The 54229-nt window shown below is 69.9% G+C and carries 62 protein-coding genes and 1 riboswitch (2 of these 63 cut by a window edge); of the genes, 24 read left to right on the top strand and 38 right to left on the bottom strand.

Translation table 11 applies throughout. The annotated features are described in order from the left end of the window. From A3G1_RS37385 to A3G1_RS0129215, 8 genes are all read left to right on the top strand, one after another. Window positions 1–2319, top strand: the 3' portion of a protein-coding gene (locus tag A3G1_RS37385; RefSeq protein WP_018353065.1) for an AfsR/SARP family transcriptional regulator. The gene continues 936 nt to the left of window position 1, outside the view; only the last 2319 of its 3255 coding nucleotides appear in the window; its start codon lies beyond the left edge, outside the window; the stop codon is at window positions 2317–2319. Between the two features lie 266 nt (window positions 2320–2585). Continuing rightward, on the top strand, window positions 2586–4658 hold the full coding sequence (locus A3G1_RS0129245) for an Agd3-related carbohydrate-binding protein (protein ID WP_018353064.1): 2073 nt from the start codon (window positions 2586–2588) through the stop codon (window positions 4656–4658). Next, window positions 4658–6175, top strand: a complete 1518-nt coding sequence (gene pelF / locus A3G1_RS0129240) for a GT4 family glycosyltransferase PelF (RefSeq protein ID WP_018353063.1) — start codon at window positions 4658–4660, stop codon at window positions 6173–6175. The genes A3G1_RS0129245 and pelF overlap by 1 nt, the downstream gene beginning before the upstream one ends. Beyond that, window positions 6172–7524 carry a hypothetical protein gene (locus A3G1_RS0129235; RefSeq protein ID WP_018353062.1) on the top strand — a complete coding sequence of 451 codons (1353 nt, stop codon included), beginning with the start codon at window positions 6172–6174 and terminating at the stop codon, window positions 7522–7524. The genes pelF and A3G1_RS0129235 overlap by 4 nt, the downstream gene beginning before the upstream one ends. Window positions 7525–7551: 27 nt before the next feature. Beyond that, a complete protein-coding gene (locus A3G1_RS0129230) occupies window positions 7552–8283 on the top strand; it encodes a sugar phosphate nucleotidyltransferase (RefSeq protein WP_018353061.1) in 732 nt (243 codons plus the stop codon). Window positions 8284–8285: 2 nt separating this feature from the next. Next, window positions 8286–9140, top strand: a complete 855-nt coding sequence (locus A3G1_RS0129225) for an NAD-dependent epimerase/dehydratase family protein (protein ID WP_018353060.1) — start codon at window positions 8286–8288, stop codon at window positions 9138–9140. Between the two features lie 332 nt (window positions 9141–9472). After that, window positions 9473–10969: an alpha/beta hydrolase gene (locus A3G1_RS0129220; protein WP_018353059.1), complete on the top strand. Its 1497-nt coding sequence runs from the start codon at window positions 9473–9475 to the stop codon at window positions 10967–10969. Between the two features lie 101 nt (window positions 10970–11070). Then, window positions 11071–11457: a hypothetical protein gene (locus tag A3G1_RS0129215; RefSeq protein WP_018353058.1), complete on the top strand. Its 387-nt coding sequence runs from the start codon at window positions 11071–11073 to the stop codon at window positions 11455–11457. On the opposite strand, the gene A3G1_RS0129210 is transcribed toward A3G1_RS0129215, so the two are convergent. Then, complete coding sequence (locus A3G1_RS0129210) at window positions 11454–11990, bottom strand: GNAT family N-acetyltransferase (protein WP_040480218.1); 537 nt, start codon at window positions 11988–11990, stop codon at window positions 11454–11456. The two genes, A3G1_RS0129215 and A3G1_RS0129210, sit on opposite strands and share 4 nt — an antisense overlap. Window positions 11991–12266: 276 nt before the next feature. Between A3G1_RS0129210 and A3G1_RS0129205 the strand changes: the two genes are divergently transcribed. Beyond that, complete coding sequence (locus A3G1_RS0129205; RefSeq protein ID WP_157641479.1) at window positions 12267–12515, top strand: hypothetical protein; 249 nt, start codon at window positions 12267–12269, stop codon at window positions 12513–12515. A 216-nt stretch (window positions 12516–12731) separates the two neighbouring features. On the opposite strand, the gene A3G1_RS0129200 is transcribed toward A3G1_RS0129205, so the two are convergent. The 6 genes from A3G1_RS0129200 to A3G1_RS0129180 form a co-directional block, all read right to left on the bottom strand. After that, window positions 12732–13070, bottom strand: a complete 339-nt coding sequence (locus tag A3G1_RS0129200) for a YciI family protein (RefSeq protein WP_018353055.1) — start codon at window positions 13068–13070, stop codon at window positions 12732–12734. Window positions 13071–13192: 122 nt separating this feature from the next. Next, window positions 13193–13426, bottom strand: a complete 234-nt coding sequence (locus A3G1_RS0129195) for a hypothetical protein (protein ID WP_018353054.1) — start codon at window positions 13424–13426, stop codon at window positions 13193–13195. Continuing rightward, the gene (locus A3G1_RS39945; RefSeq protein WP_083937173.1) at window positions 13398–13802 is read right to left on the bottom strand and encodes a DddA-like double-stranded DNA deaminase toxin; all 405 of its coding nucleotides are present in this window, start codon (window positions 13800–13802) and stop codon (window positions 13398–13400) included. The genes A3G1_RS0129195 and A3G1_RS39945 overlap by 29 nt, the downstream gene beginning before the upstream one ends. 195 nt (window positions 13803–13997) lie before the next feature. Beyond that, window positions 13998–14270 (bottom strand): hypothetical protein, encoded by a 273-nt coding sequence (locus A3G1_RS0129190; RefSeq protein WP_018353053.1) that lies wholly within the window; start codon window positions 14268–14270, stop codon window positions 13998–14000. 210 nt (window positions 14271–14480) lie between these two features. Next, complete coding sequence (locus A3G1_RS41235) at window positions 14481–14633, bottom strand: hypothetical protein (protein WP_018353052.1); 153 nt, start codon at window positions 14631–14633, stop codon at window positions 14481–14483. Next, on the bottom strand, window positions 14630–14917 hold the full coding sequence (locus A3G1_RS0129180) for a hypothetical protein (protein WP_018353051.1): 288 nt from the start codon (window positions 14915–14917) through the stop codon (window positions 14630–14632). The genes A3G1_RS41235 and A3G1_RS0129180 overlap by 4 nt, the downstream gene beginning before the upstream one ends. Window positions 14918–15333: 416 nt before the next feature. Here A3G1_RS0129180 and A3G1_RS0129175 point away from each other — a divergent pair, with 416 nt between their 5' ends. Next, window positions 15334–16413, top strand: coding sequence for a helix-turn-helix domain-containing protein (locus A3G1_RS0129175; protein ID WP_018353050.1), 1080 nt, complete (start codon window positions 15334–15336; stop codon window positions 16411–16413). Between the two features lie 240 nt (window positions 16414–16653). Here A3G1_RS0129175 and A3G1_RS0129170 read toward each other — a convergent pair whose 3' ends face one another. Genes A3G1_RS0129170 through A3G1_RS0129155 form a run of 4 tightly spaced genes read right to left on the bottom strand, consistent with a single transcriptional unit; the run spans window position 16654 to window position 20503 of the window. Next, complete coding sequence (locus A3G1_RS0129170; RefSeq protein ID WP_018353049.1) at window positions 16654–17337, bottom strand: hypothetical protein; 684 nt, start codon at window positions 17335–17337, stop codon at window positions 16654–16656. Beyond that, on the bottom strand, window positions 17337–18254 hold the full coding sequence (locus A3G1_RS0129165; protein WP_018353048.1) for an NAD-dependent epimerase/dehydratase family protein: 918 nt from the start codon (window positions 18252–18254) through the stop codon (window positions 17337–17339). Before A3G1_RS0129165 ends, A3G1_RS0129170 begins: the two co-directional genes overlap by 1 nt. Then, window positions 18251–19516, bottom strand: a complete 1266-nt coding sequence (locus tag A3G1_RS0129160) for a nucleotide sugar dehydrogenase (RefSeq protein ID WP_018353047.1) — start codon at window positions 19514–19516, stop codon at window positions 18251–18253. Before A3G1_RS0129160 ends, A3G1_RS0129165 begins: the two co-directional genes overlap by 4 nt. Window positions 19517–19546: 30 nt before the next feature. Beyond that, on the bottom strand, window positions 19547–20503 hold the full coding sequence (locus A3G1_RS0129155) for a glycoside hydrolase family 191 protein (RefSeq protein WP_245563620.1): 957 nt from the start codon (window positions 20501–20503) through the stop codon (window positions 19547–19549). Window positions 20504–20658: 155 nt separating this feature from the next. Here A3G1_RS0129155 and A3G1_RS0129150 point away from each other — a divergent pair, with 155 nt between their 5' ends. Further along, the gene (locus A3G1_RS0129150; RefSeq protein ID WP_018353045.1) at window positions 20659–21783 is read left to right on the top strand and encodes a cytochrome P450; all 1125 of its coding nucleotides are present in this window, start codon (window positions 20659–20661) and stop codon (window positions 21781–21783) included. Window positions 21784–21803: 20 nt separating this feature from the next. On the opposite strand, the gene A3G1_RS39940 is transcribed toward A3G1_RS0129150, so the two are convergent. The 12 genes from A3G1_RS39940 to A3G1_RS40940 form a co-directional block, all read right to left on the bottom strand. Further along, window positions 21804–22391 carry a Uma2 family endonuclease gene (locus A3G1_RS39940; protein ID WP_018353044.1) on the bottom strand — a complete coding sequence of 196 codons (588 nt, stop codon included), beginning with the start codon at window positions 22389–22391 and terminating at the stop codon, window positions 21804–21806. A gap of 173 nt (window positions 22392–22564) precedes the next feature. Next, window positions 22565–23596: a hypothetical protein gene (locus A3G1_RS0129140; protein WP_018353043.1), complete on the bottom strand. Its 1032-nt coding sequence runs from the start codon at window positions 23594–23596 to the stop codon at window positions 22565–22567. Then, window positions 23593–24456: an ABC transporter ATP-binding protein gene (locus A3G1_RS0129135; RefSeq protein WP_018353042.1), complete on the bottom strand. Its 864-nt coding sequence runs from the start codon at window positions 24454–24456 to the stop codon at window positions 23593–23595. The genes A3G1_RS0129140 and A3G1_RS0129135 overlap by 4 nt, the downstream gene beginning before the upstream one ends. After that, entirely contained in the window at window positions 24453–24845 is a 393-nt protein-coding gene (locus A3G1_RS0129130; protein ID WP_018353041.1) for a GntR family transcriptional regulator, read from the bottom strand. Before A3G1_RS0129130 ends, A3G1_RS0129135 begins: the two co-directional genes overlap by 4 nt. A 142-nt stretch (window positions 24846–24987) precedes the next feature. Next, window positions 24988–25542 (bottom strand): DUF7676 family protein, encoded by a 555-nt coding sequence (locus A3G1_RS0129125; protein WP_018353040.1) that lies wholly within the window; start codon window positions 25540–25542, stop codon window positions 24988–24990. After that, window positions 25539–27191, bottom strand: a complete 1653-nt coding sequence (locus tag A3G1_RS39935; RefSeq protein ID WP_018353039.1) for an ATP-binding cassette domain-containing protein — start codon at window positions 27189–27191, stop codon at window positions 25539–25541. The genes A3G1_RS0129125 and A3G1_RS39935 overlap by 4 nt, the downstream gene beginning before the upstream one ends. Beyond that, window positions 27188–28231, bottom strand: a complete 1044-nt coding sequence (locus A3G1_RS0129115; RefSeq protein WP_018353038.1) for a FecCD family ABC transporter permease — start codon at window positions 28229–28231, stop codon at window positions 27188–27190. The genes A3G1_RS39935 and A3G1_RS0129115 overlap by 4 nt, the downstream gene beginning before the upstream one ends. Further along, entirely contained in the window at window positions 28228–29409 is a 1182-nt protein-coding gene (locus tag A3G1_RS0129110; RefSeq protein ID WP_018353037.1) for an ABC transporter substrate-binding protein, read from the bottom strand. The genes A3G1_RS0129115 and A3G1_RS0129110 overlap by 4 nt, the downstream gene beginning before the upstream one ends. Before the next feature lie 125 nt (window positions 29410–29534). Continuing rightward, a riboswitch (cobalamin riboswitch) is annotated at window positions 29535–29722 on the bottom strand. An 86-nt stretch (window positions 29723–29808) separates the two neighbouring features. After that, on the bottom strand, window positions 29809–31401 hold the full coding sequence (locus A3G1_RS39160; protein ID WP_018353036.1) for a S8 family serine peptidase: 1593 nt from the start codon (window positions 31399–31401) through the stop codon (window positions 29809–29811). Window positions 31402–31574: 173 nt separating this feature from the next. Next, entirely contained in the window at window positions 31575–31844 is a 270-nt protein-coding gene (locus A3G1_RS0129100) for a hypothetical protein (protein ID WP_018353035.1), read from the bottom strand. A gap of 9 nt (window positions 31845–31853) precedes the next feature. Further along, window positions 31854–32276: a hypothetical protein gene (locus tag A3G1_RS0129095; RefSeq protein WP_018353034.1), complete on the bottom strand. Its 423-nt coding sequence runs from the start codon at window positions 32274–32276 to the stop codon at window positions 31854–31856. Between the two features lie 215 nt (window positions 32277–32491). Next, a complete protein-coding gene (locus tag A3G1_RS40940) occupies window positions 32492–32665 on the bottom strand; it encodes a hypothetical protein (RefSeq protein WP_157641477.1) in 174 nt (57 codons plus the stop codon). 194 nt (window positions 32666–32859) lie between these two features. Between A3G1_RS40940 and A3G1_RS0129085 the strand changes: the two genes are divergently transcribed. Both A3G1_RS0129085 and A3G1_RS0129080 read left to right on the top strand, forming a co-directional pair. After that, a complete protein-coding gene (locus A3G1_RS0129085; RefSeq protein WP_018353032.1) occupies window positions 32860–33222 on the top strand; it encodes a helix-turn-helix domain-containing protein in 363 nt (120 codons plus the stop codon). Window positions 33223–33314: 92 nt separating this feature from the next. Further along, complete coding sequence (locus A3G1_RS0129080) at window positions 33315–33545, top strand: hypothetical protein (protein ID WP_018353031.1); 231 nt, start codon at window positions 33315–33317, stop codon at window positions 33543–33545. Between the two features lie 27 nt (window positions 33546–33572). On the opposite strand, the gene A3G1_RS0129075 is transcribed toward A3G1_RS0129080, so the two are convergent. Beyond that, complete coding sequence (locus tag A3G1_RS0129075) at window positions 33573–34268, bottom strand: TetR/AcrR family transcriptional regulator (RefSeq protein ID WP_085985748.1); 696 nt, start codon at window positions 34266–34268, stop codon at window positions 33573–33575. Between the two features lie 106 nt (window positions 34269–34374). Between A3G1_RS0129075 and A3G1_RS0129070 the strand changes: the two genes are divergently transcribed. Further along, the gene (locus tag A3G1_RS0129070) at window positions 34375–34905 is read left to right on the top strand and encodes a GNAT family N-acetyltransferase (protein ID WP_040480210.1); all 531 of its coding nucleotides are present in this window, start codon (window positions 34375–34377) and stop codon (window positions 34903–34905) included. A 9-nt stretch (window positions 34906–34914) separates the two neighbouring features. Further along, complete coding sequence (locus A3G1_RS37370; protein WP_018353028.1) at window positions 34915–35703, top strand: hypothetical protein; 789 nt, start codon at window positions 34915–34917, stop codon at window positions 35701–35703. Here the strand turns inward: A3G1_RS37370 and A3G1_RS0129060 are convergent. Beyond that, window positions 35700–36275, bottom strand: coding sequence for an NUDIX domain-containing protein (locus A3G1_RS0129060; RefSeq protein WP_018353027.1), 576 nt, complete (start codon window positions 36273–36275; stop codon window positions 35700–35702). The genes A3G1_RS37370 and A3G1_RS0129060 overlap by 4 nt on opposite strands. 14 nt (window positions 36276–36289) lie before the next feature. Further along, window positions 36290–36652 carry a winged helix-turn-helix transcriptional regulator gene (locus A3G1_RS0129055; protein ID WP_026212644.1) on the bottom strand — a complete coding sequence of 121 codons (363 nt, stop codon included), beginning with the start codon at window positions 36650–36652 and terminating at the stop codon, window positions 36290–36292. A gap of 57 nt (window positions 36653–36709) precedes the next feature. Between A3G1_RS0129055 and A3G1_RS0129050 the strand changes: the two genes are divergently transcribed. Next, a complete protein-coding gene (locus tag A3G1_RS0129050) occupies window positions 36710–37324 on the top strand; it encodes an NAD(P)-dependent oxidoreductase (RefSeq protein ID WP_018353025.1) in 615 nt (204 codons plus the stop codon). A 44-nt stretch (window positions 37325–37368) separates the two neighbouring features. Further along, a complete protein-coding gene (locus tag A3G1_RS0129045; protein WP_211216400.1) occupies window positions 37369–38526 on the top strand; it encodes an alpha/beta hydrolase in 1158 nt (385 codons plus the stop codon). Between the two features lie 3 nt (window positions 38527–38529). On the opposite strand, the gene A3G1_RS37365 is transcribed toward A3G1_RS0129045, so the two are convergent. The 7 genes from A3G1_RS37365 to bioA all read right to left on the bottom strand — a co-directional run bounded on the left by A3G1_RS37365 (window position 38530) and on the right by bioA (window position 45047). Beyond that, on the bottom strand, window positions 38530–38922 hold the full coding sequence (locus A3G1_RS37365; protein ID WP_157641476.1) for a ParB N-terminal domain-containing protein: 393 nt from the start codon (window positions 38920–38922) through the stop codon (window positions 38530–38532). An 11-nt stretch (window positions 38923–38933) separates the two neighbouring features. Next, window positions 38934–40010 (bottom strand): hypothetical protein, encoded by a 1077-nt coding sequence (locus tag A3G1_RS0129035; RefSeq protein ID WP_018353022.1) that lies wholly within the window; start codon window positions 40008–40010, stop codon window positions 38934–38936. Beyond that, the gene (locus A3G1_RS0129030; protein ID WP_040480203.1) at window positions 40007–40714 is read right to left on the bottom strand and encodes a TIGR03943 family putative permease subunit; all 708 of its coding nucleotides are present in this window, start codon (window positions 40712–40714) and stop codon (window positions 40007–40009) included. The genes A3G1_RS0129035 and A3G1_RS0129030 overlap by 4 nt, the downstream gene beginning before the upstream one ends. Beyond that, complete coding sequence (locus A3G1_RS0129025) at window positions 40711–41721, bottom strand: permease (RefSeq protein WP_018353020.1); 1011 nt, start codon at window positions 41719–41721, stop codon at window positions 40711–40713. Before A3G1_RS0129025 ends, A3G1_RS0129030 begins: the two co-directional genes overlap by 4 nt. A gap of 311 nt (window positions 41722–42032) precedes the next feature. After that, entirely contained in the window at window positions 42033–42656 is a 624-nt protein-coding gene (bioD, locus tag A3G1_RS0129020) for a dethiobiotin synthase (RefSeq protein ID WP_018353019.1), read from the bottom strand. Then, window positions 42641–43732: an 8-amino-7-oxononanoate synthase gene (locus A3G1_RS0129015; protein ID WP_018353018.1), complete on the bottom strand. Its 1092-nt coding sequence runs from the start codon at window positions 43730–43732 to the stop codon at window positions 42641–42643. Before A3G1_RS0129015 ends, bioD begins: the two co-directional genes overlap by 16 nt. Before the next feature lie 16 nt (window positions 43733–43748). Further along, on the bottom strand, window positions 43749–45047 hold the full coding sequence (gene bioA, locus A3G1_RS0129010; protein WP_018353017.1) for an adenosylmethionine--8-amino-7-oxononanoate transaminase: 1299 nt from the start codon (window positions 45045–45047) through the stop codon (window positions 43749–43751). A 47-nt stretch (window positions 45048–45094) separates the two neighbouring features. Here bioA and bioB point away from each other — a divergent pair, with 47 nt between their 5' ends. From bioB to A3G1_RS0128985, 5 genes are read left to right on the top strand one after another with little or no spacing between them, the layout of a single operon-like run. Then, window positions 45095–46090: a biotin synthase BioB gene (gene bioB / locus A3G1_RS0129005; protein ID WP_018353016.1), complete on the top strand. Its 996-nt coding sequence runs from the start codon at window positions 45095–45097 to the stop codon at window positions 46088–46090. Between the two features lie 3 nt (window positions 46091–46093). Then, window positions 46094–46273: a biotin synthase auxiliary protein BsaP gene (gene bsaP, locus A3G1_RS0129000; protein ID WP_018353015.1), complete on the top strand. Its 180-nt coding sequence runs from the start codon at window positions 46094–46096 to the stop codon at window positions 46271–46273. A gap of 19 nt (window positions 46274–46292) precedes the next feature. Next, on the top strand, window positions 46293–47144 hold the full coding sequence (locus tag A3G1_RS0128995; protein WP_018353014.1) for an ABC transporter substrate-binding protein: 852 nt from the start codon (window positions 46293–46295) through the stop codon (window positions 47142–47144). Beyond that, window positions 47141–47986, top strand: coding sequence for an amino acid ABC transporter permease (locus A3G1_RS0128990; protein ID WP_026212643.1), 846 nt, complete (start codon window positions 47141–47143; stop codon window positions 47984–47986). Before A3G1_RS0128995 ends, A3G1_RS0128990 begins: the two co-directional genes overlap by 4 nt. Beyond that, entirely contained in the window at window positions 47983–48729 is a 747-nt protein-coding gene (locus A3G1_RS0128985) for an amino acid ABC transporter ATP-binding protein (protein WP_018353012.1), read from the top strand. The genes A3G1_RS0128990 and A3G1_RS0128985 overlap by 4 nt, the downstream gene beginning before the upstream one ends. Before the next feature lie 10 nt (window positions 48730–48739). On the opposite strand, the gene A3G1_RS0128980 is transcribed toward A3G1_RS0128985, so the two are convergent. Next, window positions 48740–49216 carry an NUDIX domain-containing protein gene (locus A3G1_RS0128980; RefSeq protein WP_026212642.1) on the bottom strand — a complete coding sequence of 159 codons (477 nt, stop codon included), beginning with the start codon at window positions 49214–49216 and terminating at the stop codon, window positions 48740–48742. Beyond that, window positions 49213–49926, bottom strand: a complete 714-nt coding sequence (locus A3G1_RS0128975; RefSeq protein ID WP_018353010.1) for a TauD/TfdA family dioxygenase — start codon at window positions 49924–49926, stop codon at window positions 49213–49215. Before A3G1_RS0128975 ends, A3G1_RS0128980 begins: the two co-directional genes overlap by 4 nt. Before the next feature lie 44 nt (window positions 49927–49970). Here A3G1_RS0128975 and A3G1_RS0128970 point away from each other — a divergent pair, with 44 nt between their 5' ends. After that, on the top strand, window positions 49971–51212 hold the full coding sequence (locus A3G1_RS0128970) for a helix-turn-helix domain-containing protein (RefSeq protein ID WP_083937171.1): 1242 nt from the start codon (window positions 49971–49973) through the stop codon (window positions 51210–51212). 77 nt (window positions 51213–51289) lie between these two features. Here the strand turns inward: A3G1_RS0128970 and A3G1_RS0128965 are convergent, their stop codons facing one another. The 3 genes from A3G1_RS0128965 to A3G1_RS0128955 all read right to left on the bottom strand — a co-directional run bounded on the left by A3G1_RS0128965 (window position 51290) and on the right by A3G1_RS0128955 (window position 52922). Next, a complete protein-coding gene (locus A3G1_RS0128965) occupies window positions 51290–52066 on the bottom strand; it encodes a hypothetical protein (protein ID WP_018353008.1) in 777 nt (258 codons plus the stop codon). Then, window positions 52059–52556, bottom strand: coding sequence for an RNA polymerase sigma factor (locus A3G1_RS0128960; protein ID WP_018353007.1), 498 nt, complete (start codon window positions 52554–52556; stop codon window positions 52059–52061). Before A3G1_RS0128960 ends, A3G1_RS0128965 begins: the two co-directional genes overlap by 8 nt. Window positions 52557–52673: 117 nt before the next feature. Further along, window positions 52674–52922 carry a YbjQ family protein gene (locus A3G1_RS0128955; RefSeq protein ID WP_018353006.1) on the bottom strand — a complete coding sequence of 83 codons (249 nt, stop codon included), beginning with the start codon at window positions 52920–52922 and terminating at the stop codon, window positions 52674–52676. A 60-nt stretch (window positions 52923–52982) separates the two neighbouring features. On the opposite strand from A3G1_RS0128955, the gene A3G1_RS37360 reads away from it, so the two are divergent. Continuing rightward, window positions 52983–54229: the 5' portion of a hypothetical protein gene (locus tag A3G1_RS37360; protein WP_018353005.1), read on the top strand. It continues 43 nt past the right edge of the window; only the first 1247 of its 1290 coding nucleotides appear in the window; its start codon is at window positions 52983–52985; the stop codon falls past the right edge of the window.

Here is a 54229-nt window from a genome sequence, read left to right as displayed (position 1 = left end):
CACTGGGCGACGCGGGTCCGCGACCGTTTCCCCGACGGGCAGCTGTTCGTCAACCTGCACGGGTACTCGACGGCTCCGGCGCTGACGCCGCTCGACGGGCTGGCCCGTTTCCTCCGTGCGCTCGGCGTCCCGCCCGAGGAGGTGCCGCTCGACGTGGACGAGGCAGCCGCGGTGTACCGGAGCCTGATGGCAGGCCGCCGCATGCTCGTTCTCCTCGACAACGCAGCGTCCGCCGACCAGGTCCGGCCACTGCTGCCCGGCAGCTCCGGCTCCCTGGCCCTGGTGACCAGCCGCGACCGGCTGTCCGGGCTGGTCGCCCGGGACGGTGCCCGGCGGCTGAGCCTGGAGGTCCTCAGCCCGGCGGAGTCGGTGGCCCTCCTGGAACGGCTGGTCGGCGAGGCCCGCGTCGCCGCCGAGCCCGAGGCGGCCGCCGACCTCGCAGCCCTCTGCGGGCACCTGCCGCTCGCCCTGCGCGTCACCGCCGCCTACCTCGACGACGAGCCGGGCCTGAGCCTCGCCGGGCACGCCGCGACGCTCCGGTCCGGCAGCCGCCTGACGGCGCTCGCCGTCGACAGTGACGATCTCGCGTCGGTCCGGGCGGCCTTCGACCTGTCGTACGAGGCGCTCCCGGCACCGGCGGCCCGGCTCTTCCGGCTGCTCGGGCTCGTGCCAGGCCCCGACTTCGCTCCCGGCTCCGCCGCGCACCTGGCCGGCGTCGACCCCGGGCACGCCGTGCAGCTCCTCGACCGGCTCCGCGCCGCCCACCTCGTGGAGGACGTGGGCGGTGGCCGGTACGCGCTGCACGACCTGCTCCGCGAGTACGCCGCCGAACGGGTCTCGGCGGAGGACACCCTGCCGTCCCTCGAAGCCCTCTTCGGGTACTACCTCAGTCACATCGACGCCGCCGCCCGCCTCCTGTACCCGCAGATCCTCCGCCTGCCCGACCAGAACACGGCCTGGTGGCCGGCGGATCCCGACGCGCCGTTCCCGGGCGCGCCGCAGGCCCTCGCCTGGATCGAGGCCGAGCTGCCCGGCCTGCTCGCGGCGATCCGGAGCACGAAGGACACTCCGCTGGCACCGGCCTCGTGGCTCATCGCCGACGGCCTCCGCGGTTACTTCTACAACAGCCGCAACATCGTCGCCTGGCAGGCGGCCACCACCGACGCCCTGGCGGCGTCCACAGCAGCCGGCAGCCCGATCGGCCAGGCCGCGAGCCTGGCCAGCTCGGGACTCCTGCACGTGTGCGTCGGCGACACCGGACAGGCGATCAGCGTCTACGAGCGGGCTGCGGCGTGCGCCCAGCTGGCCGGGTGGGCGACCGGCGAGGCGGCCATCGAGGGCAACCTGGGCCTGTCCCACTTCAAGCGCAACGAGATGGCGGCCTCGGAGATCCACCACCAGCGTTCCCTGGAGCTGAACCGGTCGCTCGGGGTCCGGACCGGTGAGGCGATGGCGCTGAACAACCTCGGCATCGTCAGCTTCCGCAAGGGCGAGCTCACCCAGGCCCGCAAGCACTGCGAGCAGGCGCTGGAGGTCTACCGGGAGCTGGGAGCCGAGGGGCCACGCGCCCTGCCGCTCGACAATCTGGCCACCATCGCGATCTGGCAGGGCCGGCTGGACGACGCCGAGGCGCACGGCCTGGAGGCGCTGGCCATCGCCACCAGCATCGGCGACCGGGCCGTCGCGGCGAGGGCTCAGCAGTCCCTGGCCTCGGTCGGCATGCAACGGGGCGACGCCGTCCTGGCCAGCGAGCGCCTCTCGACCGTGATCGAGTTCGCCAGGGAGGCCGGCGACGTCCTGTTCGAAGTGGACGCGCTCAACGTCGCCGCCTGGGCACAGCTCACCGGCGGGCACGTGACCGAGGCCATCGAGACCCTCCGCCACAATCTGCGGATCATGCCGGCCACCCATGCCCTGAGCCGGTCCGACTCCAAGGCCCTGCTCGCCATGTGCGCGGTACAGCAGGGCCGGCACGCCGACGCCAGGCAGTACTGCGAGGAGTCGCTGGCGGCGGCGGAAGCGTCTGGCGCCCTGCTCGTCCAGGCCCGCGTCCTGGCCATCCACGCCGGGGTGATCCTCGCGACCGGGGACACCGCGCTCGCGGCCCGCGAGGCCCGGCGGGCGGTAGGGGTGGCGCGGGCTCAGGGGTTCCCGCTGCCCGAGGCCGAGGCCCTCGTCGTGCTGGGCCGGGCGGAGGGCGATCCCGGGCCGGTCCGCGAGGCGCTGCGGATCTACCTCGCGGCCGGGGCGACCCGGCACGCCGAGCGCACGTCGGAGATCGTCACGGAGCTGGAATCCCGAACGCGCGACACGCTCTGACCGGACGCGAACCTCGCGCATACTCACTGAACAAATAGGGTATTCTTCTCATAGCTGACCCTATGCTGGCCAGTAGGCCGCTCGGTACCCAAAATCAGCTTCCTTTAGTCACCCTTGTCGGCAACTCACCACAAGCGTCATGGGCACTGCGGTGGTTCGGTTTACTTCGCAGAAGGCGATCCCCCACTCGCAGTGCTCAGTTGATCACTGCCCGTCCCGATCAAGGATGCGGCATGAAATTTCGCGTATCGGGCAGACGTGTGCCCATGCGTCTCGTCCTGGCCGTCGCCGTCACACTCGCCGCGGCCGGCGGTGGCGTCGCCGCCCAGGCCGACCCCGGCACCACCCACGACGGCCACGGGCACGCGCACTCGGTTCTCCGCGGCCAGCCGGCCCTGCCCGTGCCAGCCGTCCCCGGCAAGCTCCCCATCAAGTCGGGGCCGCTGAAGGCCAGCACCCAGAAGGACCAGCGCCAGGAGGCGCTGAACCTGGCCGCGACCGGCAAGGTCGCCCTGCGCTCCCTCGTCATCGCCGTCGACTCCCAGGACTTCGGCCTGCCGACCTGGAAGTCCACATTGGACTCCATGGGCGCGCCGTACGACGTGCTGCTCGCCAGGGACGCACCGCTCGGCGCGCTGACCCGGCCCGACGGCACCGGCAGGTACAACTCGGTGCTGCTGACCAACAACGCCCTGCTGTACCAGCAGAACGGCAGCTACGTCTCAGCTCTCGACGCCGCCGAGTGGACGGCGCTCTGGGACTACGAACGGCTCTTCGGCGTCCGCCAGGTGTCGCTGTACACGTCGTACGGCACCTACCCCGAGGACTACTGCCTCAACCCGGTCAGCGAAGGCGGGATCGGCAGCACCCCGGTGAACACGAGCCTCACGGCAGCCGGCGCCCCGATCTTCGACTACCTCAAGGCCGGCGCGGCCATCCCTATCTCACTGTCCTATGTGTACCGCACAGCGGTGCGCGCCGGCTGCGCAGCGACCCCGGTCCTCACGATGGGGCCGGACGTCGTGGGCGTGACGACGACCAGCACCGACGGCCGGGAACGCCTCGCGCTCACCTTCACGTCGAACCAGTACCTCATGCAGACGCCCCTCCTCGGCTACGGCCTCGTCCGCTGGGCCTCGCGCGGCGTGTTCGCCGGCGAGCAGCGGCACTGGCTGAACGTCGACGTGGACGACTGGTTCATCAACACCGACCACCTCTACGCCGACGGGCACCTCGAACAGGACCCCGGCTTCCGGATGAGCGGCTCCGACGCGGTCAGCGCGAAGAACCAGCAGGCCTCGTTCCGCAGCGCCTACCCGCTGGCGAGCGGCTTCAAGCTCAACGTCCCGTTCAACGGCGAGGGCATCCAGGGCACCGTGAACCTGCTGTGCCTCATCCAGCTCGGCGACGCGCTCACGTACCAGACGGCGTGTAACCGCAACGAGTTCCGCTGGGTGAACCACACGCTCACGCACCCGAAGATGAACACGACGACGTACCAGCAGAGCTACGACGAGATCCGCGGCAACCTCACGCGCGGCCAGCAGCTCGGGCTGAGCGCGCCGGCCACGGTGCTCAAGACGCCGGAGTACTCGGGACTGGGCGTGTACCACCCGGACCCGAACAACGACATCGACCCGCCGACCGACTTCGGCCTCGGCGCGTCCAATGTGAACATGCTGGCGGCCGCCAAGGCGCTGGGCGTGAAGTACCTGCACGGCAACATGTCCTTCAACTCCCACAAGCCGGGCTGCTTCAACTGCGGGATCTACCACCCGCTGGAGCCGAGCCTGCTCATCGTGCCGGACTGGCCGACGAACATCGCCTACCACACGACGACCCCGGCCGAGGAGACCCTGTTCTACAACTCCTACTACGGCCCGAACGGCAAGTTCCCGTACTGGCCCGTCGACCAGACCTACGACCAGATCGTCGGCCACGAGTCCGACATCGCCCTCCAGCACATCATGACCGGCTCGGCGTACTCGCACACGCTGCACCAGGGCAACCTGCGGCAGTACGCGTCGGGCAAGAGCCTCACGTTCGACTGGCTGCGCGCGACCGTCGGCAAGTACAGCCATTACTACAACGTGCCGCTGCGGAACCCGGACTGGACCGCGCTGGGCGGGTACGTGGCTGACCGGACCGCACACTTCGCCGGGCAGGGCAACAGCGCCGGCGACGCGGTGTGGGACAAGGCGGCGAACACGGTGACCGTTCCCGCTGCCGGGCCGGTGTTCGTGACCGGGGTGAAGGCCGCTGGTTTCGACCAGTACGGCACGGACCCGATCTCACGGGTCACAGCTCCGGCGACCCTGACGGCCTACCCGAAGAACTGATGACGGCCACACCACTCAGTAGCTGGCGCGCGATCGGCCGGGCGGAGGTACGCCCGGCCGATCGGGTGCCGGCGCAGCGCGCGCCCGGCAGGCAGACCCGGGTGGCGCTGATCTCGGAAGGCACATACCCGCACCACTTCGGCGGGGTCAGCGTGTGGATCGACCAGCTGATCCGGGGCATGCCGGAGCACAGGTTCGACGTGGTGGCCCTGTCGGTCACCGGCGAGGAGAAGAACCTGTGGGAGATCCCGCCCAACCTGAACAGCGTCATCAACATTCCACTCTGGACGGACAAGCCACGGCGGAAGGCCTGGGAGCCCGACTGGTTCGCCGACGCGCACAGCCGGTTCCTCCGGGCGCTGATCCGCCCGGCGGAGGTACGCGACCGGTGGAGCCAGCAGGGCCGGGCGGCGTTCCTGTCCTCGCTGCGCGCGATGTTCCTCTACGCCCAGTCCTCCGGCGACCTGAGCAGCGCGCTGGTGAGCAACGCCGCGCTGACCCGGCTGATGGACACCTGGCACGCGGCGGGCATGGACATCGGCGAGCCGCTGTGCCTGGCCGACGCGCTCACCGCCGCGAGCCTGATCGAGCACATGCTCCGGCCGCTGTCGGCCCCGCCGGTCGACGTGGACATCTGCCACCTCGCGATGAACGGGCTGGCCGGGCTGGTCGCGCTCGCTTCCAAGTGGGCGTACGGGTCGCGGATCGTGCTGTCCGAGCACGGGGTCTACCTGCGCGAGCGGTACCTGGCGATGGTGAACGAGCCGGTGCCGCACGCCGTGAAGGTGCTGCTGCTGAACTTCTTCCGGACGCTGGCCGTGGCCACGTACCACAGCGCTGACCTGCTCGCCCCGCACTCCAACTACAACCGGCGGTGGGCGCTCTACAACGGGGCGAAGCCGGCCAGGATGCGGACCATGTACAACGGGGTCGACCCGGCGGACTTCCCGCCGGCCGAGGGCGAGCCCGACGTGCCGACGATCGTGTTCATGGGCCGGATCGACCCGCTCAAGGACCTGCACACCCTGATCAGGGCGTTCGCGATCGTGAAGCAGCACGTACCGGACGCGCGGCTGCGGATGTTCGGTCCGGTGCCGGAGGTCAACCAGGAGTACGCGGCGAGCTGCCAGCGCCTCGTCGACGAGCTGGGGCTGACCGGCGCGGCGACGTTCGAGGGCCGCATCCCGAACCAGGCCGACGCCTACCACGCCGGGCACATCAACGTTCTGACGTCCATTTCGGAGGGTTTCCCGTACACGCTGATGGAGGCGATGGCCACCGGGCGCCCGCCGGTCTGCACGAACGTGGGCGGGGTCGCTGAGGCCGTCGGCGACGCCGGCATCGTCTGCGCGGCCCGCGACCACGAGGCCATCGCCGCCGGGTGCGTCAGGCTGCTCACCAACCACGCGCTGCGGCGCAGGCTGGGCCGGATGGCCCGCGAGCGCATCCTGAACAACTTCACGCTCCAGCAGTCCATCGAGGCGTACCGGTCGGTGTACCGGGAGGTCCTGCCGTGACGGCGATCCTCAGGACGGACCCGGTCGACGAGCTGGTGATCCGCACGGCCGAACGCTGCGGCCTGGCCATCGACCCGCTCCAGATCGCCGCGATGCTGGAGAGCGACGGCATGACCGACCGGATGGCGGAGGACGGCTACGGCTACCGGGACGTGTTCGGCCTCGCCGAGGAGGTCTACCGCCGCCTGCCACGCAAGGGCCCCGGCCCACCCGAGCCGAGGACCGACCGCGCGCAGGCCGTCAGGGAACTCTCCCACGGCCTGCTCTATCTCATGCCCAGCGCGGTCTTCCCCGCCGTGGCGGAGCTGGTCGGGCTGCGGGGCACCATCACGGCGATGGTCTGCGCCACGGCCGTCGGCTGGGTGTGGAGCATGGGGCTGAGCTGGGTGGCCTACCGCATGCTCGGCCACGGCAGGCCGGACGTCGCGGCCCGGGTGCTCGCCTGCGGATTCGGGATCGGGGTGACGCTGTCCGCCCCTTTCTGGCTCCTGCTCAGCCCGGGCGCGGCGCTGCTGGTCACGGCTCAGCTCTGTTACCAGCTCGCAGGGGCCATCCTGCTCTTCCACCGCAAGGAATCGGTCCTCTTCGCCCTGTCACTGCCCTCGGTCGCGACCGGCCTGGTCTACGTGGCGAGCCCGGGCGCGGCCACGGCCGTGGCGACCTCAGCCGCCAGCCTCGCGACGGTGGCACTGTGCGCTGCCGCAGCGCTGTGGACGGCGTACAAAATCAAGATCTTGAAAGAGCCGCAGGTGCGGATCGGCAAGGAGATCATCGGGTCAGGGCCCATCATGGTGTACGCGAGCCTCAGCGCCCTCTACCTGCTGTCGGCTGACGCCCGCTACACCCAGCCCAGCCTGGACCTGGCACTCGCGGTGACCCCGGTCGTCGCCGGAATGGGCGTGCTGGAGTGGCGGGCGCGCCGGTTCGCCGAGAAGTCGTCTGTCCTTCTGCGACGTACCCAGTACCCGCGTGACTTCCGCCGCCGGGTGCTGGCCAGGTTCGGCGCGGAACTGGCCGTCGTCTGCGGGGTGCTGTCGGCCCTGGCCGCCGTGCTGGGCGCGGTCCTGCACAGCCAGGGGCAGCTCACCTCCCTCGGCGTGCTGGCCTTCGCCGGGCACGTGCTGCTCGGCTGCGGCTACTTCGCCGGTTTCCTGCTCATCAACACCGCGCGCTTCGGGCGGCTGCTCGCCGTCCTGTCCATCGTGGCCGCCGGGTACCTGCTCGCGGCAGGCCAGCTCGATCCGGCACTGCACGTCCACCTGTTCGGCGTGTGCAGCGCACTGCTCGTGACGGGACTGGTCTGCGGGCTGCTGCCCGAGCTCGGCCAGGTCCACCGATACACCTCTTAGCACTAGTAGCAGACTTGAGGAGGCACCATGCACGTGGTCATCCTGGCTGGTGGCCGGGGGGTCCGGCTCAGGCCCTACACGACGGCACTGCCCAAGCCACTGGTGCCGATCGGCGACGAGTACGCCATCCTCGACATCATCCTCCGGCAGCTGCGCTCCTACGGCTTCCAGAGCGTCACCCTCGCCATCGGGCACCTCGGCTCGCTGATCCGGGCCTTCGCCGGCGACGGCGACCGCTGGGATCTGAAGATCGACTACGCGGAGGAGGACCGCCCGCTGTCGACGATCGGCCCGATGTTCGGCATCCTCGACCAGCTGCCGGAGCACTTCCTGGTCATGAACGGCGACGTGCTGACCGACCTCGACTACGGCGCGCTGCTGCGCGGGCACATCGCCGGCGAGACCCCGCTGACCGTGGCGACCTACCGCCGCCAGGTGAAGATCGACTTCGGCATCCTGGAGTCGGAGGCCGGCGTGATCACGAGCTTCACCGAGAAGCCGACCCTGCACTACTCGGTGAGCATGGGGATATACGGCATGTCCCGCAAGACCCTCGCCCCGTACCCGAAGGGCCTGGCGTTCGGCTTCGACGACCTCGTCCTCGACCTCCTCGACCGCGGCGAGCCGCCGGCCACCCACTTCTTCGACGGATACTGGCTCGATATCGGCCGCCCAGACGACTACGACGAGGCCAACCGATCGTTTGAATACTTGCGCCCCGTGCTTCTCCCATCCGCATCTGCTCCTTCCTGGCGGTGACCATGCGCGTACTGCTCTTCGGAGCCTCAGGTTTCATCGGACGGCACGTCCAGGCGGCCCTGGCCTCGGCCGGCGCGGAGGTGCTCGCCGCCGGCCGTGGCGGGCCGATCCGGCACGACCTGGTGACCGGCGGCCCGTCCACGCTCGTCGGGCTGCTCGGCTCGTACCGGCCGGACGTCGTCGTGAACTGCGCCGGGCTGCTCAGCGGCAGCACGGCCGAGCTGGCCGGTACCAACGTGCTGGCGGTCGCCCGGCTCGTCGACGCCTGCTCGTTCCTGGGCATGCGGCTGGTGTGCCTGGGCTCTGCCGCCGAGTACGGCGCGGTCACGGAGGGTCGTCCGTCCATTGAGGACGATCCGTGCTGCCCGGTCGGGGAGTACGGGGCCACCCGGCTCGCAGCCACCACCCTGATCCGGCTGGCCGCCGAGGACGGCAGGCTCGACGGGGTCTCCCTGCGCGTGTTCAACCCGATCGGGCCGGGGATGCCAGCGGATACGGTGCTCGGCCGCGTGCTGCGCCAGCTGCCCGGCGGCACCGTACGGGTCGGCCCGCTCGGCGCCAGCCGGGACTTCGTCGACGTCCGCGATGTCGCCTCAGCCGTGACGGCCGCCGTCTACGCCCGGCAGCTGACCGAGCCGGTGCTGAACGTCGGCAGCGGCGTCGCCGTACCCACCAGGGAGCCCGTGCGGATGCTGTGCGCCGCGGCGGGCTTCGCCGGGGAGCTCATCGAGGCTGAGCCGGCTCCGGCCCGCTCGGCCGGCGTGGACTGGATCGCCGCCGACCTGACCCGGATCTCCACGGCACTGTCCTGGCACCCGGCCTACACCCTCGAATCCTCCATCAAGGAACTGGTCTGAGTTGCTGGGGTTGGGTGGGCTGGCCGCTACAGCAGGTTCCCTTTGCGCTCCGGCGCGGGGCGCCTCCGCACAAAGCGAACCGCGGCCAGCCCACCCAACCCGTGCCCGGGCGCCGTTACCGTTGCGACGTCTGCCGGCGCTTCACTGTTAGCCCAGTTGTTTCCCGGTGGCATACCCCTGGCGGATGAAGATCGATGATCTTCTCCGACCAGGGAACCAGGGGCCTCTCAGGGTTGTCCCTGAACAATCGCGATTTCCTGGCTGATCGCTCACTGTCCACAGTAGCCTTTGGCGGGTCCTCTCCCCTGCTTCCTTCCTTGCGAGGAGCGCACATGAGACGAACCCTTGCCCTGGCTCTCGCCGCCACCCTGGTAGCCGTGCCGCTGATGGCCGTACCGGCCCAGGCCGCCCCACCGGAGGCCGGGAAGGCCAAGCCGGTCGCCTGGCAGCCCTGCCCCGACGCCGCTGGCGTGGAGTGCGGCACGGTCAGCGTGCCGATCGACTGGAGCAAGCCCTCCGGCCCGAAGATCGAGATCGCCCTGGCCCGGCGGAAGGCCACCGACCAGGCCAACCGGATCGGCTCCATCCTGGTCGACCCGGGTGGCCCGGGCGGGCCCGGCGCGGAGTGGGTGAAGCAGACGGGGATCTTCTCCCCCGCGATCACCAGCCGGTTCGACGTCGTCGGCTTCGACCCGCGCGGCACGGGCAGCAGCAGCCCGGTGTGGTGCGACGGCGCGATCGCCAGCGAGCAGTACTCGCGGAATCCGGACAGCCCGGCCGAGTTCCAGCAGATGGTCGACCACAACCGGAGGTACGGCGAGAGCTGCCGCGCCCTGACCGGCCAGCTGTTCGACTTCCTCGACACGGTCAGCGTCGTCCACGACATGGACGCCATCCGCGCGGCTCTCGGCGAGAAGAAGCTGAACTACTACGGGGTCTCGTACGGCACGCTGATGGGCCAGCAGTACGCGGAGAAGTACCCGGGGAAGATCCGCACGATGGTGATCGACAGCAACATGGATCACAGCATCAGCACGGCCTTCCAGTTCATCTACACCGAGACGCTCGCCGGGCAGGAGAACTTCGACGAGTTCGTCAAGTGGTGCGAGCGCTCTACGGACTGCGTGCTGCGTGATAGGGGCGCCCGGACCGTCTACCGCGACCTGTACGCGAGGGCCGAGCGGGGCGAGCTGCCCCTGACCACCATGGACCTCCAGGGCATGATCGTCGGCGCGCTCTACGGCCCGTACTGGCGCGGGCTGGCCACCCAGCTCGACCGGCTCAGCAAGCTGCCGGCTCCCGCTCCGGCCCCGGCCGCCCGGACCGGCACCGAGAAGATCCACGACCCGTTCCAGTCGATCTTCTGCCAGGACTGGAAGCTGCCGATTCGCACGTACACCGAGTGGAACGTGTACCGGCAGGCCGTCGGCGCGTCGTTCGCCGACATCAAGCTGTCCCCGATGGGCGCGCTGTCGCTGGCCTGCCAGGGCTGGCCCGCCAAGGTACGCAACCCGCAGCACCGGCTCCAGGTGCACGGCGCGCCGCCGATCCTGATGCTCAACAGCCGGTACGACCCGGCCACGCCGTACCAGTGGGCCACCGTCGCCGCCCGGCAGAGCGGTGCCACCCTGCTCACGTACGACGGGTGGGGCCACGGTTCGTACTTCGTCGGCGGCACGTGCGTCGTGAACGCCACCGAGACGTACCTGCTGACCGGGCAGACCCCCGCGAAGGGCACCCACTGCCCGGCCGTCGAACCGGCCGAGCCGAACCCGGGCCTGACCCGGCAGCTCCCTGGCCGGCCGAGCCCGGGCCCCTGGCGGGCGTAGTCCACAAGAGAGTCACGGGAGGGGCGGCATTGGGGGCCGCCCCTCCCCCTTCTCTCAGCCTCGGGGCTGCGGCGAGCGCCGAACAGCCGCACAATGGCCGGATGTCCTCCGCCGAACTGGTCGCCATCCTGAGCGCCGTCTTTCTCCTCGCCCTGGCTCACGAAGTACGGTCGCGCGCCCAGGCAGTCCTCCTGGCCCGAACCAGCACGGTGCACGACGGCACCCAGCCGAGCCGGGTCATGCTCACGCTCGCCGCCGCCGGGCTGCTCCTCATCGGCGGCGTGTTCCGGGCCGCGGTACTGGAGGCCGCGCCCGGCCTGCCCACCGGAGTCGCGGTAGGCCTGGGTGTTGCCGTGCTCCTCGTGATCGCGCTGCCGCTGGAGCAGGCCGGCCGCGCACTGGTCATGACCTCGGATCGTCCCTGGCTGTCGCTGGGCGGCTGCCTGGCCGTGGTCGCACTGGCATTTCTCTGGGCGTACAGCCTCTAGGCCGTACTGGTCGTGAAGACCACCAGGCCGGGCCGCTCTGGTGAGGCGTGTTCCGTCCAGCCCTGGCGGCGGTAAAAGGCGACAGCTCCGGCTGCGACCTCGTTGGTGAGCAGCCAGGCCCGGCCGTCAGGCAGGTCCTCGGTCAGCGCGGCCAGGATCCGCCGGCCAGCCCCATGACCCTGCGCGGACGGCCGGACGGCCAGCTCGTCCACCACGAACGCCCCGGCCAGCAGTTCAGCCACCCCCTCGGGGCCCAGGGTCGAGGCGACCCGGCCGTAGGACCGGTCACCGGGGAAGGGGTCCGGGGTCGTCCACCCCACGCCGAGGGCGTCGAGCCTGCCGCCGTCCGACCAGCCGAGGACCAGCCGGAAGCCCTCGCGCTGCGCGTCGTCCAGCAGCCGCTCGCCGTAGACGGCGCAGAACTCCACCGGGTCGTTCCACGGCGGCCGGGAGAACACGTCCGTGTACAGCTCCACAATGGACGCGACGAGATCCTTTGTCAGGCCGGCGTTCCCGGCTCGCTCGATTCTCATGATCATCAAGTTACATGGGTTCGGTGGCGCGACCAGGACGAACGGGAGGCCAGTCTCAGCGAGCTACGCGCACGGGCGGGTAAGCAGGGTGCGAAGGCGCGGTGGAAGCGGTGAGAGTCCGCCACAAGAGGCCAGCCAGCCCGCACGCTGACTACTGCGTGATGCTGTGGCGGCGGATTATAGATCTCCGGCCGACCGCTGAAGAGGCCGAGCGTTACCGGCCTTTCATCTGGACATGTCCAGGCTGTGAATTCTTTGAAGAGACTTGCCCGACGAATGCCGATTACCGCTCCACTCGATACCCGGAAAAAGATGGTGTGTTCCTGGCTGATTCTTGAGTACGCCGAGCGGCTGCGCATCATCAGGCCAGGCACAGCCGACACGGAAACAGCGGATGCGCTGTATCAGGTGCGTGAGTTCGCCGAGCCGTCCAGCCATGCGCCAGCCGATTTCATGCGGCTTGGCACTAACCAGACGGACGACATGCACACCGACCTGGAGGTGATGACCGGACTCAGTATGTGACAGCAAGAAAGCCCCGCCCCACGGTCACCTGTGGGCCGGAGCCTTTCGTCGCCCTACGGCGCTCTCGGGGCACAGGAAAGCCCTGGCCTTATGCCAGGGCTCCTGCTGGGAAGCATTCAGTGTATGTCCCGTCTCGTCTTAGTTGAGGCAGTCACGTTTTGCCTGAGGTATCCGAGGGTTGTCTCAATTTAGTTGGGGCACGAATTTCAACAAGCTTCACTCGTTGAGCCGGCGAACCTCCTGGGGCCAGCCGCACGCTTCGGCGACCTTGCCGGCCCACATCCTGGCCGCCACCTCGTCGGCCACATCCACCACGATCAGTCCGCCCAGGAACTCCTTGCTCTCACCGAACGGCCCGTCGGTGAACACCAAGGTTCCGCTCGTGGCGTCGGCACTAAAGACCGGGCCACCCCCAACGCCCCCGGTGACGACGAACGCCCCAGCGGCCTTGATCTCCTCAACGACCGCCCTGGCCAGTGGCCCCCGCCCACGGAACCACTCCTCAGTGTGGTCGCCCACCCACTGCTGGTTGAAGTAGATGAGGTACTTGGGCATGGTTACTCCCTCTGCTCGGCCGGACCCGGTGTCCGCCTCCGCCTACCCTACGAACGGGGTCCGACAGTCCCGACCTGAGCTTGCCGACATACCCCAACTAAAACGAGACCGGACAGTGTAGGTCAGCCGACGCGATTGGGGCTCTCGTCGGAGTCATCGCCCCACGCCAACCACATCTCATCGGGGTTGTCGATGTGGCTCACCAGCCACACATCGGAAGTGGCCCCCTCGGGAGGCGTGAAGCCTAACTGGGCCGCGTATTCGTCCACTCCGGGCTTATCCTCCAAGACGTAGGCCATCAACAAAGCCAGCTTCTCAGGGTCGCCCTCAACTCGGTAGATCGTCTGATCCGCCACTGTCGCTGTCCTCCAGTCCTCTGCCGTTGCCGTAAAACACCCGACGCCACACGCTACCGTTCTTGAAGATCTTGAAGATCGTCAACCGAGATCCATCGGGCATGACTTCCTCAAGCCTTTCAAGACACCCGCCCGGCCCCTTGCAAGGCTTCATGTTCAGGTACAGCGTCGCATCCCAAATGCCATCACGCCGCATGGCGGCGGCGGCATGGCCTTCCACATGCCGGGTCATGGACGCCAGTGACTTCCACGGCTCTTTGAGCCCGTACCCGCTGCTCGCTGGCCCGTAGCCCGGCCCGAACGGCCCCATGAGATCTTTCCCGCCCGGCAGGATCATCCGCCCGGTTGCGATGTCATCGCCAGCCCATCGAAGCATTGACCTGGCTATCTCGGGATCGACCCGGACGGGGGGCGCGGGCCGTTCCTCGTCAGGTGGCGGGACTTTCGACGGCTTAGGCAGTGGTGTGGATGGGGGCGTTGCCTTGTGGTCGCCAGGGCCACGCTGCGGGGGTTTCAGGGTGTTGTCGCAGGTCGGCCCTGCCCGCGAGTCGCAGGCAGCCGAGTCCGCTCCTCAGTGCGACTGACCCTCTCCACCAATCTGAGCGGCCAGGCTGCGAGCCTCCTCAAGGATCGGCTTCACCGTGCCAGCCACGACACCAAGCAAGTCGTCCAGCTTCGCAGCACACGCAGACGACAGAGCCGCGCGGTCCTCCACATTCATCGCGGCGAACTGGCTCGCGAGTGCGGACATCTCGTCACGAGCGCCGACGATCAGCCGGAGAAACCCATCGGTGTTCTGAAGCGCTGTGCCGAGCCTTTCGGCAGCGATCTTCACGTCAGCCATACGGTTGCCTCCTAGGGTTGAAGGTTCTCTATGGAGTGTTGCGAGGGGGTGCGGTATTTAGCGGGTCGCGCCAGTGATGGACTGAGCGGTCGGCCGCTTGCCACTGGCGCGGTGCGGGTTCCTTCACAGCCCACGAGCACAGGGCCACGAAACCTGCCCATGCGCAGCAAGCGCCGAAAGTCAGCGCCAGGGTGACGGCGGCAAGCAGTCTCAAGGGCGGTGGTACAGCCCGACGTACACCGCGCACGGCTGGTGAGGCTTGCCCTGCACTTCGTGCCGTTGAAGGCGGGGCTTGAGTTCGCCCAGCTCGTCACGGCACCCGTCCACTGCGGAGCAGGTGACCTTGATAGACAGGCCGATCATGACCGCTCCGCATGGTCGAAGATCAGTTCCGCGAAGGCGTCAAGCTTTGCGGGGTCATCGAAGTCGTAGTACAGATAGCCGTTGCTGACCATGAGCCAGTCCAGTTCGCCACGGGTGGCGATGATCCGGCAGCCTGCCGGGGCCTGTGGTCCTGCGGAGTAGCCGAACCCTCCAGCGTGGTCAATGAACAAGACGGCATCGGGTTCGTTCGGCGCGAAGTTGGCTCCGAAGTCTTTGATCTTCGCGCCAAGCTCCTTGCGCTGTTCTGGGGTTGAGTTCAGCATGAGTGTGGCCCTTCGGGGTCTGAGGAGGCCGGACGTCCCAGGCAAGGTGCTTCCGGCCTCCTGTCTTCTGGGGGCTACTCCTCGCCCTGGCCCTCCACGGGCTCCTCACCCTCCGGCTTCTTGCCGCTGATCGACATGTGGTCACCTCCTCTCCTCGGTGGCTGTTGAGGGTGAGCGCTCCCGAGATTCCTGCTAGCCCCTGCTGGTGGGGCCTGCCGTTCGCGCGCACGGCAAACCGGCCACACCTAGGAAGGGCTTTCCCGTGCCTGGCACGGAGGGAGTGACTGGCGTACAGCCGTCTGTATGTCCACTCAGGAACGCTCTACGGCTAGTCTGTCCGTAGCGAGAGGGTCACTCAAGAACATCACTATTGCCATCCATGATCAACTATTGCCAAAACTTTGAGAGGTCCGGCGGTGGAAGTCACGGGCGCGATACTGAAGCAGGCGCGGAAGGACAAGGGGTTCGTCAGCCTGCCCCTGTTCGCAGAACTGGCGTTCATCAGTCACGCACACCTATGGCGTGTCGAGAACAACAAGCGCCCGGTCACGCTCAACGTGATCGAAGCCTATGAGCGAGTTCTGGGAGTGGAGATCATGGAACGGCGCGACCTCTTGAAGGCCCTGAGCGTGTCGGCCGTCGTGCCGGTGGCGCTGTCCGAGCAGGTCTGGGAAGGCATTGACCGGGGGCTGAGCGGCCAGATCAGCCACGATGAGTGGCTGTCCCGCTTGCGCTACCACGCATTCACCGGGATTCGGGAAGGCGTGATCAGCAAGCAAGCGGAGATCATCGCGGACTTGCAGGTCTTACAGCGGACAGCTCATGATCCACGCGACTGGGGCATCGTGGCCCGGATGCTCGTGCTTCATGGCACGCCCGTGGCCTCGATCAACGACAACGCCGCGTGCGTCCGATGGTCCGACCTTGCCGCGCGTGCCGCGATGCGCTCTGAAGATCGCGATGTTCAGGTCTGGGTACTGGGCAGGTCCGCGAACTCCCACGCTCACCCCTCGGCAGACCTCCGGGCGTGTGAGTCCCTGGCGAACAAGGCGATTGCCGTTGCTGACGGCAAGCCCAGCGTGGGCCTCCTTGACGCGCTCGTGAGCAAAGCCAACGTCTACGCCCTTTCAGGCAACCCGCAGGCTGCCGCTGAGACTCTGGAGAAGGCGTCCGCAGTCTTCGACCGGGCCGGTACCGACAGCGCGGCAGCAGAGTGGGATATGCCGTTCTGGCGCTGGGCAGCGAACAAGGGACAGGTCCTTGCCCGAGCTGGTCACAAGGAAGCCCCGGGCTGGCAGGACCGCGCAGACAAGGCGCGCCCAGCCGAGTTCGCCAGGTTCGCCACACACGTAGAGCTGCATCGCGCCCTGGTGATGACCAAGCAAGGAGACAAGGAAGCTGGCCACACCTACGCGATGTCCGCCATGACCAAGCTTCCCCAGGAACGGCACAGCGTGGCACTCAGGCGCATCCTGGCTGAGGTTCAGGCAGCCTGACCGCAGGCACCAAGGAACCCCGGCAGCTACGGCTGACCGGGGCTCCTGGCTACTCATGAAAACTCATGACCGGGCTGACAAGCCCCAACATCACAAGACTCTGACCTGCATATTTGCGGGAAGGGCCCGTCTGTTAACGGGAGCCCTCCGCATATCGGTGTTGTATCCGGCCTGGAATTCTGCGCAGTCCGGTCGTCTTCTGGGGCCGCCAGAGCGCCGCCAGTCATGGAGTTAGGACCTCTAAACCCGGCTCAGCGCCTTGTCGCTGATCGAGGAGACCATCCCGAACTGCTCGGCCCGCCGCCGGGCGAAGGACTCCAGTGCCGGGCTGTCGGCGTAGTCGAGCGCGTAGAGGTCCACGTCGAGGTGGAGCAGCCGCTCGGCGTACGCGGCGTGCACTTCGAGGGTGTCCTCCGGCCACAGCGCGTAGCCCTCGTCGGTCCACCGGGCGGAGAACGACTCGAAGAGCACGCCGTCGACGAGCCCGCCCAGCTCCGGCAGGAGGGCGAAGCCCCGGTTGGCCAGCAGGTACGCCGAGGGGAACTCCGCGCGCAGCGCCCCGATCAGCGCCAGGGTGTGCGGCAGGTCCTCCGGGTACGTGAACTCGACGTTCAGGCAGTCCAGGAACAGTCCCTCGAACCCGGCGGACAGCGCGGCCCGCGCCTCGCCGAGCACGTGGGCGATCCACCCGGGATGACTCACGTCCACGAAGGCGCCGCCCCAGTCGGGGTTGCGTTCCGGGCGCTGCCACGGGGCCGGGTCCGGGGACACGTCCTCCGTCACGCTCAGGTACGCGAGGAGCCGGACGTCGCCCAGCTCGGCCAGCTCCGCACGGCTGTAGAACTGCGGCTGGAGTACGGCGCACCGGTAGCCGGCGAGCTTGTCCAGCTCGCCGGCCCCGTAGTAGAACACGATGTCGCGCACTAGTTGTCCCGGTACCACTCGAACGTCCGCCGGACACCCTCGGCCAGCGGGACGCGCGGCTGGTAGCCGGTGAGTTCCCGTAGCCTGCCGAGGTCGGGGCAGCGGCGGGCGACCGAGCCCTCCGGGGCCGGAACGTGCTCCAGCTCCGGGCTGACGCCTGCCACCTCGTGCACGAGCCGGACCAGGTCGGCGACCTGCGTCTCCGCCGTGTCGTCTCCGATGTGGACGATCTGCCCGACCGCGTCCTCCGACGCCATCAGGGCCACCATCGCCTCCACGGCGTCGTCGATGTAGCAGAAGGCGCGGCGCTGCTCCGACCCGTACACGATGAAGGGGTTCTCGCCCTTGATCGCCCGCAGTGACAGCTCGGGGATGACGTGGTCGGCACCCATCCTGGGCCCGTAGACGTTATGGAAGCGGCCGATGACGGCAGGCACGCCGGAGTGCAGCACGGCCGCCTCGCCCCACAGCTTCGAGATCGCGTAGGCGAAGCGCGGCGCGCCCACGTCCTCGATGTGCAGCGGCACCGTCTCCGGCGTCGGCACCGGCACAACCCCGGCGGTGACGCCGCCGGCGTATGCCTCGCTGGTCGACGCGAAGAACAGCTTGGTACCTGGCTCGATCCAGTCCAGCAGATACGCGAGGGCGAGCGTGTTGACCCGCATCGTGCGGGCGGGAGCGCCGACCACGTTGCGGACACCGACGACGGCCGCCAGGTGGTAGACCTGATCCCAGCCCTTCTCCAGCCCCGCCCACGCCGCCGGGTCGGTGAGGTCCGCGTGGATGACGGGCACGCCGAGGTCGTCCCGGCCCCGCGAGAAGTCGTCCACGATGGTCACGTCGTGGCCGTCGGCGGTCAGCCGCCGGGTGAGGTGCGCGCCGATGAAGCCCGCACCCCCGAGAACCAGGATCCTCACTTCTCGTACCCCAATCCGGCGTACCGCACGCCAGCGTCGCGCACCGCGCCCTCGTCGAGCACCCGCCACGAGTCGTAGATGAGGACCGGCGGCTGCTCGCCGAGCATCGTGCGCAGGTCGAGCGCCCGGTAGTCGGGATGGTCGGTGATCACGAGGACGGCGTCGGCGGCCTGGAAGCCCTCGGCCAGCGGGACCGGCGTGCCGCCGTACGCCGTGATGATCTCCGGGCTGACCAGCGGGTCGTGGCCCAGCACCTCGACGCCCGCCGCCATGAACACCGGCATCATCGCCGCGATCGGCGTGCCGCGCATGTCGTCGGTGGGCGGCCAGCCCTTGTACGCCCAGCCCAGCACGAACACCGTCTTCAGGTCCTGCACGAGGTGCAGCAGCCGGTGCGCGACGTGGACGGGCAGTTCCTCGTTCAGCTCGCGGGCCTTGCCGATCAGGTACGGCGTGTGGCCCTCGCGCTCCGCCGCCGAGATCAGGATGTACGGGTCCTTCGACAGGCAGCCGCCGCCCACGTAACCGGGCTTGGCGATGTCGGGGCGCGGGTAGTCGAGGTTGGTGGCCCGGATGACTTCCAGGGGGTCCAGCCCGAACCGCTCGGCGAGCAGCGCGATCTCGTTGCCGAAGGCGTAGATGACGTCGGTGTGGCAGTTGTTGGTCAGCTTGACCAGCTCGGCCGCCTCCAGGCTCGACACGGGCACGAGCTGCTTGGCCAGGCCGGCGAAGAGTTCGAGGCCCAAGGCGAGCGAGGCCTCGTCGAGCCCGCCGACGACCTGCGGCAGCTCGACCAGCTCGCGCAGCGCCTGGCCCTGGATGGTGCGCTCGGGTGCCATCACCAGCGGCGTACCGGGCTGGAGTTCCGGCAGGACGATCCGCCGGCTGGTACCGACCGGCACGGTGGACCGGACAACGACCAGCGTTTCCGGGCCGCAGCGGCCGGCGACGTGCTGGGCCGCCGAGGCGAGGTTCTTCAGGTACGGCTCGTGGGTCGCGTCGTCGACCGGGGTCGACACGCAGATGATGGCCGCGTCGACTGTGTCGCGGGGCAGCTCGGGCACGATGTGGATCGTCTTCCCGATGTGCTCGGCGAAGACCTCCGGCACGCCGGGCTCGAAGATGTGCGGCTGCCCGGCGGAGAGCGCCTCGACCACGGCGGGCTGAGTGTCCACTCCGTACACGGTGAAGCCCTTGCGCGCCAGGGCAGCGGTGAGGGTCAGCCCCACGTAGCCCATGCCGATGACGCCGATCGTTTTCATTGGCAGCTCGCTTTCATTGGCAGCTCTGGTTCATTGGCAGCTCTGGGTGATCTTGTCGAGGTCGCGGGTGGTGACGTAGCCGGCGAAGCCCTCGGCGGCGTAGCGCTCGCAGGCCTTCCTCGCGTTCTCTTTCCGGGTGGCGTAGTCGACGGCGAGCACCGTCTTGCCCTGCCTGGCCAGCTCGCGGGTCTCGGCCAGGTTCTCGCCGCAGAAGTCCTGTGTGCAGGGCACGTCGGTGGCCAGGTAGAACAGCTCCTCCATGCCGATGCCGTCGATCGCCTCGGTGTAGCCGGGGAACTTCCGCAGCTCCGGGGAGTTCTGCGGGAAGATCAACAGCTTTTCGTCGTACCGGGAGATCCGGCTGATCAGCGCCGCCATCTTCCGGCCCAGGCTGTCCCGGCTCTCCCCGCGCACCAGGGACAGGTCGATCTCCTCGTACGCGAGCGGGGTGTCCAGGTACACGCCGTCGAAGCCGGCCTCCGCCGCCTGGTCGAGCCGGGGACCGACGACCTTGTCCCACCAGGACGGCTCCCAGTACCTGACGAAGTACTCCTCCGGCCAGTCGGCCCACTGGTTGAGGATGAGGTCCTTCACGCTCGCGTACTCCGGCCGGAAGTCCTCGATCGAGCCGATCTCGAAGTACGCCAGCACCGTCTTCCCGCTGCCCTTGAGCGACCTGATCTCGTCGGCGGTGAAGAAGCCGGAGCGGGCGTCGCGGGCGAGGTCGATGACGACGAGGTCGGCCGGGGTCTTCGCGAGGGCGTCGAGCTTCCCGCCGGGGTAGTTCTGGAGCTGGTACAGCCAGTTCCTGACCTTCCGGTGGTCGGGCCTGCCGGTCGGGGGCACGGTCGCCCCCGGCGTGCCGGGGCCGGGCGTACTGCCGGACGGGGAGGCGCCGGGCGGCGTGTCCCTGGTGATCGGAGCTCCGGGGGCCGGCGTGCAGGCCGCGAGGCCCAGTACCAGCAGCAGTACCACGATCCGGCGCACCGACGCTCCCTCCAGCACGTGCCAGTGAGCTCACGAGTCACTAACCGCGATCACCCTCACACCCTCGGTGGACCTCAGGCAACCTCAAAAACGGGCATATACCTGCTAATCACCTGTCGGAAAGTCGGCAGTCCGACGTTGAATAAAGTGGTCGGGTGTGGCGTAGCTGGGAAAGAGCCGAGATCGCGGCCGAGCCGGTCTTCTGGTGGGAGGGCCATGCCGTCGTCGCCGGGCCCGCAGAGGTCCGCAGAATCCTCGCCGACCCCGAGGCCTACCGCCCGGACAACGCGCTCGACGCGCTGACCCCGCTGCCGGTCGCGGTCATGCGGGTGCTCGCCAAGTACAAGTTCAAGCTCCCGGCCACCCTGGCCAACAACGGCAGGGACGACCACCCGCTGATCCGGGGCATCGTCTTCGACGCCATGCACCCGGCGAAGGTCGAGGCGCTGCGGCCGTGGCTGACCGGCATCGTCCGCCGCCGGGTCCGCGCGCTCGGCAGCCGCCTGCGGGCCGGCGAGCCCGTCGACCTGCACGCATCCCTCACCGCCGACCTGCCGCTGCTCGTCCTTTCCCGGCTGATCGACCTGCCCGTCGACGACGTGAACCGGGTCAAGAACTTCTCCGCGGCAGCCCTCGAACTGTTCTGGGCCCCGCTGTCACCCGACCGGCAGCTCGCCCTCGCCGAGCGGGTCGGGGCCTACCACTCCGAGCTGCGGCTCATCGCCCGGCACGGCCCGGGCCTGGCCCGCGACCTGCGCGAGGCCGGCCTCACCGAGAACCAGGTGACCGCTGCGCTCTTCTTCCTCCTGGTCGCCGGGCAGGAGACCACCTCGCAGTTCCTGACGCTGCTCCTGCACCGGCTGCTGGGCTCCCCGGAGCTGCTCGCCGAGGGCTTCGACGCCGCGGAGGTCGTCGAGGAGGGGCTCCGGCTCGAACCGCCGATCGTCACGTGGCGGCGAGTGTCCGCAGTGGACAGTATGGTCGCCGGGGTGCACATCCCCGCAGGTACGTCCATCGTGCTCTGGCTGGGCGCCGCCGGCCGGCCGGTCGCGGAAGACCCCCACAATCTCGTACCCGGCCAGCGCGGCTCCCGCCGCCACCTCTCCTTCGGGGCCGGAGCGCACCGCTGCCTCGGCGCGCAGCTGGCCCGGATGGAAGCAGCCGTCGTCCTCGAAGAGGTCGCGCCACTCCTGCGCCGGGCCACTGTCCTCAAAGCCCCCAGCTACCCGGACAACCTGTCCTTCCGGATGCCCGACACCCTGGTCGTCACCCGGTCCTGACCGGTACTAGCTGGTCCTGGCTATGACAGGGTCCGCAGGTCGATCGTGATCCCGAACAGGTCTGGCAGCACCAGCTGACCAGCCGGCTGCCCGTGCGACACCGGCACGTACCGGCCATCGGCGATCGGCCCGCCCCACGCGTCTACCTGTTCGTGCGGTTCGACTCCGAGCTGGTAGAGCGTGGCCGTCCAGCCGGCCGGAGTCTCGGAGGCGAGCAGGAACCACTCGACCCCGGCATCGGCGTACTCGGCTGGCTTCTCGCGCGTGTCCGCGACGACCGAGCCCTTCGAGATCAGCTCACCGACCAGAAGCACCTCGGTGACCGGCACTGCCTCGTGCCGCCCCCTGATGGTGGTGATCGCCAAATCTGGCTCCCGGTCAGTCCGGCTGTTCACACGAACCCGCAGAGGAGAGAAAACCTCCCAGCCACTGCGGTCGGCGACACGGTCGAGTTCCACCAGGAGCCGCCTCGCCGCACGCTGATGCGGCTGGCCTGCACGAGGGGTCAGGACAAGCGCTCCGTTCACCAGTTCGACCCTGTAGCCCGGTACGTCGGGAAGGGTGTCGACCGAGAGTTCATCCCAGCGTGGAATGTCGACCGCAGTCACCGGTCGCCCCTCTCATCCCCAGCTCAGCTTGCGTACTGGAAGCCTAGTAACCCCTGTGCACTTTTGAGAACTGGCCGCGCGCTTTTGAGCGATGGGACGAGCCAAAAGCGAAGGCGGGCGGAAACCTCCGGAGCTACGGTTTCCGCCCGCCCTGTTCACCGGTCCCGGACTCGTCAGGACGGGCGGCGCCGGCTTATCCGCCAGAACGCGAAGCCTGCCAGGGCTGAGCTCAGCGCCAGGTAGATGCCGAGCTCGGCCCACTGGAAGCTCCAGTACCGGTCGCCGGGGTGGTAGCTCACGTGCTGCCGGTAGCCGAGTTCCTTCATTGTGGCGACGCACCCGGCTGGCACGCCGCGGCTGTCGGGATCCGGCGGGATGGGCGGCAGGCAGGCCTTGCCCACGGCGGCGGGCATGACGGCGGGGTTGCCCTTCGCGTCGACCGTCTCGTTGGCCAGCAGCCAGGCCGCCTTGTCCGGCAGCTGCACGGTGACAGTGACTCTCATGTCGTCCGTGATCGACAGTCCGTCGATGACGCTTTCGGTGATCTCGATGGTGGTGTCGACCGGCTCGAGCAGGTGCGGCCGGACCGCCAGGGGCATCACGAGCTGGACCACGGCGAAGGCTGCCAGGGTGAGCGCGATCGCCGGCATGGTTCTGCGGACCAGGATCCCGACGGCGGCCCCCAGCACGAAGGCGAAGGCCGCGTAACCGATCGGGGCAAGGTCGCGGGTCATGAACAGCACCGGGCTCAGCCGGGCGACCTCGCCGGCGGATGCCTTGTCGAGCGGGCTGGACCACCAGGTCACAGCGGCACTCGCCAGCCCGGCCGCCGCCATCGCCGCCAGCCCGACCACGCCGAGCTTCACGGCGAGCCAGCGGGTCCGGGTGATGGACTGGTTCCAGACCAGCCGATGCGTGCCGGCCTCGAACTCCCTGGTCACCAGCGGTGCGCCCCAGAACAGGCCGATCAGCGCCGGAAGCAGCACGACCACCAGCCCGATCCCGACGTACGGCGTCGAATGATCGTCGAGAAACTGCTGGGCGAACTTCTGGCAGGCGGACTGGTCTCCGCAGGTGGCCATGCCCGCCCGGTAGTCGCTGGCCACGCCGGGGCCGGTCACCGCGAGGGCCGCCGCCAGTACGACCAGGGCACCGAACACGATGCCCGCCTGCACCCGGAACTGCCGCCAGGTCAGCCAGATCATGCCGCCACCTCCAGTGCGGGCCTGCCCATGTGGGCCAGGACGATGTCCTCCAGGCTGACCTGGCTGGCCAGCCATCCGGGTTCGCTGATCGGGGTGGCTGACCGGACGAGCAGGGTGCTCTGCCGTCCGGTGTGGCTCGCGGAGATCACCTCGGCGCCCTCAGGCGGATCCTCGCGGCGTACCCCGGTGATCAGCCAGTGGGTGGCCAGCAGTTCCTCGACCTCCCCTGCCACCTCCAGCCGGGAGCTGACGAGCAGGACGAGGTAGTCGCACACCCGCTCCAGGTCCGCGAGCAGGTGCGAGGACATCACCACGCTGAACGCGTGCTCGGCGACGGCCTCCATCAGCGCCTGGAGAAACTCCCGCCGGGCCAGCGGGTCGAGCGCGGCCACCGGCTCGTCCAGGATCAGCAGCTCGGGCCGCTTGGCGATGCCCAGGGTCAGTGCGAGCTGTGCCCGCTGGCCACCGGACAGCTGCCCGGCCCGCTGGCCGTGGTCGAGGCCCAGCCTGCGGAGCCGCTCCTCCGCGACGGCCTGGTCCCAGCGCGGATTGAGCTTCGCGCCGAGCCGGAGATGCTCGCCGACGGTCAGCCCGGCGTAGGTCGGCGTCTCCTGGGCGACGAAGCCGACCCTGGCCAGCTGCTCGGGGCGGTCGGCCGGGCGGCTGCCCAGCACCTCGATGGTGCCGGTTGTCGGCGTGAGCTGGCCGGCCATCAGGTTCATGAGGGTGGTCTTGCCGGCTCCGTTCGGGCCGACCAGGCCGGCGACGCGCCCGGGAGGGATCTCCAGGTCGCAATCGGACAGCGCCCAGCGCCGACCGTACCGCATGCCCAGACCCTTGGCCGCGATGACGGGGGTCATTCGTTCTCCTCTGTGACGGGGGTGCGGAAGGTGCTCAGGAACAGGGCCTCGATGCTCTCCTCGTCGAGCCCGGCCTTGCGGGCGGCGGCCAGCCAGGCACGCAGTCCCTCACGGAGCGGGCCGTGCGCGGCGAGCGACTCGTCGGCGAGTGTCGCCGTCACGAACGTGCCCACCCCGGGCTTTGCCGAGGCCAGCCCGTCGCGCTCGAGCTCGCGGTACGCCTTGAGCACGGTGTTGGGGTTGATCGCCAGCTGAGCCACGACCTCCTTGACCGTGGGCAGCCGGTCGCCGGCCTCCAGCACGCCCAGCAGCAGCGCCTGGCGGACCTGCTGGACGAGCTGGAGATACGGCGAGACGCCCGACCGGCTGTCCAGGTGGAACTCGATCACGCCCTCAACTCCATTCATCTAGTTCCCTAGTACAATAGGCTTATGAATATTTGGGTTGTCAAGTGTCGGCGCGAAAAGGGCGTGGTGGTCAGCGCTCGCACGCTGACCACCACGCCCTTCGTTCCCGCCGTACCCGGCGGCTTCACCTCGCGTGACTGAACCCCTTGCCGGTCCGGTCCAGCGGGTCGGGCTCCAGGCCGAGGTACGCGGCACGGAGCTCGTCCCACGCCGCGAGCCTGCCGAAGTCGGGAGCGTCGAGGATGTCCTGGGTGTCGGTCAGGAACGGGCTGGGCAGCATCACCGTCATCTGCTGCTCGTCACGCCCGTTGAACAGCCGTAGCCCCCACGTCGTCGGAGCCTGGTCGCGGCCGATGCCCCGGTACAGCTCGGCGCGGGAGGTGCGGCGGATCGCGCCGAGTTCGGGGCCGCTGGCCGTGTGCTCGCCGATGCACAGGTGGAAGTGCCATCGTCCGAAGTCGACAGTGACGTAACCGTCCAGCATGCTGATCCGCACCGGGGCGTTGGGGGCTGCGACCTCCCAGGCCGCGCCCTGGATCAGTACACCGAAATGGATGTGCTCCCAGTGGTTGGTGAACACGTCCGTGACGATGGCGAGCAGGGTGTCCTGGTCGGCGGGCAGGTCCCAGACGTGCTGGACGCCCGTGCCGGGCTCGTCGGTGATCCGGTAGGTGGTCATGCTGGTGTCTCCTGTCGTGTCGCGGGCAGCGGGCAGTTGCCGCAGTAGCCGCCGGACGGGGTTCGGTAGTAGAGGCAGCAGCTCCGCCGCAGGGTGCCGTCGAGGGTTCCGGCGAGCGGGGGCATGGCCAGCAGGGCGGCGTGCACGGGTTCGAGTGCCGGGTCCCCGATCACCCGGACGGCTCCGGAGAGCGCCGCGGCGGCGTTGCCCCAGAGCAGCCCCTCGGCGACCTTGCCCCGGCTCCGCAGGCCGGCGTGCAGCGGCCGGAGGTGCCCGTCGATCACGATCCGGGCGAGTAACACCGGCGCCTCGCCCAGCGGTACCAGCCAGCCGCCCTCGCCAGGGGACAACGCGACCGGGCCCTCCTCCGGGTACTCGTACGTCATGGGGTCGAGGTCGGGCAGCACCCCGCCGGCCGAGAGCGCGCCCAGCGCGAGGGACCACAGGCGCGCGGCGTACCCGAACTGCATGGTGGACGCCGCGACCCGCCACTCCACCTCCCCGAGCCGGGCGCCCACCACGCGGACCGCTTCGCCGGGGTCGGCGTAGAGCTCCGCCACCGGCGTACCGGAAAAGGCCTGTGACCTGAAATAGGCGCCGAAGCTGGCGGCCCCCGCCAGAGCTGGACCACAGCCGGCCCGGCGGATCGCCCTCGGCGCGTGACCGAGTGCCCTGGCCCAGGCCGACACCTCGCCGAGGCTGCCCAGTGGGGTCCGCACGCCGTCGGCCAGGCCGACGTGGCCCGGGGCGATCTCGATGTCAGCCTCGCCTTCCACCGGCCGCCAGCCTTCTCTGGCAAGCGCCCGGCCGAGGATCGCGGGGTCGCCAGCCGTGATCCGGACCGTGCCGCCAGCCGGCGCCGGTGGCACGAAGGTGCCGGAGGCCGGATCGAAGACGAGGTCATCCGTGTCGAACGTTGCCGCGATCTGCCCGCCGACGGCCAGTTCCTCCGGCGTGCCGCTGTGCATCTGGCCGTCCCGGTCGACGAGCCACACGTGGTCGGCCGTGCGCAGCGCCAGTTCGAGGTCGTGGCTGGACACGAGAACTGCCAGGTCCCTGTCCCGGGCGAGCCGGCGCAGCAGGCCCGTGAGCGCCACCCTGGACGGCGCGTCGAGGAACGCGCTCGGCTCGTCGAGCAGGATCAGGCCCGGCTCCTGGGCCAGGGCCCGGGCGGTGAGGACCCGCTGGCGTTCCCCGTCGGACAGCTCCGCCGCCTGCCTGTTCGTGAGGTGCCCGGCGCCCACAGCCTCCAGCGCCCAGCTGACGACGGCGTGATCGGCCTCGGTCAGCGCCCCGGTGAACCCGGTGTGCGGATGCCTGCCGAGGCCGGCCAGCTCCCGCGCCGTGAGCAGGCCGGGATCGACCCGGTCGGTCAGCACGACGGCCATCCGGCGAGCCCTGTCCACATCGGACAGCGTGGTCAGGTCCTCGCCGTCCAGTACCTGCTCGCCGCCGAGGGCCGGTTGCAGGCCTGCCAGGGTGCGCAGCAGCGTGGACTTACCGGTACCGTTCGGCCCGAGCAGCACGGTCAGCTCGCCTCGCCGGGCGGCGGCGTCCAGCCCCGACAGCACGGTCGTGGCCCTGCCCCGCCGCTTGTAGCCGACCGCCAGGCCACTGAGGACCAGGCCGTCCGGGGTCGGGGCGGTCACGAGACCGCTCCGTCCAGGCGGCGGGAGCGCAGCAGTACCACGATCACGATCGGCGCGCCGACCAGCGCCGTGACCACGTTGATCGGCAGTACTCCCCCGCCCGGCAGGTGGGAGGCGACCGAGCACAGCAGCGCGGCGACCGCTCCGCAGAGCAGGGTCGCCGGCAGCAGTACCCGATGGTCGGACGTGCCGATCAGCCTGCGGGCCACGTGCGGGACGGCGATGCCGAGGAAGCCGATCGGCCCGCAGAAGGCTGTGACGGCCCCGGCCAGTACCGAAGCGCCGAGCAGCGTGACGAGCCGCGCCCTGCGGACGTTCAGGCCCATCGTCCTGGCGTAGTTCTCGCCGAGCAGCAGGGCGTTGAGCGGCTTGGCCGACAGCCAGGCCACAGCCAGCCCTGCGAGAGTCACCGGCCCGAAGACGCCCAGGTCGGCCCATGTCGTACCGGCGAAACTGCCCAGCCCCCACGCCACGAACTGCTGGGCTCGCAAGGGGTCCGTCCACGTGAGCATGAGGCTGACCACCGCCGTGGCGGCCGCGCCGGCCATCACGCCGATCACGAGCAGCGTGACGGCCGAGCGGACCAGCCGGGACAGCGCGAGAATCCCCGACAGCACGAGGGCCCCGCCGAGCGCGGCGGCCCCGACCGTGCCGACCCGGCCCGCCGCGGCGAACCCGGCGGTGAAGCCGCCCGCCGCCGTGCCGGCCCCGGTCACGACGAGCGCCACACCGAGGCTCGCACCCGAGCTGACGCCGAGGGAGAACGGGTCAGCCAGCGGGTTACGGAACAGCGTCTGCATCTGGAGGCCGGCCACACCCAGCGCGGCACCAGCCAGTGCTGCGGTCAGCGCACGCGGCAGCCGTACCGACTCCACCACCACCGTCCAGCGTGGATCGTCGGGTGCCAGGCCGACCAGGATGCGCGCGGTCTCGCCCAGCGGCACGGCGACCGAGCCGGACGCGACCGCGACCACCACGGCCGCGAGCAGGCTGGTACCCAGGACCGCCAGCACGGCGGCCCTGCGGGCACCCGGGGTCACGCCGGGACGGGACGGTAGAAGGCGAAGGTGTGCCCGGGCGCCAGGTCCGGGTGCACGATCGCGAACAGGTCGGCCAGCACCAGGTCGGGGCGGGTCACGCCACGCTCCCAGTAGTCGTTACCGCCGCCCGGGCCGATCACCAGCGTGTTCGACCAGACCTTGCCGGTCTTCACGGCTGCGAGTTCGCCGTACCGCGCGTCGGCCTTCCTGGCGTCGGCGAGCGTCTTCCACTGGCTGTCGGCCAGCCAGATCGGCGACTGGCCCGCCTGCGCGTACACGGCCTCGAAGGACAGTTTCAGGCTGCCGGTCTCCGTGCCGCCCGACCAGGGGTAACTCGCTCCGGCGTCGGCCAGCAGCCTGGCCATGTACGAGCCGCCGGCCGGCATGTACCAGGTGCCCTGGTTCATGGTCCCGGGCAGTACCGGCGTCTTCGCGGTGGCCTTCGCCGCCTTCGCCACGACCGCCGTGTAGTCGCGTTCCACCGTGGCGAACGCCGTGGCGGCCTTGCCCTCGTCGCCGGTCAGCGCCGCCATCACCTTCAGCCACTCGGCCCGTCCCAGCGGGGTGCTCTCCAGCCACTCGGCGTTGGCGAGCACCGGCACGCCGGCCTTGCGCAGCGTCGCGTACTCCGGCTTGTCCGTGCCGCCCGTCATGAGGACGTCCGGCTTCGCGACGATGACCTGCTCCGCGTCGAGGGTGTTGTTCGCGCCGTACTCGGCGACCTTCTTCTCCGCGATCCGCTTCCTGACCTCCGGGTTGACCACGAAACCGGCGTTCGACACCCCGGCGAGCACGTCGAGGCGGCCCAGGTCGGCCAGCAGCGGCAGGTGGGTCGTCGAGCCCGAGTACAGGCTGCGCACCGGGGTCTCGATCACCTGCGCGCCCGGCACGTCCGGCTTGGGAGCCCCGCACCTGAGCAGCACATAGGACTCCGGCTTGCCCTGCGGGTACGGCTGCTGCACGGTCAGCACCTGATAGGACTTCTCGTACCGCAGTGTGAAGTTCTTCGCGTGGGTGATCGCGGACTTGACCGGGAAGTAGTCCTTCGCGGGATCGAAGGCCGTCAGGCAGCCCCGGGCGTCAGCGGCGGTGCCGGTGCTGACGGGGTTACTACCGCAGCCGGGCAGCAGGACGGCTGCCAGCAGGACGGCGAGTGTTCTCCGGATAGTGATCGTCATCTGGGCTCCAGCCAGTCGTCGCGGGCTCGGGCAGCACCACGGGACCAGCCGGGAAGTAGCCAGCAGGCAGCGAAGAGGCCATGACAAGGCCGTCCTCTCTCGGGGAGATCCGCCCCGGGTGCGCGAGGTGACGATGACGTGAGTCTCCTGACTCCCGGATCATCACCTTGCCCCGGCCTTCGGCGAACCTCACGGTTCCCTGGCCTCACTCGGGACTCGGCTCCCCGGTCACAGTGGCGGGACCGTGCCGGACTCACACCGGCTTCCTCGCTCGCCATCGCCTTGAACGCTGCGACTATGCCAGCAGCACAGCCCGGAGCACAACTGCCGGGCATGAAGCGGGCGGGCGGGAACCTCCGGAGTTATGGTTCCCGCCCGCCCTGTTCACCAGGCTTCCCACTACCCCTCAGTTGCGGGATGCCCGGTCACCAGCCCGGCGGCACGCAACGCCGAGCGGAGTACCGCGACCGTCGCCACCGGGACCGGAGTCGGTGGCCGCAGTGCGGCGTACTGGGCCGTCAGGCTGGCCTGCGGCGGTGTCAGCCCCAGCGCGGTGACCGCGTCGGGGATGCCGAGGGTACGGCGGCTGGCGTGCAGGAGCTGCCTGGCGCGCTCGGCTCGGGCCGGGCCTGCCAGGCCTTGCATGTGGGGGCTGTGCGCGAGCAGCAGCCCGGTCAGCGCGGTGATGATCGAGGCGGCGACCCCCGTGCCGTCCAGGGCCGCGACCCCGCCCGGAGCAGCGGAGACGACCGCGACACCTGGAGCGGCCACGCCGGCCTGGCCAGCGAACCGGGGACTGAAGTAACCGTCCACTGTGGGCAGACTACCAAGCTGGGTGGCGTGGTAGCTATCCGGTGGGTAGGTACCCAGCCGGCCCGCCGCTGACACACCGATCACCCCGGGCAGCGCGGCCGGGAACAGCGGCGGCCCGGCCGTGTCACCGGCGGCGGCGATCAGGACGATGCCCTCCGCGTGGGCCTCGGCCAGCTTGTGGGCGGTGAGCGCGGAGTAGCCGGTCGTTCCCGCTCCGATGTGGAGGATGTCGGCGCCGGCCGCGATCGCGGCGTCGGCCGCCTCGATCAGGTCACTGAGCCGCCCGCCGGGCAGGATCTTGTACGCGTGCAGCTCCGCCTCCGCCGCGAGGCTGCCGACCAGGGCAGCGGCGTGCGTACCGGAGCCCAGCACGTCCTCCTGCCACGACTTGTCGTCCTGCCCCGTCACGTCCCGCCCGGCCTCGATCCGGCCGGCCAGGTCGGGGTGCGCGGTGGCGGCACCCGATTCGAGCAGGGCGATCCGCACGCCACGGCCCCGGTACGAGCCGGGCAGCCGGTCGAAGCCCATGGCGCTGGAGTGCCAGGCGACCGCGGGGTCGATCCGCTGGCAGACGACCGGGTTGGCCGCCGAGCCGGACAGCTCCGGCCTGCTCAGCCAGGCGCTCCACAGGTCGGCTTTCGGCCGGACGTACACCCCGTGGATTCTTGCCATCGCCGCGGCCGGCCCGGTGATCGCCACGCGGCCGTCGGCGTCGGTGATGCCGGTACCGGGGCCGCCGAGCAGGTGGACGGCCACGCCGGGTACCGGCAGGCCCTCCGGATCGCTGACCGCGAAGGTGACCGTGGTTTCCTCGCCGGCCGGGCCGGTACCCGGGTCGGGGAAGGCCAGGCTGGGCACGCCGGTGGTCAGTGACTGGTCGGGCTCGACGTGGTACTTGCCGTTCACGGCGAGCACCGCCGCCCGGTCGGCGGTCAGCTCGGCGACCGCGATCTGCGGGTACCCGCTGCCGGAAGCCGGGCTGATCGTCCGGACGATGGTCAGCCCCGGTTCCTTGCTGAGCTGTTCGAGGGCCCGGCTGTGGCCGTCGGGCGGGTACGGCGAGATCAGGTACCGCTCGGGGCGCGGCCCGAGCGGCTCGGGCTGCCTGGCCCGCGTGCTGGCCGGCCTGGCGGCGCTGTCCTTGCGCTGCGCCTTGGCCGGCGTGGGTGTCTGGCTCATCGTTCGTCCTCTCCGGATGTCCTGGTTCCGGTGTCCGGCCGGCCCGGACAACGCCGCCTGGCCGGCCGGGGCGAGGCTTGCGGGCACCGCGCCCCGCCCCGGCGGCCCCGGCCGCGGACGGCTGCCGGGGTGCCGGGAAACGAGGAGCGGGAAAACAGCAGACGAGATCGCGGCTACAGGGGCGGCAGGGTCGGGAAGGCCCAGCGGAGCCGCTGGAGTTCACCGACGACGCCGAGCACCTGGCCGGTGCAGGCCTGGTACTGCTGGGCCGAGTAGAGCTGCGCCGCGGTGATCAACGGCGGTACGGCACCCGTGACCTGCGGCGCGATCGGGCCTGCCGCCTCCAGCCACCGGTAGGTGTGCAGCAGGAGCGCTGCTGCCTGCTGCCGGGCGGCCTCGATGGCTGCCCGTTCCGCCAGGCTCGGCACGGGATACGCGCCCATGCTCACTCCCTAGTAGAGGAACGGACGCTGCTGCGGGCTCTGGCCAGCCGGCGGCTGGAAGGGCAGGCCGGACTGGAACTGCTGCTGCGGCTGGTACTGGTGCTGCTGCACGGGCGGGAACTGCTGCGGCGAGAAGCCGAACGGTGGCTGCTGCTGGAACTGCGGGTACGGCGAGGGGAACACGCCATACGGCTGCTGCGGGACCGGCGGCCCGAAGAACGGCGGCACCGGCTGCTGGTACTGGGAGAACTGCGGGAACTGCGGGTACTGACCGAACTGCTGAGCCTGCGGGAACTGCTGGCCCTGCTGGAACGGCGAGGAGTACTGCGGGAACGGGGAGAACTGGACCGGCCCCGGGTACGGCAGGGGATACTGCTGCTGCACCGGCTGGTAGCCGTAGGCCGTGGGCTCGAATCCGGGCTGGATGGACATATCCGCCTCCATTCCGATTATATTGGACGCACTGTCCAACCTCATTGGACAGTAGCGACGCCACCCGGCCCCCGCAAGGGTTGATGACTGCCAATCCCCGAGTCAACAGCATCCGCACCATGAGCACAGAACACGAGCCCGGCAGAGGAACGAGAACGGGGCCTGCGGAACGTTCCGCAGGCCCCGGAGCCAGCCACGAGAGCCGGCGCGGGCAGTCAGTCGGCCGGGCAGCGCGAGCAGGTCACCCGGCCACTCGAGTCGACGCAGCACAGCTGCTTCACGCCCTCGTCGCCACGGCACCGGCCGTACCAGCAGGTGGCCGCGTCGGCCCGGGCTCCGGGCACGACCAGGTTCAGCAACCGGTCAGCGAGCCTGGATATCATCGACATTCTTCACTCCCCTGTTCACGCCGCCCGGGCACCCGGCGGGCGGAAACAGACCGCTGGACTAGCGGACAGCGGCAGCATGGCCCAGATATCGAGCCAAGTCAACATCTCGCCTGCGCATAACTATCTGGCCTGTCCAGGGGTAACCTTTGTTATCAGCTGACCGCCCTGGCCACCCCGAGGCACCGTTGAACGCTTTGCAGCAGCTCATCCGCTCCCGGATGGACGAACGCCGCTGGTCGTACGGAGACGTCGCCCAGCGCGGCGGGTTGCCCCGGTCGACGGTGCACCACATCGCGACCACCGGCAAGCTGACCCGCCCGCCGAATCCGGCCACGCTGGAGCGGCTGGCGGCGGGGCTGGAGGTCTCCCTGGACATCGTCCGGGCCGCGGCGGCCGACGCGGCAGGCCTGAGGACGTGGCGGGAGCCGGTGACCGATCCGGAGATCGACGTGCTGGTCGCGGCGGTCACACAGCTCGATCCCGAGGACCGGCGCCACGTGCAGGCCCTGGTCGAGTCCCTTCTGGACAATGCCAGGCGGCGCACGGATCATGCCTGATCCCGATTTTGCCGGAGTAACCCTTACGTAACAGCCCGTTAGGGGCCTACGGTAGACAGGGAATAGCGCCGATCTCCGTTAAGGGGGAGCCGATGCGGGTCGTGCGCTGCTCGACGCTGCCCGTGCTGGTCCGGATCGCCGACCGGGATGACATCCTGCTCGCCGTGCCAGCTGGGCTGTCAGCAGAAGACGTGCTGTCTATGGCGTTCCTGGTGCTGAGCACCGAGGAGTACACCGAGCTGCGGGGCAAGCTCGGGCCAGCAGTGTCCACTGTGGCCGGCGGGCTGCCCGTGCCCCGCCGCCCCGTCGTCAGGAGGCCGTGACCAGCGCGAGCCCCGACTCATCCCCCGTCACGCCGCGAGCCTGCGCAGCCACTCGCGGAGCATCGCCGCCTCGGCGGCGGTGAGCCGCCCGGCCTCCGCGCTCCCGAGCCCGGCTTCGAGGGCGATCGCCTGCGCGGCGAGGCTGGAGACCTCACCCGGGCCAGCCCCCGTGGTGGTCACGGCGGCCAGCACCGCCTCCCTGGTGCGCGCCGCCATATCCAGATCCAGCTGCTCACCGCCGCCAGCGATGAGGTGCAGGGTCACGCCGGCCGAGGCCGCGTGGATCATGGCGGCGGCCGTCTCGGCGGGCACGGTCAGCCGCCCGGCTCGCGCGACTGCCTCGACCAGGTCCAGCAGCATCCTGTACGCCTCGGCGGTGGCACCCGGCCGCCTGCCCGGTCGCGTGCTGCCGTAGATCAGGGCGTAGAACGCCGGGTTGGCCAGGCCGAAGCCCACATGGGAGTCCCAGCCACGCCGGAGATCCCCGACCGGGTCCCCTGTGGACGGTGCCGCGCCCTTCGCCGCGAGGTACTCGGCCATGCCGTGCTCGACCACCGCCTCGAACAGGCCGTCGCGGTCGCCGAAGTAGTGGTACAGCGTCGGCGCGCCCACCCCGGCCGCCGCGCACACCGCCCGGGTCGACACGTGCGCGCCCCCAGACTCCGCAAGCAACTCGGCCGCCGCGCGCAGAATCCGTTCCCTGGCACCCACATCGCCCGTCATACGCCTCACCATAGCGCTGCTCGCCCTGCGCTATAGCGTTGTTCGCACAGCCCCCGGCACAGGTATTCAGTGGCGTCAGCCCTTGCTGTGGCCAATCATGGCCGCCATGCAATCCATCGACATCCACTCATTGACCTCGGCCGGCATCCCCGAGATGGCACAGGCGTTCGCGGTGCTCGGCTGGCCAGGCAAGACAGCCACTCACTACGAGCAGTACCTTGAAGCACAGGCCGCCGGAACCCGCGCCGTCCTCGTGGCATCCGTGGAAGGCGCGTTCGCCGGCTACGTCACCGTGCTGTGGAACAGTGGCTATGTCCCGTTTCGCGACGCGGGGATTCCTGAGATCTCGGACCTCAACGTCCTACCCCACTTCCGGCGGCGCCATGTCGCGACCGCGCTCATGGACGAGGCCGAGGCGCTGATCGCGACCCGGAGCTCCGTCGCGGGGCTCGGCGTCGGCCTGTACCCCGACTACGGGCCGGCACAGCTCATGTACGTCAGGCGCGGCTACGAGCCCGACGGGCGCGGAGTCGCCTATGGGTTCGTCACCGCGGATCCCGGCGCGATGGTCCGGGTGGACGATGACCTCAACCTGATGATGACCCGGGTGCTGCCGCGTGGCGAGGCGGCGACCTAGACTCCGCTCATGCGGAAGGTCAGCACACTCATCAGCGTGCTTGCCGCCGGGACGATGCTGCTGGCTGGTTGCGGGGGCCAGCCGGCGGCCGGTCCGGCGGACACGGGGGTAGCGAGCGCGGCGCCGGTCATGGCGGAGGTCGCCGGAGTCAGGCCGGGTCCAGCCGAGGACACGTTCGTCGTCGACCTCAGCCTCCCCGCAGGCAAGCCCGGCTGCGCCAGGGATCCCAAGGCCACGAACGTCACGGAGGAAGGTGAGACGATCTTCGCCAGCTTCGTCTACTCGCCCGGCTACAGCTACGACACACTCCGCGTGTGCGCAGAGAAGACCACGGTGCCGGTGACGGTGAAGGTCAGCCGCCCTGTCGGCACGCGGACCCTGTCTCTCAACAGCATCCCCGGCAGCCGATGGACGCAGGAGGCCGGGGCCTTCCGGCGCTGCCATGACACGCTCGGCTGCAAGCCGCCGGCCGACCACTGCGATCCGCTGTGGATCGATCTGGTGGTTGGCACGATGGACGTCCCGGTCAAACGCATCCGCGGCGTGCGCACGGTGCGCGGCTGCGAGCAGAACTGGCTGGTCTTCGACCTCAACCCCGCCGCCGGTGACTGCCCGCCCGCCGAGGGTGCCGCGACTGCGTGCTCTGTGCCCAGCAGGACCCGCAGGGTGTACCTGCGCTGGGACAGCAACGGCTGGAAGGAGTTCGCTACCGGGAAGTCCGCTGGCTGCGCGGACGCCCTCGGCACGGAACCCGCGTTCCCGGCCCGCCTGTGCGAGAACCTGCCGGCCGTGACCTAACCGGCAGCCAGGAACACCGACGCGCACACGCGCTGGAAGTCGTCCAGTGGCAGGGCCGCCAGCTCGGCCGGGTCGGCGAGGTAGCTGCGCAGTTCCCAGCCGCCCACGTCGTCCGTCCAGTTCTCCGGCTGGTCTGCGGGCTCCGCGACGGCCGCGCCGAGGACAAGCTGGAGGAAGTCGGGGCTGGGGTATGGATAGCCGGCCGGCGGGGGCACGAGGTGCTCGAAGTGGAGGAAGCCGACCGGGGCCAGTGAAGCCGGGTCGATCTTCCAGCCGGTCTCCTCCAGCACCTCACGGGCCGCGGTCTCGCCGAAGCTCTCGCCGCCCTCCCTGCGCCCGCCCGGCCAGATGTGCGTGTCGCGGGGCGTCTCACACACCACCAGCCGCCCGGCGACGCTCACCAGGCACCGCACCGAGGTGACCAGGTGCTCCGGCAGCCGGAACGCGCCGAGGTGGCCGGAGATCCGGAAGGGCAGCGGGGCCCCGTGCCAGTCCCACTCGTCCTCGGTCACCACGGACGGCTCGCTGCTCGCCAGGATTCCGGCGAGTTCCGGGTCGCGGTCTGCGTCCACTGTGCCTGTTCCTCTCAGGATGCCGCCGCCTCGCGGGCGTCGATCAGCTCGTCCCAGTGTTCGGCCGTCCACGCGCAGGCCACGTCCATCGGGGCGAGCATGCTCCGGCCGAGGGCTGTCAGCTCGTACTCGACGTGGCGGATCGGGCCGGCCATCTCGGTACGGCTGATCAGCCCGTCGCGTTCCAGTGTGCGCAGTGACTGCGTCAGCACCTTGGCCGTGATACCGCGCAACGGCACCCGCAGCTCGGAGAACCGGCGCGGGCCGCCTTCCAGGCAGCGGATCACCATGCCGCCCCACTTGTCGGCGAACCGGATCGGCGACAGGTCGGACGGGCACACGGGGTCGAACATGTCTGGATCAAGGGGCGCGCGCACCCTGCCAGGCTAGCTGGTACCCGGAAGGTAACCAGGCCCCCCGATAGCGTCCCCGTCATGACTGACACGAAGAAGCAGATTGTGGTGTTCGGGGCTGGCGGCCGGGCCGGGCGGGCGATCGTCGCGGAGGCGGCGAGCCGTGGCCACCAGGTGACGGCGGTGGTCCGCGACCCGGCCAGGCACGCAGGCCTGGCTGCGGCAGGCGTCACCGTCCGTGCCGGGGACGTGGCCGACCCGGCTGCCGCCGCCGGGCACGACATCGCCGTCAACGCCGCAGCCGACCTGGCCGCCGATCCCGGTACGTTCTTCCCGGCCGCCGCCAAGGCCCTAGCTTCGTCCACTGTGGAGCGGGTGGTCAGCGTCGGCCTGGCTTCCGTTCTCGCGGACGCCACCGGGACGCTGCTCATGGACACGCCCGGCTATCCCCAGGAGTACCGGGGGTTCTACCTCGGGCACGCTGCCGGTACCGCTGCGCTCGCCGCCTCCGGTGCCGAGTGGGTCGTGCTGAGCCCGGCCGGGGACTTCGACCACGCTGGCGGGCGGACCGGCCGGTACACGATCACGGCCGGTGACGCGGGCAGCCGGGTCTCCTATCCCGACTTCGCGGTCGCGGTACTCGACGAGATCGAGCGCCCCGCGCACAGCCGGACCCACATCGGCGTGGGCGGATAGCGCATTACCACCCATATCCCCCCGCCGTGCGTCATCGTGGAGGCATGAGACGGGTCGGGCGTGTCGCGCTGATGGTCGTTGCCTGGGTACTGGCCCTGGTCCTGGCACTGTTCACCTTCGTCATCGTGTCCCGGGCGATCCCCTGGCCGCTGATCCTGGTGAACAGCCTCCTGAACAGCCAGGGCCTGTACCTGATCCCCGCAGGGCTCCTGACGGCCGGCCTGGCCGCCTACCTCTACCGGGACGGCGCGCGGCGTACCGGAGCCGTGGCCGGAGCCATCGCCGTCATCACCACCATCGCGGCCTGCGTACCGGTCGTCGCCGTGTGGCGGGCCGCCGACCGGTACGGCGCGTCCCTGTCGCTCGGCGCGTACCTCGACGGCGGGGACAACACCGGCAAGCCGGTCGAGCCGGCCAGCGTCGTCTACAACGAAGTGGACGGCCAGCAGCTCAAGCTCGACGTGAAGCTCCCGGCTGGCGAGGCCGCGGCTCCCCGCGCGGCTGTCGTGTGGGTACACGGCGGCGGCTGGAACGTCGGCGACCGTGGCGAGGCTCCGTTGTGGCACAAGTGGCTCAACGAGCGCGGGTACGCCGTCTTCGCCATCGACTACCGGCTCGCCCCGCCGCCTCGCTGGGACCAGGCTCCCGGCGACGTGAAGTGCGCGGTCGGCTGGGTCAAGGCACACGCTGGCGAGTACAAGGTCGACCCGGCCCGGGTGATGCTGGCCGGCGGCTCGGCCGGCGGGAACCTGTCGCTGATGGGTGCGTACTCCGACGACCGGGTCAAGCCCAGCTGCGCCGTCACCGACACCTCCGTCAGGGCCGTCGCGGTCTTCTACCCTCCGGTCGACAACGCCCAGGTGTGGGAGGAGAGCGGATTCCCGCAGGTACGGACCTGGGCGCAGAACTACAACGGCGGCAAGCCGGACCAGGTGCCCGACCGGTACAGGGCCGGATCACCGATCACCTACGTCCGGCCGGGGCTGCCGCCGACCCTGCTCATGCACGGCAAGCGCGACCACATCGTCCCCTACGACCAGTCACCGGAGCTGGACGCGGCCCTCACCAGGGCTGGAGTGCCGCACAAGCTGGTCTCGATCCCGTACGCCGAGCACATCTTCGACTTCGCGTGGGGCGCCTGGGGCACGCAGATCTGCCGGCACGTGCTGGGCGAGTTCCTGCGGGAGCACTTCCCCGCCTGACGCCTAGAGGGTCGCTTCGAGCCAGGCAGGCATCGGGCGCAGCCGGTCCGGCTCGGGGTCGGAGGGGAAACGGACCGCGTCCAGGTGTGTCATGCCGAGCAGGTGTGCCTTCGCCAGCCGGTGGAAGCCGTCCAGCAGGTGGCCGTCAGCCGACAGGATCACCGGGTGGTCGAAGCTCGCCCGCTCGATCCGGCGAGCGTGCTCGACCAGCTCACGAACGGTGAGCCGGCCGTAGTTCTCCGGGGTGCCGTGCCAGCCGACCCGGTCGAGGTCGGTGAACTCCTCCAGCGGCACCCGCTCGACCGGCAGGTCGCGGGCCAGGTCCCACAGCCGGGCCACGTCCCAGATCCGCAGCGGGGCGCCGTCTTCCGGCCGGGAGGAAACAGATCCACTCACGGTCGCAGAGATTAGCCCAGCGAGCGCAGATCCAGGAAATGCCAGGCCAGGGTCTCGTGGTCCCCGGTGGACCAGAGCAGATAGCCGTCGCGGTGCATGATGCTGTACGTGTCGGCGGCGACCTGCACCGTCCGGCCCGTCTTCACGTCGTACAGCCACAGGCGCAGGGTCACGCCGGTCGCGTTGGAGGTACCCGGCGTGGTGTAGAACTCGAACCGCTCCAGCGCCGCCACGGCGAACCCGACCGGCTGGGCATCGTCCCCGCCGATCCGGCGTGGCTCCGAGCCATCGAGTTTCCGCAGCTCCAGGGCCGTCCCGCCCGGTACTGGCGTCATCGCACGGCACCACACCGGCCCGCAGGTGAGCCCCTGCTGCGCCGCCGCCGGGATCGTCCGGCGTGCCTCCGTCTCCACGTTCACGACCTCGATCGGCGTACCGGGTGCGACCGGCCCCGTCGTCGCCCACGGCCACTCGGACAGCGCCAGGCTGCCCGGCAGGCGCTTGGCGGTCACCGGGCCGCCGGTCAGCGCGACAGAGCGGAACTCGGTGACGGTCGTGGTGTCCGGTACGGAGGAGACCCAGTGCAGGCGGCCGTTCGCGACCTGGAAGTCCCAGGCGGAGCCGAACAGCAGCGGGCTGCCGGTGTCCGCCGTGACCTCGCGCGGGGCTCCGCCGGTCAGCGCCGCGGCCCAGATCGCGTACTTCACCTTGCCCTGGTCGTCGGTGTTGCTGCGCAGCCAGAAGATCTCGGCCTCCGTGAGCGCCGTCGCGTCCACTGAGGACAGTTGACCGGCAGGCACGAGTTCCCGGAAGGTGTCCCCGATCCGCAGCACGAAGGACGGTGCCTTGTTGTCGGGCGCGAGCATGCCCGCCGAACCCTTGGCGAACAGCATCGAGGGGTTGTACGTCTGGCCGTCGGGCTGCACGGCCGGGATCTGGCCGGTGACGGCCTTCGGCCACGCCGCCGCGAGGGTGACCGGCCCGGCCGGGGACCGGACCTCCGGGGTGGCCGGTGCTGGGAGGGCGAGCAGGGCGATGGTGGCGGCCACGGCCACGCCGGCGCCGATCTTCAGCCGGAGATCCGTCATGACTCGTACGGCTTCTTCGGGGCCGCGATCTGCGTCAGCGTCTCGACCTGGAAGTACGGGATCGTCTCGTCGTTGATCTGGTCCTTGCCGCTCCTGGTGCTGTACTTCCCGGTGACCTCGACCCACTGGTCGGCCTTGAGCCCGCCCGGCACCTGCCCGGTGAGCCCCACCTTGACCGGCCTGCCGTCGGCCGCGCAGCAGGTGATCCGCATCCGGGCCAGGTACAGGCCGCCGTCGGGGGCTGTCATCAGGAAGCCGGAGAGCTTGAGCCTGCGGTCGCCGAGCGTCTTACCGCTGTCGAACACGGAACGGCTCGCGTAGTCCAGCACGGACAGCCTCACCGGGTCGCCGGCCGGCAGCGGCGGGAACTCGGCCTTCTCCGGCGCGGTACCGAGCGCGCTGCCACTCCGCGCCGCCGAGAAGCCGCCCAGGGCCGGCGGCGCAACCAGCAGCACGGCGAGCAGCGGCAGGAGGAGCAGCCAGGCCGCGTCGAAACTGTGCTCGTGCTCGTGGCTCTCCTCCCGCTTGCCACGGTAGACCGCCACCAGGCTCAGTACGGCGACGGTGACCAGGACCCCGCCAGCCACGTACAGCAGCGGGAGCATGCCCTCCTTCACGTACCTGACGTACGTGCCGTCGATCGAGATCTTCAGCAGTGCCCCGCCGACCAGCAGCAGGATCACCGAGTGCGTCGCTTTCCTCACCACAGCAGCGCCCCCACGGCGACCGAGACGAGCACCGCGACCACGAACGTGGCCGGCGCGAACCGGAACGCGAACTGCCGGCCGAACGAGCCGATCTGCATCGCGAACAGCTTGATGTCGATCATCGGGCCGACCACCAGGAAGGCCAGCTTGGCCGTCCAGGAGAACTCGGTCAGCGAGGCCGCGACGAAGGCGTCGGCCTCCGAGCAGATCGACAGGATGACCGCCAGCCCGGCCAGGGCCAGCACCGACAGCACCGGGTTGTCGGCGACGGCACGCAGCCACTCCGGCGGCACGGTCACGTTCAGCGTGGCCGCTGTCAGCGCGCCGATCGCCAGGAACCCGCCGGCCTGCGTCATGTCGTGCCGGGCCGCGGCCAGGAACCCCGCGAACTTGCCGCCCTCGTGGTGCTCGTGCCCACGTGGCAGCCTCAGCCAGTCCTCCTTGCCGAGGCGGAGCCACAGCCAGCCCATCAGCACCGCCGTGACCAGGCTCGCCGCCAGGCGCGCGCCGACCATCTTCAGGTCGCCGCCGAAGGCCACCCCGGTCGAGACCAGGACAACCGGGTTGATCGCGGGCGCGGAGAGCAGGAAGGCCAGCGCGGCAGCCGGGGTCACGCCCCGGCGGACCAGTGCCCCGGCGACGGGTACGGAGGCGCACTCGCAGCCGGGGAGGACGGCACCGGCCGCTCCGGCCACCGGTACGGCGAGAACGGGATGGCGGGGCAGCGCCTTCGCGAAGAAGGACGGCGGGACGAAAACGGTGATCGCGGCGGACAGCAGGGTACCGAGGACCACGAACGGGACGGCCTGCACGGCGATCGACACGAAGACGGTCGTCCAGCTCTGGAGGACGGGCGTGCCGCCCATGACTTCGCCGATCACGACACGCAGGGCGAGCGCTGCGAGCAGGATCGCGGCGAGTACCTCCACCGACCTGACCCGCCTGCGGGTCGCCGGTGGCCGGACTGGCCGCTCGGGTTCGGTGAGAACGAGCTGTTCGGGCACGGTGCGAGGGTACAAGAAAAAACACTTGGCACCCGGTAGGGAAAACCCTTAACGTTGCCCTCGACAAGAGAGAGGAGGTGTCCTGAGTTGTATAGCAACCGGACTTTTGAGGTGGCTGCTCGTTAGCTGCTAGTCCTCTTGGACTTCTCGAAGGTCGAGGCCGGACGCGGTGCTGTGACCACGAGCAGACATCTGACCCCCGGGGTGCTGGTTTAGTCCAGCCGGCCCGCTGCTTCACGAAGCGCGGAGCGCCCCGGGGGTCGCCTTTTGCCCCCTGGATGCCGTAGTGGCTACCAGGGGGCTTGTGCGTGTCAGACCCAGTGCTGCGCGCCGGCCCGGAACTCTTCCGGGGTGAGCGCGTCAGCGTTCTCCGGGACCGCGCCGATCAGCGGGGGCAGGTCCTCGCGGTTGGTGCGGTGGACCAGCTCCGGCTCGGCGGGCCAGGCCCCGATGATCACTCCGGCCTCCAGGCCCCGGCGTTCGAGGGCTTCGAGGGTGAGCGCGGTGTGGTTGAGAGTGCCCAGGCCGGCCCGTGCGACCACGACCACGCGGGCGCCCAGCTCCTGGGCCAGGTCCGCGATGGTCCAGCCGTCCTCGCCGAGCTGGACGAGCAGACCGCCGGCTCCCTCGATCAGCACGAGATCGTGGTTGAGGCCTTCCACGGCCTTGACCACCTCCCGCATCGGCAGCGGCGGCAGGCCGGAGACCCGGGCCGCGGCGAGCGGGGCGAGCGGGTCGGGATAGCTGGCCAGGGTCACCGTCTCCACCCCGGCGAGCCGGGCGACGACTCCGGCGTCGTCATCCCCGCCGGTCTGGGCCGGCTTGACCATGATCACCGAACGGCCTGCGGCTGCGGCCTTCGCGGCGAGCGCCGCCGTGACGATGGTCTTGCCGACCCCGGTGTCCGTCCCGGTCACGATCACGAGGGAGCGCACTCGCTCACCACCTCCAGAGCACGATCAAAATCATGATTGGGTACGCCTGCGTTGATGGTCAGCCGCAGCCGTGCGGTGCCGTCCGGCGTCGACGGCGGCCGGAAGCAGCCGACAGCCACGCCCTGGATCCGGCAGTCTGCCGCCCAGTCCACGGCGGCCTGCGGCGACGGGGCCGGGACGGAGAGCACTCCCCCGGCCGGTTCCGGTACGCCGAGGGCGACGGCAGCTTTGGCCGCCCGTTCGTGGAGCACGCCACGGGCCAGCTCGAAGCCGCGCGCGAGGTGCAGTGCCGCGCGGGCACCGGCCACGACGGCGGGTGGCGGTGCCGTGTCGTAGATGAACGTCCGGCCGGTGTCGACCAGGTGCGCGCGGAGGGCTGCCGGGCCGAGTACGACGCCGCCGGCCGCGCCGAGCGCCTTGGACAGCGTGGCGGTGACGATCACGTCGGGCTCGCCGGCGATCCCCGCGTCGGCCGCTCCCCCGGAGCCCTGCTGGCCGATCACTCCGAGGCCGTGCGCGTCGTCGACCAGGAGCAGCGCCCCGGCCGAACGGCAGGCGGCGTGCAGCTCGGCGAGCGGGGCGAGGTCGCCGTCGACGGAGTAGATCGACTCGACGACGACGATGCAGTCGGCGTCCAGTGTGGACGGTACCGAGTTGTGCTCGATCACCTCCACCGTCGCGCCCGACGCCCGGCACCCGTCGATCAGCGATGCGTGCGCGTGCGCGTCGGCGAGCAGCCGGGTCCGCTTACTCGACAGCGCCTTGAGGATGCCGAGATTCGCCAGGTACCCGGAGGAGTAGACGAGGGCCGAGCCGAAGCCGGTCCACTCCGCCAGCTCCGACTCCAGCTTCTCGTGCTCGGCCGTCGTACCCCGCACGAGCCGCGAGCCGGTCGCGCCCAGCCCGTACCGCGTGAGGGCCTTGGCCGCGGCCGTGATCACCTGGGGATGGCGGGACAGGCCGAGATAGTCGTTCCCGGCCAGGTCGATCGCGTCGCCGTCACGGGGGGCCGTGCGCCGGGTCAGGCCGGCCTTGGCCCGCAGCGCCGCCTTGCGTTCGAGCCGTTCCCAGGTCACAGGATGTCCGTGCGGGTCACCGGACGACCTCGTCGACCGCCTCGGCCAGGGCACCGATCATCAGCTCGGTCTCGGCCGGCTCCAGGTTCAGCGGGGGCATGATGACGACCGTGTCGCCGAGCGGGCGCAGCCACACGCCACGGCGGCGGGCTGCCCGGCAGACCTCGAAGCCCGTCCGGTGGCCTGCGGACTGGACCTCGACGCCGGTCATGGTGCCGATCCGGCGGATCTCCTTGACGGCCGGGCTGTCGCCCAGCGGCTTGAGGAGCCTGCCCATGTGGTCGCCGAGGGCCGTCGCCATCGCCGGCAGGTCGTACTGCTTGGCCAGCCTCAGGTTCGCGATGGCTGCGGCGCAGGCCAGCGGGTTCGCGGTGTAGGTGTGACCGTGGAAGAACGTCTTGTCCGGAGCGCCGACGAAAGCGTCGTACACCTTGTTCGTGGCGAGCACCGCCGACAGCGGCAGGTACCCGGCGGTGATGCCCTTACCGCAGGTCAGCAGGTCCGGCGTGATCCCGGCGTGGCTGTGCGCCCACATCGGGCCGGTCCGGGCGATGCCGGTAGCGACCTCGTCCACCATCAGCAGCGCGCCGTACTGGTCGGCGAGCCGGCGGGCCGCGGCCAGGAAGGACTCGTGGTACGTGAGCATGCCGGCGGCGGCCTGCACCATCGGCTCCAGCACGATCGCGCACACCTCGGAGCCTCGCTCGGCCATGACGGCTTCGAGCTCGGCGATGACCTCGGCGGCCCGGTCCTCGGGCGTCTGGCCCTCGGCGCGCAGGCCGGGCGAGCCGATCGTGGCGGTGTTCAGCAGCAGCGGCCGGTACGTGGCGTGGAAGAGCTTCATGCCGCCGACGCTGACCGCGCCGAGCGTGTCGCCGTGGTACGCCTCGGACAGGTGCACGAACAGCGGCCGGGGCTGGCCGGTCTGCACCGAGTACTGGTAGGCGATCTTCAGGCCGGCCTCGACGGCGCTGGAACCGTCGCCGGCGTAGAACACCTTGTCCAGGCCCGGCGTGATCTCCAGCAGCATCTCGGCCAGCTCGATGCCCGGCGTGTGCGTGGCGCCGAGGAAGGTCGAGTGGTCGAGCTTGCCGAGCTGCGCGACGATCGCGGCGTCGATCTCCGGGTTACGGTGCCCGAAGGTCGTCACCCACAGCGAGGACACCCCGTCGAGGTACTTGTTCCCCTCGGTGTCGAAGAGCCACGGACCCTCCGCCCGGTCCACTACGGTCGGTTCGTCCTCCAGCCACGCGCTGTGCTGGGTGAACGGGTGCCAGACGGCCGCCGCGTCCCGGTCGAGCCAGGTCGACATCATGCCCCCCACTTGTTGGTTGCCCACAGGAACGCTTGTAGGGTAGCGCCATGTCTGACATCCTGGCGCGCGCCCGCCGCGAAGTACTGCCCACCGGCGTCGGCCTCGACGAGGCCGGGATCCTGGAGGTCCTGGAGCTGCCCGACGACCAGCTCTCCGAGGCGCTCCAGCTCGCGCACGAGGTACGGATGGCCTGGTGCGGCCCCGAGGTCGAGGTCGAGGGCATCGTCTCGCTGAAGACCGGCGGCTGCCCCGAGGACTGCCACTTCTGCTCGCAGTCCGGCCTGTTCCAGTCGCCGGTACGCAGCGTGTGGCTCGACATCCCCGAGCTGGTCAAGGCCGCCCAGCAGACGGCGGCGACCGGCGCGACCGAGTTCTGCATCGTCGCGGCGGTGCGCGGTCCCGACGCCAAGCTCATGAAGCAGATGCGCGAGGGCGTGAAGGCGATCAAGGAGGCCGTGGACATCCAGGTCGCCGCCTCGCTGGGCATGCTCACCCAGGAGCAGGTCGACGACCTGGTCGACATGGGCGTGCACCGCTACAACCACAACCTGGAGACCTGCAGGTCCTTCTTCCCGAACGTGGTCACCACGCACAGCTGGGAAGAGCGCTGGGAGACGCTGCGCATGGTCCGCGAGTCCGGCATGGAGGTCTGCTGCGGCGGCATCCTCGGCCTCGGCGAGAGCCTGGAGCAGCGCGCGGAGTTCGCGGCCCAGCTCGCGCAGCTCCAGCCGCACGAGGTCCCGCTGAACTTCATCAACCCCCGGCCGGGTACACCGATGGGCGACCTGCCGCTGGTCGACACCAAGGACGCGCTGCGGGCCATCGCCGCGTTCCGGCTGGCGCTGCCGAAGACGATCCTGCGGTACGCGGGCGGGCGTGAGCTGACGCTGGGCGACCTCGGTACCCGCGAGGGCCTGCTCGGCGGGATCAACGCCGTGATCGTCGGCAACTACCTGACGACGCTCGGCCGCCCGGCCAACGAGGACCTGAACCTGCTGGTCGACCTCAACATGCCGATCAAGGCGCTGAACGAGACGATCTGAGCGATGACTCACTGTGACCACTGTGGTGAACTGCTGACGGCAGGCAGCCACGAGGCGTGCCGGGCGGCGCGGACGATGGAGCCGCCCCGGTACTGCCCGCAGTGCCGGAGGCGGCTCAAGGTGCAGGTACTCCCGGCCGGCTGGTCCTCGGCCTGCGTGGAGCACGGCCTCGTCGAGGGCTGATCGTGTCTAGGATGGCGGCATGTCTCGTGCCCGGTTCGCCGCCGCTGTCCTGTTCGCCGCCGCCCTCACCGTCACCGGCTGTTCCGCCGAGGAGACCGGCAAGCCTGACTCGTTCGCGTGCTCGGCCGACAAGCTGCCGACCCTGAGCAAGGGCAAGCTCACGGTCGGCACGGACAACCCGGTGTACGGGCCGTGGTTCGTCGACAACAAGCCGGAGAACGGGCAGGGCTTCGAGTCGGCCGTGGCGTACGCGGTGGCGGAGAAGCTCGGGTACACGAAAGAGAACGTGGTCTGGACCCGGGTGACCTTCAACAACGCGATCGCGCCCGGGCCGAAGACCTACGACTTCGACATCAACGAGTTCTCGATCACCGAGGACCGGAAGAAGGCCGTGGACTTCTCCTCCGGCTACTACGACGTGCGGCAGACCGTGATCGCGCTCAGGGGCTCGAAGATCGCGGGCGTCACGTCGGTGGCAGGGCTCAAGGGCGCGAAGCTCGGCGCCCAGGTCGGGACCACGAGCTACAAGGCCATCACGGACGTCGTGAAGCCGGACGAGAAGCCCGCCGTCTACAACAACAACGACGACGCGAAGGCCGCACTGGCCAACGGCTCGATCGACGGCCTGGTGGTGGACCTGCCGACAGCGTTCTACATGACCTCCGCCGAGATCAAGGACTCGGTGATCGTCGGCCAGCTCCCCCAGCCGCCCGGCGTGGCGGCCGAGCAGTTCGGCCTGGTGCTGGACAAGGGCTCGAAGCTCACGTCGTGCGTGTCGACGGCCGTCGACCAGCTCCGCAGCAGCGGCAAGCTCGGCGAGCTGGCGAAGCAGTGGCTGGCCGGCACGTCGGGCGCGCGCGAGCTCACGTGACGCACACCCCGAGCAAGTACCAGCTGGAGCGGGTCGCGTATCGGAGGTCCCGGGCGATCCGGTCGGCGTTCGTGGCGGCACTGTCCACTCTGGTGCTCGGCACGCTGCTCGTCGTGGCGATCACGGGCGCGCCGGGCTGGCAGCGGGTCAAGGAGACGTTCTTCAGCGCGGCAGCCGCGCGGTCCTCGCTGCCGTCCATTCTGGACGGACTGCTGCTCAACCTGCGGCTCCTGGTGTTCTGCGCGGCGGGGGCGCTGGTGCTCGGCCTGCTGATCGCCCTGCTCAAGACCCTGCGTGGCGCGCTTTTCTTCCCGGTACGGATGCTGGCGAACGCCTACACCTACGGCTTCCGGGGTGTGCCGCTGATCATCCTGCTGTACGTGCTGTGCTTCGGCGTACCGGGGCTCCGGCTCAGCGGGACGCCCTCCGTGCTCGTGCTCGGCGGGGCGGCGATCGTCCTCACGTACGGGGCCTTCCTCGCCGAGGTGTTCCGGGCTGGCATCGAGTCGGTGCACCCGAGCCAGCGCGCGGCCGCCCGGTCGCTCGGCCTGACGTACTGGCAGGCGATGCGGCACGTCGTCCTCCCGCAGGCCGTCCGGCGCGTGGCCCCGCCGCTGCTCAACGACATGGTGTCGATGCAGAAGGACGTCGGGCTCGTGTCGATCGGCGGCGTGATCGACGCGGTGCGGGCGGCCCAGATCGAGGTGGCCCAGACGTACAACTACACGCCGTACATCGTGGCGGGCGTGCTGTTCGTGCTGCTCGCGGTGCCGGTGATCGCGATAACGGACTGGGTGACGCTGCGCGCAGCCCGCAGGCAGTCGGCGGGGAGTACGACATGAGTGTTGTTCTTTCCTGCCGGGAGCTGCGCAAGACCTTCGGCCCGAACCTCGTCCTCGACGACCTCAGCCTCGACGTGGCCGAGCACGAGGTCGTGACCCTGATCGGCGCGTCGGGCTCCGGCAAGTCCACCCTGCTGCGCTGCGTGAACCTCCTGGAGGACATCGACGACGGCTCGGTGTGGCTGGACGGCGAGCACATCACCGGCCCCCGCGTGAACCCGGACCTGGTCCGGCAGCGGATCGGCATCGTCTTCCAGTCGTTCAATCTGTTCCCGCACATGACGGTGCTGGACAACATCACCCTGGCCCCGGTCCGCGTCCACCGGACACCGGCGAAGGAAGCCGCCGCGCGGGCTCTCGAACTCCTTGCCCGCGTCGGGCTCGAAGCGAAGGCCCGCGAGTATCCCGACCGGCTGTCCGGCGGCCAGCAGCAGCGGGTGGCCATCGTCCGCGCCCTGGTCAACCAGCCGCGACTGCTCCTGCTCGACGAGGTCACCTCGGCACTCGACCCGGAACTCGTCGGCGAGGTCCTCACCATGATCCGCGACCTCAAGGGCGAGGGCATGACGATGGTGATCGCCACCCACGAGATGGGCTTCGCCCGCCAGGTCTCCGACCGCGTGTGCTTCCTGCACGCCGGCCGGGTACTGGAGTCCGGCCCGCCGTCCCAGGTCCTCGGCGAGCCCGCCGAACCCAGAACCCGGCAGTTCCTCCAGCGCATCATCGAGGCAGGCAGGTTGTGACTTAGGCCGGCTATTTGGTCACTGTGGCAATCGCGGCCCTGGCCCATTGGGACACCCGCCAGCCTTCGGGCAGCGCGGACAGGTCAAGCTCCGCCCATCGCGTAGCGGCTACCTCGCTGTTGGGGCTCAGCTCAGGGGCCACCGCCTGCCCGCGCAGAATGACGAGGTGGTCCAGCTTGCCTTCCTGGCTGGTCACGTGCTCGCTGATGATGGCGACTGATGGCCGGAGTTCGATCCCGAGTTCTTCCCGGCACTCCCGGCGGGCCGCGTCCTCCGCTGACTCGCGGCGGGGCCGGTAGCCGCCGCCAGGAAGGCTCCACAGATCCCGATCGCCGTACGAATGCTGGACGAGCAGGAAGCGGCCCGAGTCGTCCGGGTGCAGGACAAGCACCTTCACTCCGAACGTCCTCGGCTTGAAGACCTTCCAATAGGCCTGACGCAAACCGTTCGCCAGCCGGAGCAGGGGCGCTGGGATTCCTCGCCTCATGCCGCCCACTTTCGTCGCAACTCGATGGTCCGGAAATGCGGATCATCGTATCGGAACCGGAGCATCTTCCTCCTTCCCGCGAACGGCTCACGCGTGTGAATCATGAACCGGTTGTTCACGACCAGAAGGTCACCGGGACGCCACACGTGCACGAGGATCAGCGAAGCGTCAATGGCGCGCTCGGCCGCCTGGTACAGCTCGCGCTCCGTCAGACCAGGCGGAAGCCCGGCAACGGTGTTGGTGTGGACCTCCGACCGGTAGCGCAGCACCCGGCCATAGACCGGGTCGTCCCAGACCAGCGGATGAGTAGCGGCCTGGCCCGGATAGACCGTGCTCCAGAAGCGCATCTGCACACCGGCCAGCTCCGGAATCTCCCCGAGCAGTGCTTTCGCTGCCCTCCGGCCATCGTAGAGACAGGTAGCACCGCCCTCAGCCGACGGCAGAAGGCAGCCGAGAGCGAAGCACTGCAACAGCTCAGGCTCCGAATAGGTCAGGCTCTCCGTGTGACGCGGCAGCCAGGTGGGCGAGCCTTCCCCTTCCAAGGCCGTCACGCCTACCGAGTTCGCCCCGGTTGTGCTGCCAACCCTCGATGCCACATCTCTCAACGCGGCCTCCGTGGGAATCGAACGCAGGTTGACGTACCCCCGGAACTCGATCTCCTCACGCACGTCTTCCAGATCGAATCTCCAGGTGCCGAACTCTCCGCGCACCGGCCTTCCTCCGTTCTCCCCCAGGGTTCAGCGGGACAGGCGCTATGGACACAGCTTCCCTGGTCGGCCACGATCGTTGGAACAGGAAAACCCACCGCAAATGGTTTGCCGCAAACGGAGCCCCTGTTGTGATCGTCACGGGACAAGACCTCAGGGCCGCCCGGGTGAACGCTGGCCTTGACCTTGCCGATGTGGCCGAGATTTCCGGAAAGTCGATCAGCCATCTGAGCAGGATCGAGCGCGGCATACGCGAGGTCACCCCGAGCATCGTCAAGGGCTACGAGGTGGCCACCGGGCGTACCTTCGCGAATGTGGAACGCCGTGAGGTTCTCGGGCTGGTAGCCGCTGCTGCCGTGGGTGTGGCCCCCCTGGCCTGGCTGGCGGAATCCGAAGAGCCCCCGCGACACGCGGGCTGGGCTGAGGTCCGGGGCATCACCGAGGCCACGGAATTCCTGACGACCATCGACATGACGCGCGGTGGCGCGGGCTCCGGCGGGCTCGCGCAGCACGTACTGAAGTGGGCATTCCGGTTCCTGCACGCGCAGGCCAAACCTGATGTCCGTGCCGCACTGCACAGTGCGGCCGGCGCGATGGCCGATCGCGTTGCCTGGTCGTGCTTCGACGGTGGGCGCTACAAGGTCGCACACAAGCTGTGGCTGACCGCGCTACAGGTCACAGCGGACGGAGACGATCCGACGCTACGAGCGCACATCATGTTGAACTTCACCTACCACGAAGGTGAGGCCGGGCGATTCGAGAACGCCGTCAGCATCCTCCGGATGGCCCTCGGTGACGAGCGGATCTGTGCCGCCGAGCGGGCCAATCTGCACGCGATGTGCGGACGGCAGCTGGCGTTCCTGGGAGACATCGAAGGGGCGCTCCGGCAGATCGCCCTGGCCGAGCAGGCGCACGCTGATCCGGACCTGAGCGAGGTCCCGGTCTGGGCCGGATTCCTGTCCTCCCCTGGTCACCTGGACTCCGTGATTGGCCGGGCGATGCTGAGCGCTGGCCGCTACGAGCTGGCCGCCGTCCGGTTCAGCCGGGCGGTTGAGGGCTTCGGCCCCGGCAGGGCGCGAGGGCGGGCGCACAGCCAGATCTTCCTCGCTCGTGCCCATGCCCACCTGCGCTTGACCGATCAGAGCGAGACCGAGGCACGCGCAGCGCTGAGCGGGCTTGCTGGGATTCGCTCGGGCCGGATCGCCAAGGACCTGCGGCAGCTTCGGCCACTGGTGGGCCAGGACCTTCAGCAGGAGATAGACCGGGCGCTGAACAGTGCAAACAACTGAGGCCGCCTGTTCGTCCACTTCAGGCACAAGTAGCCGGGCTGGCCTCCGGAGGGCGGCCAGCCCGGTTCGCTGGTTGGTTACGGGATGCGGGTGAGAGCCTTCCTGGTCAGGTCCCGGGTCTCGGACTGTAGGTCGGCGCTGAGCGCGACCAGGCCGCTGACCTGGACGGCGACGACGTAGTCACCCTTCCGGACGAACTCGACCCATGCCTCCATGTTCCGTGGCTGCCCGACGGTCAGGGCCCGGCCGGCGAAGGACCTGTGGGTGCGTACCGAGTCGGGTCCTTCGAAGCCGGAGGCTTTCAGCGTCCACTGTGGATCGCTTTCCCGTACCTGGCCCTGGCACTGCGCGAGGTGCTGGCGTAGTTCGGTCATGAACTGGGCGGCGCCGCCCGGCCGGAACTGTGTGACGACCTCGGTCACGAATCGGTTGTCCGGCGATGTTCCGTAGGTTCCGCTGAGGGCTCCGGTGGCGGCGCGGAGGCCGTCGCTCGGGTAGCTGAAGCACGGCCGGATGCCGAGCGCCAAGGTGCCGTCCTGCTGGGGTTCGATCCGGGTCTGGGCGTCGGCGGGGAGGTCCGGCTGACGCAGGAACACCGAGGGCTTCACGTGGCCGGTGACGGGGGCGGCGCTGCTGGTGGCGGACGCGAACGGGCTGGCGCCGTCGGTACCGGGGAAAACCTGGGCGCCGAGGGCGATGCTGGCGAAGAGTGCGACGAGGGCGATGCCGGAGACGGCAGCCGTGCGGCGGGTACGCCGCTCGCCGCGCTGGCGGATGGCGTCCGCTGACGGCATCAGCACGGTGTCGGTCGCGCTGCTGAGGTTCGTGAGGTCGGGAATGGACTGTTCAGGCATGTGCGGTTTCCTCCTGCTTCTCGCTGAGCAAGGCTGCGAGCGCCGCGCGGCCACGGGACAGCCGGGCCTTGACGGTGCCTTCCGGGGTGCCCAGCTCGGCGGCGATCTCGCCGACGGGCATGCCGTAGAGGTGGTGCAGCACGATGGCCGCGCGCTGGGCGGCCGGTAGCTGCTGGAGCGCCCGCGTGAGGGCGATGTGCTCGGCCGAGGGGCCGGGAACCGGCTCTGGCGGGCCGAGCCGGCGGCGGGCGCTCAGCCAGCGGGCCGCAGCCCGCCACCGGTTCGAGGCGAGCCGCCAGCCGACGGTGCGGACCCAGGCTTCCGGGTCCTCGTAGCGGCTGATCCGGCTCCAGCGCTGCCAGGCTCTGGCGTACGCCTCCTGTGTGAGGTCCTGGGCGGAGGTGAGGTCGCCGCTGACCGCGTAGAGGTAGGTGAGGACGCGTTTGTGCGTTCCTCGGTAGAACTGGTCGAATGATGCGCTGTCACCCATGTCCCCGTCACCTCGTGTGGCCGGCGTTGCTGACTTGTCAACAACACACACTCAGTGGCGCACGGCCGGTTGCACCGGGAAGTGGATCTTTTCGCGGGGACGGGCCGACGGCGCGCCCTACGGGTTGCGGATGAGGCGGACGGCTGTGCCGGTGACGGCGAGGATCCGGTCGCCAGTCACGACCTTGACGTCGATGATGGCGTTCGCGCCGAAGCGCTGGGCCTGCTGGACGATCGCCTGGACCAGCTCGTTGAGCGCGCCCTCCGGCGGCCCGCCGACGTTGACGCTGAAGCCGTAGTCCTGGAAGACGAGGCCCCGCAGCTCGTAGGTGTGCCCGGGTACCTCGGGCAGGCTCGACACCAGCACAGTGCTCCTCCTCGCGGCGATGCCTTGCGGACGGAGCCAGGGTACCGACATGATCTGGCGATGCTCCGCAAAGTCCTCGTCACCGCACTGACTGTCGTGGTCACCCTGATCGCGGGTGTGCAGAATGTCCGGCTGTTCGCGCCGAGCCCGCTGGAGCAGCGGGCCGAGGACGTGGTCGCCGGCGCGCTCCCCCGGCTCGGGTTCCTGCGTGACGCGCTGGCTGGCGGGGCTGCGGAAGAGGCGCAGGCGAGCTTCCCCGAAGGGTACTTCTTCCTCTATGAACTTTATGGTCTCGCCTGGGTGAACGTCGGGATGAAGGCGCCGCAGCACAAGGCCAGGGCACTGTCCGAGGCGCGCTGGGCTCTGTCCCATCTGGACTCCGAAGCTGGCCGGGCACCGTTCTCCGCTCAGCTCAAGCCGGCCTACGGCGTGTTCTACACCGGCTGGACGAGCTGGCTGCGCGGCGGCATCGTGAAGCTCGACGGCGGGCCGGACGCCCCGGAGCGCGTGAAGCTCGCCGCCGACTCCGCAGCGCTGGCCGAGGCGCTGGCGGCGAGCCCGACACCGTTCCTGGAGGCGTATCCGGGGCAGGCCTGGCCGGTGGACAGCGTCGTGGCGGTGGCCGGGCTGAGCATGGTGACGCAGCTCGGGATCGCGGACTACGGTGCGATCACCGGGCGCTGGCTCGCCGCCACGGACGAGCGGCGGGACAAGGAGACCGGCCTGCTGCCGCACCGGGCCGACGCCGCGACCGGCAAGGGGCTCGACGGGCCACGGGCCACGTCGCAGGTGATGCTGCTGCGGTTCCTGACCGAGATCGACCAGGCCAGGGCGGTGCGGGACTGGCCGGTGTTCCGGGAGAGGTTCCGGTCGACGGTGCCGGGGGCTCCGGGGCTGCGGGAGTACCCGCGCGGGGCGGACGGGGACGGTGATGTGGACTCCGGGCCGCTGATCCTCGGGCTGTCGGCCTCGGCGAGCGCTGTCGGGCTCGGTACCGCGGTGATCTTCGGGGATCGGGAGGTGGCCTCGGAGCTGGCCGGGCTGGCTGCGGTGACCGGGTTCTTCGTGCACGACCGGTACATGGCCGGGCTCGTGCCGATCGGGGACGCCTTCATGGTGTGGTCGCTGACGAGCATGCCGTGGGTGACGGGCGGGGGCAAGTCGGAGACGAGGGACGACGGGGGCTGGCGGCTGCCGTGGCAGCTCGGTACCGCGCTGATCGTCCTGCCGTTGTGGTTCTGGACGTGGCGGGTGTGGACGGTGCGGCGGCCTCGTACGCCGTCTGGCGAAGTACCACTCGACGACGT

It is taken from the genome of Longispora albida DSM 44784, assembly GCF_000379825.1.
Classification (GTDB): domain Bacteria; phylum Actinomycetota; class Actinomycetes; order Mycobacteriales; family Micromonosporaceae; genus Longispora; species Longispora albida.
Note: the sequence above shows the minus strand (reverse complement) of the source record. Positions and strands in the feature narration are given on the sequence as shown.

What these genes read in the sequence shown, in the direction of transcription:
- A3G1_RS37370 (WP_018353028.1), top strand. Translation starts at nt 34,915, where the DNA reads ATGCGGAAGGTCAGCACACTCATCAGCGTGCTTGCCGCCGGGACGATG.
- A3G1_RS0129110 (WP_018353037.1), bottom strand. Translation starts at nt 29,409, where the DNA reads ATGACGATCACTATCCGGAGAACACTCGCCGTCCTGCTGGCAGCCGTC.
- A3G1_RS0129220 (WP_018353059.1), top strand. Translation starts at nt 9,473, where the DNA reads ATGAGACGAACCCTTGCCCTGGCTCTCGCCGCCACCCTGGTAGCCGTG.
- bioB (WP_018353016.1), top strand. Translation starts at nt 45,095, where the DNA reads ATGTCTGACATCCTGGCGCGCGCCCGCCGCGAAGTACTGCCCACCGGC.
- A3G1_RS0128970 (WP_083937171.1), top strand. Translation starts at nt 49,971, where the DNA reads ATGGACACAGCTTCCCTGGTCGGCCACGATCGTTGGAACAGGAAAACC.
- A3G1_RS0129050 (WP_018353025.1), top strand. Translation starts at nt 36,710, where the DNA reads ATGACTGACACGAAGAAGCAGATTGTGGTGTTCGGGGCTGGCGGCCGG.
- A3G1_RS0128985 (WP_018353012.1), top strand. Translation starts at nt 47,983, where the DNA reads ATGAGTGTTGTTCTTTCCTGCCGGGAGCTGCGCAAGACCTTCGGCCCG.
- A3G1_RS0129230 (WP_018353061.1), top strand. Translation starts at nt 7,552, where the DNA reads ATGCACGTGGTCATCCTGGCTGGTGGCCGGGGGGTCCGGCTCAGGCCC.
- A3G1_RS0129035 (WP_018353022.1), bottom strand. Translation starts at nt 40,010, where the DNA reads ATGACGGATCTCCGGCTGAAGATCGGCGCCGGCGTGGCCGTGGCCGCC.
- A3G1_RS0129045 (WP_211216400.1), top strand. Translation starts at nt 37,369, where the DNA reads ATGAGACGGGTCGGGCGTGTCGCGCTGATGGTCGTTGCCTGGGTACTG.
- A3G1_RS0129205 (WP_157641479.1), top strand. Translation starts at nt 12,267, where the DNA reads ATGCCGATTACCGCTCCACTCGATACCCGGAAAAAGATGGTGTGTTCC.
- A3G1_RS39945 (WP_083937173.1), bottom strand. Translation starts at nt 13,802, where the DNA reads ATGCTTCGATGGGCTGGCGATGACATCGCAACCGGGCGGATGATCCTG.
- A3G1_RS0128960 (WP_018353007.1), bottom strand. Translation starts at nt 52,556, where the DNA reads ATGGGTGACAGCGCATCATTCGACCAGTTCTACCGAGGAACGCACAAA.
- A3G1_RS0128995 (WP_018353014.1), top strand. Translation starts at nt 46,293, where the DNA reads ATGTCTCGTGCCCGGTTCGCCGCCGCTGTCCTGTTCGCCGCCGCCCTC.
- A3G1_RS0128980 (WP_026212642.1), bottom strand. Translation starts at nt 49,216, where the DNA reads ATGAGGCGAGGAATCCCAGCGCCCCTGCTCCGGCTGGCGAACGGTTTG.
- A3G1_RS0129135 (WP_018353042.1), bottom strand. Translation starts at nt 24,456, where the DNA reads ATGACCCCCGTCATCGCGGCCAAGGGTCTGGGCATGCGGTACGGTCGG.
- bioA (WP_018353017.1), bottom strand. Translation starts at nt 45,047, where the DNA reads ATGATGTCGACCTGGCTCGACCGGGACGCGGCGGCCGTCTGGCACCCG.
- A3G1_RS0129140 (WP_018353043.1), bottom strand. Translation starts at nt 23,596, where the DNA reads ATGATCTGGCTGACCTGGCGGCAGTTCCGGGTGCAGGCGGGCATCGTG.
- pelF (WP_018353063.1), top strand. Translation starts at nt 4,658, where the DNA reads ATGACGGCCACACCACTCAGTAGCTGGCGCGCGATCGGCCGGGCGGAG.
- A3G1_RS41235 (WP_018353052.1), bottom strand. Translation starts at nt 14,633, where the DNA reads ATGATCGGCCTGTCTATCAAGGTCACCTGCTCCGCAGTGGACGGGTGC.
- A3G1_RS0129095 (WP_018353034.1), bottom strand. Translation starts at nt 32,276, where the DNA reads ATGTCCATCCAGCCCGGATTCGAGCCCACGGCCTACGGCTACCAGCCG.
- A3G1_RS0129200 (WP_018353055.1), bottom strand. Translation starts at nt 13,070, where the DNA reads ATGCCCAAGTACCTCATCTACTTCAACCAGCAGTGGGTGGGCGACCAC.
- A3G1_RS39160 (WP_018353036.1), bottom strand. Translation starts at nt 31,401, where the DNA reads ATGAGCCAGACACCCACGCCGGCCAAGGCGCAGCGCAAGGACAGCGCC.
- A3G1_RS0129075 (WP_085985748.1), bottom strand. Translation starts at nt 34,268, where the DNA reads ATGACGGGCGATGTGGGTGCCAGGGAACGGATTCTGCGCGCGGCGGCC.
- A3G1_RS0128965 (WP_018353008.1), bottom strand. Translation starts at nt 52,066, where the DNA reads ATGCCTGAACAGTCCATTCCCGACCTCACGAACCTCAGCAGCGCGACC.
- bsaP (WP_018353015.1), top strand. Translation starts at nt 46,094, where the DNA reads ATGACTCACTGTGACCACTGTGGTGAACTGCTGACGGCAGGCAGCCAC.
- A3G1_RS0129080 (WP_018353031.1), top strand. Translation starts at nt 33,315, where the DNA reads ATGCGGGTCGTGCGCTGCTCGACGCTGCCCGTGCTGGTCCGGATCGCC.
- A3G1_RS0129180 (WP_018353051.1), bottom strand. Translation starts at nt 14,917, where the DNA reads ATGCTGAACTCAACCCCAGAACAGCGCAAGGAGCTTGGCGCGAAGATC.
- A3G1_RS0129160 (WP_018353047.1), bottom strand. Translation starts at nt 19,516, where the DNA reads ATGAAAACGATCGGCGTCATCGGCATGGGCTACGTGGGGCTGACCCTC.
- A3G1_RS0129100 (WP_018353035.1), bottom strand. Translation starts at nt 31,844, where the DNA reads ATGGGCGCGTATCCCGTGCCGAGCCTGGCGGAACGGGCAGCCATCGAG.
- A3G1_RS40940 (WP_157641477.1), bottom strand. Translation starts at nt 32,665, where the DNA reads ATGTCGATGATATCCAGGCTCGCTGACCGGTTGCTGAACCTGGTCGTG.
- A3G1_RS0129190 (WP_018353053.1), bottom strand. Translation starts at nt 14,270, where the DNA reads ATGGCTGACGTGAAGATCGCTGCCGAAAGGCTCGGCACAGCGCTTCAG.
- A3G1_RS0129070 (WP_040480210.1), top strand. Translation starts at nt 34,375, where the DNA reads ATGCAATCCATCGACATCCACTCATTGACCTCGGCCGGCATCCCCGAG.
- A3G1_RS0129125 (WP_018353040.1), bottom strand. Translation starts at nt 25,542, where the DNA reads ATGACCACCTACCGGATCACCGACGAGCCCGGCACGGGCGTCCAGCAC.
- A3G1_RS0129245 (WP_018353064.1), top strand. Translation starts at nt 2,586, where the DNA reads ATGCGTCTCGTCCTGGCCGTCGCCGTCACACTCGCCGCGGCCGGCGGT.
- A3G1_RS0129215 (WP_018353058.1), top strand. Translation starts at nt 11,071, where the DNA reads ATGTCCTCCGCCGAACTGGTCGCCATCCTGAGCGCCGTCTTTCTCCTC.
- A3G1_RS0129210 (WP_040480218.1), bottom strand. Translation starts at nt 11,990, where the DNA reads ATGAGAATCGAGCGAGCCGGGAACGCCGGCCTGACAAAGGATCTCGTC.
- A3G1_RS0129225 (WP_018353060.1), top strand. Translation starts at nt 8,286, where the DNA reads ATGCGCGTACTGCTCTTCGGAGCCTCAGGTTTCATCGGACGGCACGTC.